Below are 53,506 nucleotides of genomic sequence, written 5' to 3'. Positions count from 1 at the left end.
AGAAGAGCAGTTGCGAGGGGGTGACGCGGTCGATGTAGATCAGGAGATCGAACTGATCGGCGAGCCCTTCGTCCCAGAATTCATCCTCCCATCTCAACGCGCCGATGTGGCGGAACTTCATGCCGTTGATCCATTCGAGGGCGGGTGACTGCTCCTCGCGCAACCGTCGCAGGTCGAGCATGAAGAACGGTTCATCGAGTTGGTGGAGCAGATACTCGATCGTTCCGGGCGGGGCCGTCTGTACGTCGTGCTGCAGCTCCTCCGAGCCGGGAACGATGATCGAGCAGCGCCCGGCGTGGAAGGTGAAGCCGACATTGAGGTAATCGGCACCGAGCGCCTCCTCCAGATGGCGTCCCATTCGGTTCTCCGCTCGGGAGACGTGGCCGTTATGGCCCCAGATGACCATCCGCGAATCGGGATTTTGCTGCCGGATCCAAAGCAGATTCTCCGCCATGCAGCGATCCCGCCAGTAGACTCCCTCGTCCAGACTCAGGTACTGTCTGATGAGGGTGACCAGCTGCCGCTGCAGGGTACAACTTCGGGCATCTGTGGCTGAACGGTCGATCCGGCTCTCGATCCGGTTGAGGTTGCGTTCGATTTCGGAGGCCGCGAGCGAGTCGATCCGGGCCCGATTCCTGCGGTCGTAGCTCAGCACGCTGTCCAGCTTCGGGGCGATTTCATCCAGCAGCTGCCGGGTGGTGGCATCCTTTCCCGCTTCCTGGCGCAACAGCTTCACGGCCTGATTGGCCGACTGCATGTCGATGCCCCGGAAATGGATCGGATGGCCGTCGACGTTCCGCTGCCGCATCCACTCGATCAGCGAGAGCACCTCGTGCGTATCCCAGATCCACATTTCCAGTCCGAAGAGCGCCGCTATGGCCGTTCCCTGACCGTTGCGCAGGTAGTTGTCCAGCGGGATGCCCGCGGCCATGTCGGCTTCGAAGACCACCTGGTCGAACCCCTGCCGGGTGGCCAGGTGGCGGATCAGACGCTCCTTCATGCGGAAAATTTCGCTGGCTCCGTGGGAGTTCTCGCCCAGGGCAACCACCTGACTGTGACCGATCAATGTGTCGAATGACCGTAGGTCGACGGAGTCCGCATCGGTCGCGTCGCACCCGCTCAGCGGATGGATATAACGCCGAAGCTCCGCCTTCTCGCACCGTGTGAGCCGGCTTTTGGGGACCGGGATGCGTGGATCGCGGAGTTTGCGGCCGTCAATCCGGATTTCGAACCGGTCGAACCAGACCCGGCCTCCGCCTTTCAGCAGGCCGCCGAAACGGACGCCCGAGGCCGAGTCGGGTATCTGCTGCCGGAGCACCATGCGCTGCCACTCCGTCGTGCCGCGCAGGCCGCGTCCCGCAGTGTCGGCCGCCAGGAGATCGTCGTCTTCCGTTTCGGTGAGGATAAGGAACAGATCGGCAAATCCCTCGGTGACCTCCTCCGTACGGACCCAGCCACTGAGTTCGATCTCATGGCCGGCTACCAGCGTGTCGGGCAGCTCCTGGGAGAAGCGGGCCCATGTGTATTTGGTCGTATCGACCTGCTCCAGCCGCAGGCTGTAGCCGCCGTGTTTGCGGCAGTTGCGGTCGCTTGCGGCGGCGTAGCCGTAGTAGACCGAGTCGGGCAGGCTCCATTGGGAGGGGTGGTTCCGGTAGTCGGTGTCCTCGAAATCGAGATTGTAAAGCGTCGTGCGGTTGCATCCGCATAGCAGTGTGCTGCCGAGAAGCAGTGCGCCTGCAAGGAGCCGGATAAGGGGAGGGGAGTAGCTCATGGTCGTATGGTTTCGGTCGGTTTAGGGTTCTGTTCGGTTTGGTTCGGGCATCCAGGAGACGATCCCCTCGACGGGATTCGCCTGCAGCCAGGCCTTAAGTTCCGCCCGGCTCCGGACGCTGCCCTCGATCACCGCCCGGTAGAGGGCAATGCCCGGGATATGCTCCTCGTCGGGCGTTTCGTACTTCAGCCGCAGAATCGCTTCGCGCGTCTCCTCGGTCAGCGTAGCCGCAATGCGGTCGGCCACCCGTTCGAAATAGCCTGCCCAGGGTGAACCTTCCGCCATGTGGATCATGTCGATCTGCCAGAGACGGCCGTCGTGATCCTCGTATTGCGCATGCCACTCCAGGCACTGGTCTTCGGCATCGAGCAGGTTGGCATACTCCATGCGGCGGATCCGCGGATGGGCGGCAATACGGGCCGCAGCAGCAAAACTCCTTTCCACGCGAAGCGGGGTCGGTGAGTAGACGTGCAGGTCGATGTCGAGGTGTTTGCAGAGCAGCCCCGAGCGGAGCGAGCCGACCTCCTCGGTACGTGCTCCGACAGCCTGCCACGCTTCGTGCAGTCCCATTTCGCGGATGATCTCCCGCGCCCGTTGTTGATTCCCGGCCGCCAGGGCTAGGATCGTTTTCATATGGTTCATCGTTGTTCGGCTATGAAAAATTCCCGGGGGTGGAAGCCGCCGGGAATGGATCGTTCTGACGATTGCCGTCCGTTATCTCCCCAGCAGAATCCGGGCCTGTGCCACGGCGGCCTGGGTGATCTGTGCCCCGGAGAGCATCTTGGCAATCTCGGCAATGCGGTCGTCGTCGCTCAGGCGGGTGATCTCCGTCCGGCTGTTGCGCTTGTAGACCACGAAGTGGGTCGATCCTTTCGAGGCGACCTGCGGCAGGTGGGTGATGTCGACTACCTGCATCGAACCGGCCAGCGACTCGATGATCTCGCCCATGGCGTCGGCAATGCGGCCCGAAACGCCCGTATCGATCTCGTCGAAGATGATCGTCGGCAGCTGCATCCGCTTGGCCAGCAGGGCCTTCAATGCCAGCATTACGCGTGAAAGCTCACCGCCCGAGGCGATCCGCTCGACGGGTTGCGGCGTCATGCGGGCGTTGGCCGTGAAGAGGAACTGCACCTCATCGCGGCCCGTGCGGTCCAGCTCTGCGCGGGGCGTCAGCTCCACGCGGAAAACCGTCTCGGCCATCCCCAGCTTGGTCAGCGTCGCGAGAATCTCCCGGGCAAACCCCGTTGCAGCCTTTTCGCGGGCCTTGTGTAGCCGTTCGGCCAGCGCTTCGGCCTTCCCGACCGCCTCTGCGAGGGCCTTTTCGGCCTCGGCAATTGCCTCGTCGCCGTGGACGATGGCGGCCAGCTGTGCGGCACTCCGTTCGCGCAGGGCGATCAGCTCCGCCTCGTCCGCCACGTGGTATTTCTGCTGCAGGGCGATCAGCGTATCGAGCCGTGCCGAGAGTTTGGCCAGTCGCTCGGGATCGGCATCGAGCCGCTCGCTCTCGTTGGCGGCCGAGGCGTCGATATCCTTCAGCTCCTCGAGTACGGCGTGCAGCCGGTCGGCATATTCACCGGCCGTGGGGTAGCGGTCACGCAGGTGCGCGAGGTTGTTTTCGGCATTTTTCAACTGCATCAGCACACCGGTCTCGTCGCTGTCCAGCGCATTGCGCAGCTCGGTCAGCGTCTCGCCGATGCGGTCGGCATTCTCCAGCACGGCGAGCTCCTCCTCCAGTTCGGCCTGCTCGCCTTCGCGCAGGGCGGCAGCCGTCAGTTCATCGGTCTGGAAGCGCAGCCACTCCTCGTCGCGGCGTCCCCGTTCGGCCTCCTCGCGCAGGGCGGCCAGCCGGCGGCGCAGCTCGCACATCCGGCCGTACTGCTCGCCGTAGCGGGCCAGCAGCTCGCCGTTTCCGGCCACGGTGTCGAGGGCCGACGTGCGGAACTCCTCCGACGAGAGGATCAGGTTCTGGTGTTGCGAATGGATGTCGATCAGCCGCGTGCCCAGTTCGCGCAGCTGGGCCAGCTGCACCGGGACGTCGTTGACAAAGGCCCGGCTCTTGCCCGCCGGGGTGATGATGCGCGTCAGGGAGGTCTCCTCCGCGTAGTCGAGGTCATTCTCCTCGAAGAAGGGCTCCAGTCCGCACCCCTTCAGGTCGAAGGTTCCCTCCACGGTGCAGTTGCGGGCCGCATCCTTCATGGCCGAACCGTCGTTCTTGGCCCCCAGCAGCAGCCCCAGCGCCCCGAGCAGGATCGATTTGCCGGCTCCCGTCTCACCCGTGATGATGTTCAGATGGGGGTCCAGCTCCATTTCGAGTTTGTCGATAAGTGCGTAATTTTCAACCGACAGACGACGCAGCATAGTTTTTTCGGAATTGATTGTTCAGTGATTGGCTGTCGCGGGACGCGGCCGTCAGCGGGTCAACAGCCCCTCGATACGGTCGACAATGCGTTCGGCCACCTCGCGTTTTGACATCAGCGGAAGCTCCTCGCTGCCCGCATGGTCGATGAGCGTCACCTTGTTCGTGTCGCCGCGGAATCCGGCGCCGGCGTCGCGCAGCGAGTTCAATACGATAAAGTCGAAGTTCTTGCGCTGGAGTTTCGACTGGGCGTGGGCCTTCTCGTCGTTGGTCTCCAGGGCGAATCCCACCAGCAGGCGGCCGCCCTTGCGGGCACCCAGCTCGGCGGCAATGTCTTGCGTGCGGCGCAGACGGATAAAGAGTTCGCCGTCGCCCTTCTTGAGTTTGGTTTCGGAGACGCTTTCGGGGGTGTAATCGGCCACGGCGGCACACATCACCGCTCCGTCCGCCCGATCGAAGGCCTTCACCGTGGCTTCGTACATCTCGGCGGCCGAGAGAACATCCACCCGCTCGACTCCCGGTGGGGTGGGCAGTGCTGTACGGCCCGAGACCAAGGTCACCTCGGCACCGCGTGCGGCCAGTTCGCCGGCGATGGCGTAGCCCATCTTGCCCGACGAGTGGTTCGAGATGAAGCGCACGGGATCGATTGCCTCGATCGTGGCTCCGGCCGTGACGATCATCCGTTTACCGGCGAGCGTCTTTTTTTTTTCGTCCGTTTCGCCGAGCAGCCTCCCGACGTATTCGGCGATCTGCTGCGGTTCGGCCATGCGGCCCTTGCCGCTCAGGCCGCTGGCCAGTTCTCCCTCGCCGGGTTCGACGATCCGCACTCCGCGGGCGGCCAGCGTACGGAGATTCTGCTGCGTGGCCTCGTGGGCGTACATGTCCAGGTCCATGGCCGGGGCCACGACCACCGGACAGCGCGCCGAAAGATAGGTCGTCAGCAACAGATTGTCGGCCACGCCCGTGGCCATCTTGGCCAGCGTGTTGGCCGTGGCCGGAGCGATCACGTAGCAGTCGGCCCATTCGCCCAGCGAGACGTGGGAGTTCCAGGCGCCGTTCTCCGGATCGAAGAACTCCACCAGAATGGGTCGCTTGGAGAGGGTGGCCATCGTCAGCGGGGTGATGAACTGTTTGGCCAGCGGGGTCATCACCACCTGTACTTCGGCGCCTGCCGTCTTCCATAAACGACACAGCATGGCAGCCTTGTAAGCCGCTATGCTGCCCGTGATGCCCAGGAGAATGTGACGGCCGGCCAGATTGTGGCCCGCCGCAGTCGGAGAGGTCATTGTCGCCCGGGGATTAGATCTCCTTGAAGGTATCGTCCTTGCCCTCCTTGTAGACCAGTTCGTGATCGAGGAACTCCTCGGTGGCGATGATCGTCGGTTTGGGCAGGCGCTCGTAGTAGCGCGAGATTTCGATCTGCTCGCGGTTTTCGAAGGTCTCCTCCATGGTGTCGGTCGGCGACGAGAAGTCGGCGAGTTTGCGGTTGAGTTCGGTCTTGAGCTCCGTGGCAATCTGATTGGCGCGTCGGGCGATGATGTTGATGCTCTCGTAGACGTTGCCGGTCTCCTTGTCCAGATCCACCAGCTTGCGCGTGATGGTGTTGTTGGGGATGTTCTTCTTGATTTCCATCTTATATATTGTTGTCCTTGTTGTTGCGGTCGAGATAGTCGCGGGCGTGCTGGGCCATGCGGTCGAGTTCCCGGATGTGGGTCGACTCGGGGAACTCCTCCTTGAACGAGAGGTAGGAGTCGAGCATGGCCAGGTAGCGGTCGGTCTGCTTGTCGGCGATCGAGTTGCTGGCGAAGCGGTAGCTCGATTCGACGATCAGATACATGATCTCTTCGCGGTGTTTGCTTTCGGGGTACTCCTTCAGGGCATTCTTGAGCGCCGTGATGGCCGACTTGTAGCGTCCGATCTTGTAATAGGTATAGGCGTTCAGGTAGGCCTTTTCGTGGAGCCGTTCGGTGAGTTCGGTGTTGATCTTCTTGAACTCCTCGATGCGCGAGCTCTGCGGGTAGCGCGACATGAACTCGTTGATGGCGATCAGGGCCTGACCGGTGACGGTCTGGTCGCGCGAGGGGGCAGGCGAGAGGAAGAAGAAGCAGAGGGCGTACATGCCTTCGGCATCCTCGATGAAGGCGCTGCGGCCGAATTTGCGGCGGAAGTCGTCGAGTTCGGTCGAGGCTGTTTCGTAGTCGTGGTTCTTGAAGCGGCTGCGGGCCTTGTAGAAGGAGACGGTGTCTTCGCGCGAGGTGCCCTGATAGTAGTGCTCCACGCCCTCGAAGAGTGTGATGGCGCGTTGCCATTTGCCGTTGTCGTAATACTCCAGCGCCTTGCTGTAGATCAGTTCGGGCTGCCCGCTTTTCAGGAGTGCATTCATGCCGGAGCATCCGCTGAGGAAGAGGGCCGCCGCCAGGGCGCACAGGGCGTATGAGAAAGTCTGCTTCATTTGAGAATCTTTTACGGCGCTTTATCGCGCAAAGTTACGCATAAATTAACGATTTGCAAAAAAAATATTGCCCTGCCCGCGGGAAAAGGCCCTTGTGTCGGGAGGTTTGGGCTGTTGCGGCCCCCTGCCTGCCGGGTATCGTCTAATTGGGTGGAAGAAAGGCACTTTCCGGCTTCGGACGTGAAAAAAGATTTGCAAATGTGGATTATCTTTCTTATCTTTGCCTTATGCGATGAAACAGGGTTCTGGCCTTTGCGGGCCAGGATTCTTATTTTTTATGTTTTATTTTTTGGAGGTTCCGCTCCGGACGGGGCCTCCGGGGAATGATTGAATTATGGCAAAAGAGACTATTTATCTGACAGCCGAGGGGTACAAGAAACTCAAGGACGAACTCGACCACATGCGTTCCGTCGAGCGCCCGGCTATCTCGGCGGCGATTGCGGAGGCTCGCGACAAGGGCGACCTTTCGGAGAACGCTGAGTATGATGCGGCCCGTGAGGCGCAGGGGCTGCTCGAGATGCGGATTGCCAAACTCGAAGACACGATTGCCAATGCCCGGGTCATCGACGAGTCGAAGATTGACAAGAGCAAGGTGCAGATTCTGAGCAAGGTGACGCTGCTGAATCACAATACCAACAAGCAGATGACCTATACGATCGTAGCCGAGCACGAGGCCAATCTGCGCGAGGGCAAACTCGCCATCGGCACGCCCATTGCCAAGGCACTGCTGGGTCACAAGAAGGGTGACCGTGTGGATGTGAATGTGCCGGCCGGAACGATTCACTTCGAGATCCTCGACATCTCGATCTGATCCGGAGCCTGGAAAAGACATACGACCTACCGAGAATTCGGTATTTTTATCGGGACCGCTTGCCGCGGTCCTTTTTTTTCGTACCTTCACGGCGATGAAGATGCACCTCACGCTCCGACGATTGACGGCAGCCTTTTTGCTGCTGACGCTGCTCGGCGCCTATGCCGGGCAGAAGGTGCATATCTATCTCGAGGACCATGCCCATTTTGCCGCCCATTGCGGCGATCTGCTGCCCGACAACGGAGCCCGGGAGGAGATCGTCGGGTATTGTCCCGTTGACAACTACCACTTCTTTCCCTATCTGGCGCAGAGCCTGCCGGCCCCGCAGTTCCACGGCGAGGTGCTGGCCGTGCTGCAGCCCCAAGCTACGCGGTGTTGTTGCGCACAGCGCGTGACGGTCCTTTCGCTGCGGGCGCCTCCCGGGTTTGACCGCTGACGGAAGCGATGCGCGGGGCGTATCGCATCGGGTCCCTGCACGGGCAGGGGCGCAGGCGTCGTATGCCTGCCTCCGGGGCTTCGAAAGCCTTCGGAACGTTCCCCAGTTGTCAAACCGATTGAAAATCCATTTATGAAAAATATCCTTTTGGCGGCACTGCCTTTGCTGTTGCTGCCCTGTTTCGGCGCAGCGGGCGCCGAGGCTCCCCGCAAAGCCACCGACGCGAACCTTTTCGGACACGTCGTCGACCGCACGACGCACGAACACCTGGCCTATGCCACGGTCTCGGTTGTCGGCACCACCTTCGGCACCACCACCGACGCCTCGGGCCACTACTTTCTGAAGAACCTCCCCGAGGGGCGGCTGCTGATCGAGGTCCGGGCGCTGGGCTACGCCCTACGGCGCGACTCCGTCCAGCTGACACGCGGCACGACCCTCGAACTGAATTTCGAGGTCGAACCCAGCGGCATTGCCATGGACGAGGTGGTTGTCTCGGCCAGCCGTTCGGCTACGCTGCGGCGCGAGGCTCCGGCGCTGGTGAGCGTCCTCGACGCCCGGCTCTTCGAACGCACCGAGGCGTCGTGCCTGGCCCAGGGACTGTCGTTCCAGCCCGGCGTGCGGGTCGAGAACGACTGCCAGAACTGCGGCTTCACGCAGGTGCGCATCAACGGTCTGGACGGCCACTATTCGCAGATTCTGGTCGATTCGCATCCGCTCTTTTCGGCCCTGACGGGGGTCTACGGCCTGGAGCAGATCCCCTCGAACATGATCGAACGGGTTGAGGTGCTGCGCGGCGGCGGTTCGGCGCTTTTCGGGTCGTCGGCTATCGGCGGGACGATCAACGTCATCACCCGCGAACCGACGCGCAGTACGGCGCAGTTCTCCCACCGGCTGCTCTCGCTCGGCGGCAGCCACTCCTACGACAACACCTCGATGCTCAACGCCTCGATCGTCTCCGAGAGCGGTCGCGCCGGATTCGGCATCTTCGGCCAGAGCCGCCACCGCTCGGGATACGACCACAACGGCGACGGCTTTACGGAGCTTCCGCAGCTTGAGAGCCGTTCGCTGGGCATGCGCACCTTCCTGCGGACGGGGGCCTATTCGCGGCTGACGGCCCAGTATCACCATCTCAACGAGTTCCGCCGGGGCGGCGACCTGCTGAAACAGCCCCCTCACGAGGCCAATGTGGCCGAACAGGCCGACCATGCCATCGACGGCGGCAGCCTTTCGTTCGACCTCTCGTCGGCCGACCGCCGGGACCGCTTCAATGCCTACGCCTCGTTCCAGCATACGGCCCGCAAGAGCTACTACGGCAGCCGGCAGGATACGCGGGCCTACGGCACGACCCGGGATCTGGTCGTGGCGACCGGCCTGCAGTATGTCCATGCCTTCGAGCGGTTGTGGTTCCTGCCCGCCGAGCTGACCCTTGGGGCCGAATACAGCTACGATGATCTGGCCGACCGTTCGGTGGGCTATGACATCCATACCGATCAGCGGGTGCATATCGTCGGCGGCTATCTGCAGAACGAGTGGAAGTCGGAGAGGTGGTCCTTCCTGCTGGGCGGGCGTCTGGACAAGCACAATCTGGTCGATCACGTGATCTTCAGCCCACGGGTCAACCTGCGCTTCAACCCCACGGAGTCGGTCAACCTGCGGTTGAGCTACGCCGCCGGCTACCGGGCTCCGCAGGCCTTCGACGAGGATCTGCACGTCGCCATCGTGGGCGGCGAGCGGGTTCGCATCCGGCTGGCCGACAACCTGCGCGAGGAGCGTTCGCACAGCGTCAGCCTCTCGGCCGACCTCTACCACAACTTCGGATCGGTGCAGACCAACCTGTTGATCGAGGGTTTCCACACCCGGCTGAAGGATGTCTTTGCGTTGCGCGACCTGCAGCAGCCGGACGACGGCGGCAAGATCCAGGAGCGTTACAACGGTTCGGGAGCGACGGTGACGGGGTTGAACCTCGAGGGGCGTGCGGTCTTCACGCGCTGGTTCGAGCTGCAGTCCGGCATGACGTGGCAGCGCAGCCGCTATGTCGAGCCCGAGGCGTGGAGCGACGACCCCGAAGTGGCGCCCGTGCGGAGGATGTTCCGCACGCCGGACCTCTACGGCTACTTCACGGCATCGTTCAAACCATGGCGCCGCCTGACGGCCGACCTCTCCGGCACCTGTACGGGCGAAATGCTCGTGCAGCACAAGGCCGGTTCGGGCGTCGGGCAGGATGTGGCCGTCACGACGCCGGCCTTCTGCGACGTGAATCTGAAGGTGGCCTACGACTGGCGGATCTACCGCGACGTCACACTGCAGCTCTACGGCGGCGTGCAGAACCTCTTCAACGCCTATCAGCGCGATTTCGACCGCGGCATCGAGCGGGATTCGGGCTATATCTACGGACCGTCGCTGCCGCGCAGCTGGTTTGTCGGCGCGAAGATCTCATTCTGAGGGTTGTCCGGGGCGGTTTGCCGCCTTCGGGCGTCTTCAGAAGCTCTTCCTGTTGCATAAAAACGGCCCCGATACGCGTATCGGGGCCGTTTGTCTTCGCGGTTGCCTGCTGGCAGCCGTCGGGCTACAGGGCGTTGATCTCGTGCAGCACGCGGTTGGTCTTGTGGACGGCTTCGGCCGAGGCGGCGAACTTCGCGGCCTCCTCCTTGGTGAGCTCCACCTCGACGATCTTCTCGATGCCCTTGCGGCCGATGATCGCCGGTACGCCGATGCAGAGGTCCGACTGCCCGTATTCTCCCTCGAGGTAGCACGAGCAGGGAATCAGCTTCTTCTGGTCGTGGAGAATGGCCTCGACCATCATCGAGGCGGCGGCTCCCGGAGCGTACCAGGCTGACGTGCCGATGAGTTTGGTCAGCGTGGCGCCTCCGACCATCGTGTTCTGTACGGCCTCCTGAAGCTTCTTCTTCGAGGCGAACTGCGTGACGGGAACTCCGTTGACCGTGGCCTTCGACAGCAGCGGGATCATCGTCGTGTCGCCGTGACCGCCGATCACCATTCCGTCGATATTGTTGATGTTGACGCCTGTAGCCTTGGCCAGATAGCACTTGAAGCGCGACGAATCCAGTGCGCCGCCCATACCGATGATGCGGTTTTTGGGGAGTCCCGAGGCCTTCAGGGCCAGATAGGTCAGCGTATCCATGGGGTTGGCCACGACGATGATGATGGCGCGCGGCGAGTACTGGATGACGTTGCCGACGACGCCCTTCATGATATTGGCATTCGTGCCGATGAGTTCTTCGCGGGTCATGCCCGGTTTGCGGGGGATGCCCGAGGTGATGACCACCACGTCCGAATTGGCCGTCTTCCGGTAGTCGTTGGTTACACCGACGAGTTTCGTGTCGAAATCCATCAGCGTGGAGGTCTGGTACATGTCCAGCATTTTGCCTTCGGAGAGGCCCTCCTTGATGTCGACGAGAACCACTTCGCTTGCCACTTCGCGGCAAGCCATCACATTCGCACAGGTTGCACCTACGGCGCCTGCGCCTACGACGGTAACTTTTGACATACTTTTGAGCGTTTGGGTTAGCAGGTAATTCGGATTTGGGGGCGGAGTTGTCCGCTTTGCGGCGGATCCTCATCCGGAACACGGTCAGCGAGACTTTCGTTGCGGCTCCATCACTCTTTTTCACACCTTTTCATTCCGCTGAGGCGGTGCGGACCAGTATCCGTATTCTACCTTGCAGGAGCGGATTGTCCTTGCCGCGGAACATTCGCACGTTTGCGCTTTTCGGGGATTCATACGCTCGGGTATCGGACTCCGTTTGGACTTTTCCCATTCTTTTCCCATTTCCCGTTCTGTCTTGCACAGATTCGTGAGTCCATTGCGGAGTTTTTCTCCCCCCCCCTGGTTCTGCGCGTTCCATCTCCCACACGGCCGCACCGGTTGCGCTTTCTGCGCCTGCAGATGTCGGCTGGTTGCAGCGTCTGCTTTTTCCATGGCCCGTTTGCACACACGGCATCCGGGTTTCAGCGTTGTCGTGCCGGGACCGAGCCCGCCGGGGCTCTTCTCCCGAGAGTTGCGAATCCGTCCGTTGCCGGGGTTGATTGCTCCATTCTCCTGTTTGCGCACACACTCACTTTTTTCCAACCTTTTATTGATATCGGCGTCATGCCTCTCTCCTCGCGATGCGCCTATTCGTGCGTGCCTTCATCCCGCAATATCCCGGCAGCGAACTTCTCCGCCCCCTTATTATGGTCGGAACTATCCGATCAGTTTCTCGTAGTCGGCCGGGCTGAGCAGCTTTTCGAATTCGGTCGGATCGGTCATCTTGACCTTGACGAGCCAACCTTCGCCGTAGGCGTCCTTGTTGACGATCGAAGGATCGGCATCGACGGCGCTGTTGAACTCCAGCACCTCGCCGCCCACGGGCAGGAAGGCGTCGCTGACGGTCTTCACGGCCTCGATCGAGCCGAAGACTTCGCCGGCGGCCAGTGTTTCGCCGACGGTAGGCACGTCGACGAAGACGATGTCGCCCAGCTGGCTCTGTGCGAAATCGGTGATGCCGACAACGGCTACGTCGCCCTCGACGCGGCACCACTCGTGGTCGTTCGAGTATTTCAGATTTGCAGGTACATTCATGGTATTTGAAATTTTTGTTTATGAAATCGGTTTATTCCTTTGCAAATATAACTGTTATTTTTGTAACAGCAAGAAAAATCGTCCTAAATTTCATGCAACTCCGGGCGGATTCTCCCGGCCCGGGCGTGGTTCTCCGATGTGGCGGTTCCTATTTCCGGAGGACGAATTCGATCTCCTTGAAGAGGTATTCGCGGATCGTGCCGTCGTCGTGACGCAGGATCAACTCGCCCGTGGGGCGCACCCCCTCGATGACGGCGTGCGTGAGCGAGCCGTCGGGATAGCGGAACGTCCGCCGCACGCCCAGGTCGTACATGCGCCGGCGATACTCCTCCTGCAGGGCGTTGCGGTCGCCGTGTTCAAGCTGTTCGTAGCGGGCCGTCATGCAGCGTTCGAAGGTCTCGAGCACCTGGCGGCGGTCGTAGCGGCGTCCGGTGAGCTGAGCCATCGAGACGGGATTCGGAAGCGACGGATCGAACTCCGTCTGGTTGACGTTGATGCCGATGCCGAGCAGCGAACGCGAGAGCGTTGCGCCGGCGTAGTTGTGTTCGATCAGCACGCCCTCGAGCTTGCGGTCGCCGGCATAGATGTCGTTGGTCCACTTGATGCGGGTCTCGATGCCGTAGGCGGTGAAGGTGTCGGTCAGCGCCACGGAGAGTGCCTCGCAGAGCAGGAACTGTTCCGTGACGGGCAGGAAGCGCGGTTCGACGACCATCGTGAAGGTGAGATTCTCGCCTTCGGGGCTGAGCCACTGATGGCCGCGCTGGCCGCGTCCGGCGGTCTGGTGCTCGGCCCAGACGATGTCGCCGTGGCGGTATCGCGGGTCGCGGGCGTCGTCGTTGGTCGAGGTGGTCGTGTCGAGGTGGTAGATCATTTTTCGAGGTGTTTGGGTGGGGCGAACCGCAGGGGGTGCCATTGCATCACCCCCCCCCTCCCCGCGGGAGGGGATTCCGGTCGTAGGTCAGATCGAGACGCCGAAGTCGCGCAGGGCGTCGTTCAGCGAGGTTTTCTTGTCGGTGGACTCCTTGCGGCGGCCGATGATCAGCGCGCACGAGACGCTGTATTCGCCGGCGGGGAACTGCTTGCGGTAGCTGCCCGGGACGACCACCGAGCGGGCCGGCACATAGCCCTTGTAGGTGACGGGTTCGGGACCGGTGACGTCGATGATATGGGTCGAACCGGTGATGACGGTGTTCGATCCGAGGACCGCCTCGCGGCAGACGTGGGCCCCCTCGACGACGATCGAGCGCGAACCGATGAAGCAGTTGTCCTCGATGATCACGGGGGCGGCCTGCACGGGTTCGAGCACGCCGCCGATTCCGACGCCGCCCGAGAGATGTACGTGGCGGCCGATCTGGGCGCACGAGCCGACCGTGGCCCACGTGTCGACCATCGTGCCCGTGTCGACATAGGCGCCGATGTTGACGTACGAGGGCATCAGGATGGCTCCCGGGGCGATGTAGGCGCCGTAGCGGGCCACGGCGTGGGGTACGACGCGTACGCCCAGCCGTTCGTAGTCGTGCTTGAGCTCCATCTTGTCGAACCATTCGAGTTCGCCGGCCTGCATCTTGCGCATGGGCTGGATCGGGAAGTAGAGCAGCACGGCCTTCTTGACCCATTCGTTGACCTGCCACTCCTCGCTGCCCTCGGCCACGGGCTGGGCGGTGCGCAACTGGCCGCGGTCGACCAGGTCGATCACCTGGCGGATGGTCTGTCGATAGCTTTCGTCGTGCAGCAGTTCGCGGTTCTCCCACGCCTGGTCGATGCGTGTTTTGAGTTCGTTATGGTTGTCAGTCATCTTGTTCGGTATTTTTCAGGAGGACAAATTTATGGAAAATATCGAATTTTTCCTAACTTTGTCCCAATATCACCCAAACGGTTGTACTTATGAAGCATTATTCCTGGACGATCGCCGTGCTGACGGGCGCGGTGGCATTGGCAACGACCGGTTGCAACAACATGAAACAGATAAAGCATGCTCCCTACCCCGAGACGCCGCGCGGCGAGGTAGTGGACAACTATTTCGGCACCGAGGTGCCGGATCCCTACCGCTGGCTCGAGGATGACAATTCGCCGGAGACGGCCGCCTGGGTGGCAGCCGAAAATGCCGTGACGAACGCCTATCTGGAGCAGATTCCCTTCCGCGAAGCCATCCGCAAACGGCTGACCCAGTTGTGGAACTACCCCAAGGAGGGTGCTCCGGCCAAACACGGCGACTGGTGGTATTACTCCTCCAACGACGGCCTGCAGAACCAGGCGGTGATCTACCGCACGACGGCTCCCGGCCAGCCGGGCGAGGTGTTCCTTGACCCCAATACGCTCTCGGACGACGGTACGGTGGCCGTGGGCGAGATCTCCTTCTCGAAGGACGGCCGTTACTTTGCCTATGCCGCCGCGGCGTCGGGCTCGGACTGGGTCGAGATCCGCGTCATGGATACCGCGACCAAGGAGCTGACCGGAGACCGGATCGAGTGGGTGAAGTTCTCGGGAGCGGTGTGGGCCCCCGATTCGAAGGGCTTCTACTACAGTGCCTATGATGCCCCGAAGACGGGGACCTATTCGTCGCAGAACCAGTTCCAGAAGGTCTTCTACCATGCACTCGGCACGCCGCAGTCCGCCGACCGGCTCATCTACGAGGACAAGGCCCATCCGCTGCGTTACTTCTCGGCCTGGCCTTCGCAGGACGGCCGCTGGCTCTTCATCGTCGGTTCGGAGGGAACCTCCGGTTCGGAGATCCTCGTCCGCAAGGTTTCGGAACGCAGCTTCCGGACGCTGCTCCCGGGCTTCGCCTACGACTACCGCCTCATCGACTGCCAGGACGACAACCTCTACTTCATGACCAACGAGGGGGCCTCGAACTATGCCCTGAAGCGGATCTCGCTGACGAAGCCCGGACAGGTCGCCACGGTGATCCCCGAGCATCGGAAAAACCTGCTCGAAGGGGTGGGCAAGGCCGGCGGCTACCTCTTCGCCTCCTACCTGCAGGATGCACAGAACCGCATCGCGCAGTATGACTACGACGGAAAGCTGGTCCGTGAGGTCGAGCTCCCGGCCATCGGTGCCGTAGGCGGCTTCAGCGGCGAAAAGGAGGCTGCGGAGCTCTACTACACGCTGTCGAACTACACGTCGCCCGCCACGATCTACCGCTACGACATCGCCTCGGGCAAGTCGACCCTCTACAAGGCCCCCGAGGTGGCCTTCGACCCCTCGCTTTACGTCACCGAGCAGGTTTTCTACCCCTCGAAGGACGGTACGCAGGTGCCGATGTTCATCACCCGCCACAAGGACATGAAGCTCGACGGCAAGAATCCCTGCCTGCTCTACGGCTACGGCGGCTTCCAGATCAATATCACACCGGCCTTCAACCCCTCGGCGCTGATGTTCGTCGAGCAGGGCGGCATCTACTGTGTGGCCAACCTGCGCGGCGGCTCGGAGTACGGCGAGGCCTGGCACAAGGCCGGCATGCTCGAAAACAAGCAGAACGTCTTCGACGACTTCATCGCGGCGGCCGAATACCTCATCGCCCAAAAGTACACCTCGAAGGAGCGGCTGGCCATCAACGGTGCCTCGAACGGCGGTCTGCTGGTCGGCGCGTGCGAGGTGCAGCGCCCGGATCTCTTTGCCGTCTGCCTGCCGCAGGTCGGCGTGCTGGACATGCTGCGCTACCACAAGTTCACGATCGGCTGGGGCTGGGCCGTGGAGTACGGTTCGTCGGAAGACGCCGAGCAGTTCTCCTATATTTATAAGTATTCGCCGCTGCACAACATCCGAAAGGGTACGGTCTATCCGGCGACGCTGGTGATGACGGCCGACCACGACGACCGCGTCGTCCCGGCCCACTCGTTCAAGTTCGCCGCCGAGATGCAGTATGCCCAGGCGGGGGATGCCCCGGTGCTGATCCGCATCGATTCGAAGGCGGGTCACGGAGCCGGCAAGCCCACCTCGAAGCGCATCGACGATGCCACCGACATGTACGCGTTCCTCTTCCAGAATATCGGTGTGCCGTATCGCCCGGTCGGGGAGTAGCGGCGGCTGCCGGCAAGAGGTGGCAACGGCACGGGGGCTTCGCTGCGAGGCCCTCCGTGCCTTGCCGAATCAACAGAAGGTTAGGTTAATAAGGAAAAATATGAAGGTCTACAAATTCGGAGGCGCGTCGGTGCGGAATGCCGACGGGGTGAGAAACCTGCGCCGGATCATCGACGACGAACAACATCTCTTCATCATCGTCTCGGCGATGGGAAAGACGACCAATGCCCTGGAGAAGGTCTTCGAGGGGCTCCAGAAGGGCGACCGGCAGCAGTCGCTCGACCATATCGCACAGTTGCGGCAGTACCACGCCGAGATCATTGACGATCTGTGGCACGAACACCGACAGCTGGAGCGTGTCGAGCGTCTTTTCGACGAGCTGGAGCACGTCGCCACACAGACCCGCTACCTCCCCGAAGAGGCCGAGTTGTGGTACGACACGATCGTGGCCTACGGCGAGCTGGTCTCGACGACGATCATCTCCGAGTATCTGAACTACGCCGGGGTTCCGAACCGCTGGATCGACATGCGCCGGTGCTTCGTCACCGAACAGCGTCACAAGGATGCCGGAGTCGATCTTGCGGCTTCGACGCCGCTGCTGCGGGAGGCGGTCAAAGGGGGTCCGGAGACGATCTTCATCGGACAGGGCTTCATCGGCGGGGCGCCCGACGGAACCACCACCACGCTGGGCCGCGAAGGGTCGGACTACTCGGCAGCCGTGGCGGCCAATATCCTCGATGCGGAGTCGATGTCGGTGTGGAAGGATGTCGACGGTGTGCTGAACGCCGACCCGAAGATCTTCCCCGACGCCGTGCAGATCGCCGAGCTGAACTATCTGGATACCATCGAACTGGCCTACAGCGGTGCGCAGATCATCCACCCGAAGACCATCAAACCGCTGCAGAACAAGAATATCCCGCTCTACGTGCGTCCGTTTGGCGACAAGCGCAAGCCGGGAACGGTGATCCGCGGCATGTCGGCGCCGGTCGACGTCCCGATTCTGATTCTGAAGAAGGATCAGGTGCTGCTGACGATCCGTTCGCGCGACTTCTCGTTCGTGCTGGAGGAGAAGTTCGCGACGATCTTCTCGTTGCTCGAGCACTTCCGCATCAAGACCAATCTGATCCACAACTCGGCGGTCAACCTGAGTCTGTGTGTCGACAATTCGTGGCATATCGACGAGGTGGTCCGGGCGTTGCGCGAGTCGGGCTTCGACGTGATGACGACGCGCGACATGGAACTGCTGACCATCCGCGGTTATACGGATGATCTGTGGCGGCGTTATGCCCGCGGTCCGCAGGTCTTCATCCGCCAGGCGACGCAGTCCACCGTACGCGTCGTGCGCAAGAAGCAGGGGCAGTATTGATTGGCCGCCCGATTGGAGCCCATGAAAAAAGAGAGCCCGACGGCTCTCTTTTTTTGTTGTGCGGGTTCCGGATGTTCGTGTGCTTCCGGTTTAGAACGGATCGGTCGCCCCATGGCCCTCTCTCTCATTAGCCCCTCTCTAGAAGACTCCCTGACGGAGACGGTGAAGGATGCCCACGACCGACTGTTCACGAATCTCGCCGTTGCGTTTCATGTTCCAGATCATGCGGGCAATATAGCGTTCGATGTCGCGCTGCAGGCTCTTGTAGAGCGGACACGCCGTATAGTTTTCGTTGTCGAGCAGCACGTCGCGGATCGACCGCAGCGAATTGGTGTAGTTCGACATCTCGTTCTTCAGGGCCACGCCCTGCTTCTGCGAGGCGGTGATCCGTGCGATCGACATGTCGCGCAGCTTCTCGCAGACGGTGTTCAGCAGCACCATCACCACGTTGTCCATCAGCGTGTGGCCGTGCATGAAGAGGTAGGTGTTTTCGGGTTTCACGCCGCGCTGCCGGAGCTGGGTCTCGAACTCCTTCATGGGTTCGATCATCCGCGGATTGCGGCGCTTGAGCAGTTCTTCGCGCTTGGCGACGTTGCGCTGCAGCCATTCGAGGGTGCGTTCGCCGTTGTTCTCGATCTCGAGGTAGCCCAGCCGCACCGACGATTTGAAATCGGCCAGCGGGAAGACGTGCTCCGAGGCCAGCTGCGCCGAAAAGGCATACCAGAGGAAGAGCGGGTAGATCGTGCAGGAGTATTCGTGCAGGAAGCGCACGAAGTCGAAGATGCGCGTATCGTTCTTGGTGGCCTTGACGCAGACGTTGTGCAGCGAGGGGGCGTAGCAGAGGTAGTTCTCGGTGGCGTAGGCGTAGGTGTGGAACATGAAGCGGGCGTCGGCCAGCTGGCGCGACTGTTCGGTGCGCCCGGCAAAGAGGTAGTCGAAGTCCGAGTCGACGCAGAGGATCATCTCCTCGGACGACTGGGGGATCATCCCCAGCAGCACCTTCTTGCCCTTGGGCAGGTCGCCGCGGTCGGGCACCGAGATCTCGAAACGCAGATAGGGGTTGCGGAAGTGGTCGAAGATGCCGCGCCAGAAGGCGACATCCTCATAGCCTTCGACATAGACCTTCACCAGCCGCTGGTCGGGGTTGGCCGGCAGCGGGCGGGGGAGCTCCTCGAGGCTCTTCGCATGGGCGAAGGGGTGTGATTTGCGGGGTTTTTCGGTGAACTTCCTGGCCATACGCATACAAAGATAAATAATTTCGTATTTTTGCGCAAAATAAAGGCGCCCGATCGGCGTTTAATTCCTACCTTCCGAACACGATTTATGGCAGACAACGACTGGAAATCCCGCTTGGGGATGGTTTACTCGACCAATCCCGACTTCAAATACGAGACCGCCGCGAAGCCCGAGGCGGAGACTCTTCCGCCGCAGCGGCAGGAGCTGCGCGTATGGCTCGACCGCAAGCAGCGCGCCGGCAAGGTCGTCACGCTGGTGCGGGGCTTCGTCGGGCGCGACGAGGATCTGCAGGCTCTGGCCCGGATGCTCAAGACCCGGTGTGGCGTCGGCGGAGCGGCCAAGGAGGGCGAAATCATCATTCAGGGCGACCACCGCGACCGCATCGTCAACCTGCTCACCAGCAGCGGCTACCGTTGCAAAAAGGCCGGCAACTGAGGTGAGGTGGGCGCTGTTGTTCGTGTTGCTGCTCACCGCGCTGCTTTTCGGTGTGCGGCATGCCGAGGCCCAGTATTACACGTGGGGCTCGGATCCTCCGCTCAAGTGGTCGACGATCCGTACGCCCGACGTGCGGATGATCTATCCCGATACGGTCTCGGAGCTGGCGCGGCGCACGCTCTTCTACATCCGCGCCGTGCAGCCCGACATCGCCTACGGCTTCCGCCACGGGCCGATGCGCATTCCGTTTGTCATGCACCCCGAGAACTTCGAGTCGAACGGACTGGTGATGTACCTTCCCAAACGCGTGGAGTTTCTTACCTCGCCGGCCATCGACAGCTATTCGATGCCGTGGTACAAGCAGTTGGTGGCCCACGAGTACCGCCATGCCGTGCAGTACAACAACCTCAACCGGGGGATGATCCGCGTGCTGAGCTACATCCTCGGGCAGCAGGGCTCGACCATCGGTCTGCTGTGCATGCCGGTATGGGCCATGGAGGGAGATGCGGTGATGTCCGAGACGATGATGTCGTCGTTCGGCCGCGGACTGCAGCCCTCCTTCTCGATGGCCTACCGGGCCATGGGCAGCGTCGGGCGCGACCACCGCAACATCGACCGCTGGTTCTGCGGCTCCTACCGCGACTACATCCCCGACCATTACGAACTGGGTTATCAGATCTGCTCCTACGCCTGGGAGCGTTACGGCGAGAATGTCTGGGACCGCGTGGCGTGGTTTGGGTCGCGCAACCCCTACATGCTGGCCACGACGCGCATCGCGCTGGAGAAGTACTACGATACGAATGTCAGCCGGCTCTTCCGCGAGACGTTCGACGAACTGGAACGCTTCTGGTCGTCGCTGCCCGAGGAGCCGGACACGGCCCGGCCGCTCGTCGAACTCCCCGAGCGCAACCATACCGAATACCAATGGCCGCTGGCGCTGGGCGATACGGCGGTGCTGGCCGTGAAGACCGATCTGGACCGCGTGTCGCGCTTCGTGACGGTGGACCTCCGCACGGGTCGGGAGCGTGAGGTGGCTGCGACGGGGCTGATCTCCACGCGCCCGACGCTGGGCAACGGCCGCGTCTGGTGGACCGAATACCGCCGCTCGGCCCTCTTCGAACAGCGGGTCAATTCGCAGCTCTGCTACATGAATCTGGCCGATGGCCGGACCCGGACGGTCGGTCCGGCCCGGCGGGCGCTCTATCCCACCTCGACTCCCGATGCGCTGGGGTGGGTCGAATATGCGCCCGAGGGCCGTTATACGGTGGTCGTGCGGCGCAACGGCGGAGAGGAGGAGCGCTTCGCGGCGCCCGACCGCACGGAGTTGCACGGACTGGCGTGGGACGACCGGACGCGGGCGTGGTATGTGCTGGTTACGGACGGCAGCGGCATGTGGATCGGACGGATCGATGCCGGGGGGCTGCACGCCGTGACCCGCGGGGCCTACATTACGCTTTCGGACCTGCGGGCCTCCGACGGACGGCTCTACTACGGCTCGATCGCCTCAGGCAAGGATGAGGCTCATTGCTACGATCTGACCGAGAGGTGCGAATACCGCCTGACGACCTCGACCTATGGTTCGTTTGACCCGGCACCGGCCGGGGACCGGCTGCTGGTGACGACCTACGACCGACGGGGATACCGCCTGGCCTCACAGCCGGCTGACAGCGTGCGGATTCCCGTCGAGGCGCGGCGCGTGCCGCTGAACCGGGTCAATCCGCCGCGCCGCCGCTGGGAGGTGCTGAATCTCGATACGGTGCGCTTCGCGATGGCCGACTCGACGCTTCAGAGTTCGGATTTCCGGGCAAAACGCTACGCCAAAGTGCCCAATCTGGTCAACGTTCACAGCTGGATGCCGCTGGCTTTCAATCCCTTCTCTTTGGTCGAGGAGCAGTCGATCGACCTGAATGCCGGTGTGACGCTGATCTCGCAGAACCTGCTCTCGAATACCGAGGCCTACGCCTCCTACGGCTGGAACCGTTCCGAAGGGTCGCTCTTCAATCTGGGCGTACGCTACTACGGACTGGGCATCCGCTTCGATCTCGACGCCTCGTACGGCGGCAACCAGCTCTTCTATTCGCTCGGACAGTACAACGCCCAAACCGGAAAGTATGAGTATCAGTCGCGTCCGGCCCCCGACAAGTACTACTCCGTGGGGTTGTCGGCCACGCTGCCCTTCTATCTGCAACGCGGTTACCATACGCGCCAGTTCTCGGTCTCGGCCCGCTGGAACTACTCGAACGGCATGGTGGCCGATCTGGGCAAGATCGAGTGGGGTGAAGGAGGCGGAATCACCAACATCCAGCATGTCGGCTTCCGCGAGGGGCTGCATCAGGTCGCCTTCGGACTGGGTTATTCGGACCAGGTGCGCATGGCTCACCGCGACTTCGCCCCCCGCTGGGGCTACACCCTCTCGACCAGCTATACGTTCAATCCGGCGGACCGCTATTTCAGCGATCTGATCCTCTTCTACGGACAGGCCTATCTGCCGGGGGTGGTGCGCCACCACTCGCTTTCGGTAGCCGCGACCTACCAGACTTCGATCGGCGGTTACAAGTTCCCGGGGGGCTATGCCCCGTTGAGCTACAAGTCCACGCGCCTCATCCCGCGGGGCTTCACTTCGGCCGACATCGTCTCGAACAACTACACGGCCTGTGAGGCCAACTACCAGTTGCCGCTCTGCTATCCCGAGGGGGGTATCGGCTCGGTGATCTACTTCAAGCGCATCCGGCTCAACGTCGGCGGCGACTACGCCCGTTTCCGGACTCCGGTCGGGGGAGCGCTCGCGTGGCAGCGGATCTGGTCGGTGGGCGGCGACGTGGTTTTCGATTTCAACCTCTTCCGCCAACCCGCCTCGGGCACCTCGACCTTCACCCTCTCGTGCTACCGCCCCTCGACCGGCGGGGTGTGGATCGGCGGATCGCTCGGACTCCCATTTTAGGGAATATTTTGTATCTTTACGGCAAAATTCGGTCTTATGGAACAACGTAAGAAGTCGGGCATCAGCCCCAAAGCGATCAAATGGATCTGGGGCGTGGCCTTTGCACCTTTCGTACTGCTGGCACTGCTGCTGTTGCTGACGGCGCTCGGCCTCTTCGGCCGCCTGCCCTCGTTCGAGGAGCTGGAGAACCCCCGCAGCAATCTGGCCACGGAGATCTACTCCGAAGACGGCAAGGTCATCGGCACGTTCTTCGTGCAGAACCGCTCCTACGTGCAGTATGCCGACCTCTATCCGACGGACTCGACGCTCCATATCCGCCTCGACGGCCATGAGGTGCCGCCGATCGTCGCGGCGCTCATCTCCACGGAGGATGCCCGCTTCCGCAGCCACTCGGGAATCGACATTCCGTCGCTGGCCCGCGTAGCCTTCAAGACCGTGCTGCTGCAGAATACCTCGCAGGGCGGCGGTTCGACCATCACCCAGCAGCTGGCCAAGAACCTCTTCCCGCGCGATACGGCCCGCAACCGCGGCCGCGTGGCCCGTATGACCAAGCTCGTGACGGCGAAACTCAAGGAGTGGATCACGGCCCTCAAACTCGAATACAACTATACGAAGGAGGAGATCGCCGCCATGTACCTCAATACGGTCGAATACGGTTCGAATGCCTACGGCATCAAGTCGGCGGCCCATACGTTCTTCAACAAGGAGCCCCACGAGCTCAACGTACAGGAGGCGGCCGTGTTGGTCGGCGTGGTGAACGCCCCGACGCGCTATTCGCCCGTGCGGAACCCGGACAATGCGCTGGCCCGCCGCAATTTGGTCCTCACGCGCATGGAGGAGTCCGGGGCGCTGACGCGCAAGCAGCGCGACTCGATTGCGGCGCTGCCCATCGTGCTGAACTACCGCCCCATTTCGCACAACGAGGGCTCGGCGACCTATTTCCGCGAGATGCTGCGTCTGGTGATGAGTGCCGACCGCCCGAAGCGCAGCCAGTTCTACAACGAGTGGGACTACGACCAGGCGGTCAAGGAGTATGACGAGAATCCGCTCTACGGCTGGTGCCACAAGAACCGCAAGGCCGACGGTACGCCCTACAACATCTACCGCGACGGCCTGAAGATCTACACGACGATCAATTCGCGGATGCAGACCTACGCCGAACAGGCCGTGCAGAAGCAGATGGAGACGGTCATCCAGCCCAAGATGGATGCGCAGTACCGCCGCACGAAGGTGTTGTTCCTCGATACGGACCGTGAGGAGCGTGAGCGGATCATGCGTCAGGCGATCCGCTATTCGGACCGTTACCGCGAGATGAAGCGGGCGGGCTTCAGCGAGCGGCAGATTACGGCGTCGTTCGACGAACCCTGCCCGATGCGGGTCTTCACCTACAAGGGCGAACGCGATACGGTGATGACGCCGCGCGACTCGATCCTCCACCACAAGCGCATCATGCGGGCGGCGATGGTGGCGATGGACCCCCGCACGGGTTATGTCAAGGCCTACGTCGGCGGTCCGAACTTCCGCTACTTCAAGTACGACATGGCCAAACAGGGCAAACGCCAGATCGGTTCGACGATCAAGCCCTTTGTCTATACCTTCGCCATCGACCATCTGGGCTTCACCCCCTGCACGATGGTTCCGAACCTGCCGACGACGATCGAGACGGCCAACGGCACGGCCTGGTCGCCGAAGGAGGCCGGCAAGGTGGTCTACGACGGCGTGCTGCATCCGTTGCGCTGGGGCCTGGCCCGCAGCCGCAACAACTACTCGGCCTGGATCATGAAGCAGGCCAAGCAGCCCGAGGCCGTCGCCGACTTCATCCACAACATGGGTATCCGCAGCTATATCGATCCGGTTCCGGCGCTCTGCCTGGGCACCTCCGAATCGAACGTCTACGAGATGGTCAGCGCCTTCTCGACCTTCGCCAACGAGGGGGTGCATACCGACCCGATCTTCGTGACGCGCATCGAAGACCGGCAGGGCAATCTGATCGCCTCGTTCATCCCGCAGTCGCAGGACGCCATCAGCGAACGCACGGCCTATACGATGCTGACGATGCTCGAAGGGGTGGTCAATGCCGGAACGGCCGGACGTCTGAAGTGGCAGTTCGGACTCACGGACATGGAGATCGGCGGCAAGACCGGTACGTCGAACAAGAACCGCGACGCCTGGTTCATGTGTGTGGCTCCGAAACTGGTGGCCGGCGCCTGGGTCGGCGGTGAGGATCAGTCGGTGCACTTCCTTTCGGGCGGTGAGGGTAGCGTGGCGGCTCTGCCGATCGTGGGCGAGTTCCTCAAGCGGGTCTACGACGACGGACACCTGGGCGTGAGCCGTACGGACCAGTTCGTGCGGCCGGCGATGATGCCCCACTACGATTGTGAGGACGAGATGGATGCCGCTGGCCCCGAGCAGAGCGACGAGGAGGAGTTTTTCGGGTAGAGTCCCGGACTTCCGTCCGCCGGGCTCCGCTTCGCAGCCTTGGGGACGGGAATCTGAGACGGCAGATGTCGTTATGCGGGGTGAAGGGCTTGGGTTCTTAAAAAAATTTACTATATTTGTCCGGACAACTTGTCCCGCTATCCGTTAAATTAGGAAACAACATGAGAATTGCCATTGTGGGCGCCAGTGGCGCCGTAGGACAGGAGTTCCTGAAAATCCTCGAAGAACGCGATCTGAAGATCGACGAATTGCTGTTGTTCGGCTCCCAGCGGAGCGCCGGACGGACCTACCGTTTCCGCGGCAAGGATCTGACGGTCCGCCTGCTGCAGCATAACGACGATTTCAAGGGGGTGGATTACGCCCTGACGTCGGCCGGTGCCGGCACCTCGCGCGAATTTGCCGATACGATCACCAAATACGGCGCCCTGATGATCGACAACTCGAGTGCCTTCCGCATGGATGCCGACGTGCCGCTGGTCGTTCCGGAGGTGAATCCCGAGGATGCGAAGTGTGCTCCGCGCCGGATCATCGCCAACCCCAACTGCACGACGATCCAGATGGTTGTGGCGTTGAACGCCATCGAGAAGCTTTCGCATATCCGCCGAGTGCACGTGGCAACCTACCAGTCGGCCAGCGGAGCCGGAGCCTCGGCCATGACCGAACTGGTCAATCAGTATGCCGAACTGGCCGCCGGCAAGGAGCCGACGGTCGAGAAGTTCGCCTTCCAGCTGGCCTACAACGTCATTCCGCATATCGACGTCTTCACCGAGAACGACTACACGAAGGAGGAGATGAAGATGTTCAACGAGACGCGCAAGATCATGCACTCCGATATCCGTGTGTCGGCCACCTGCGTACGGGTGCCGGTGATGCGGGCCCATTCGGAGAGCGTCTGGCTCGAGACCGAGCGTCCGGTTTCGGTCGAGGAGGCTCGCGCGGCATTTGCCCAGGCGCCGGGCGTGGTGCTGATGGACGATCCGGCCAACAAGGTTTACCCGATGCCGCTGTTCATCGCCGGCAAGGATCCCGTCTACGTGGGCCGCATCCGCAAGGATCTGACCGATGAAAACGGCCTGACGTTCTGGTGCGTGAGCGACCAGATCAAGAAGGGGGCGGCACTCAATGCCGTGCAGATCCTCGAGACGCTGCTCTGATGGCGGCGGGTCTGCGGCGGGAGTCCCGTCGGCGTGCGACCGACCTGAAAAACCCTGTTCCGGATTCACGGGACAGGGTTTTTTCATGGGTGGGCCGGCCGAGTCGGGGCCGATTTTATTTTTCGCTCCCCCGCCTTGCCTCCCCCGGGAGGCTGCCGGATTATTTGACGGGGAGTTCCCAGTCGTCGGTGCGGAACGACGAGGCGGGAATGCCGCTGGTGTTGAAGAGCGAGGCCTCGGCATAGTTGCGGAAGGCGTAGCGTACGGCAACCGGTGTTGGAACCTCCTCGCTGGAGACGATCAGCACATCCTTGCGGCCGTCGATCCACGCCTTGGCCGGATGGAAGACCCGGTCGGCTCCGGCCACCTCGAACCCGGCGAGTTCGTCACCCAGCGGCGCCAGCGAACTCTTGCCCGTGCGGAAGGTCAGCAGGGCACGGTTGCCCTCGACGCTCATCGACTCGTAGACCGGAGCGTTGGGTTCGAATCCCCGGATGCCGTAGTCGTTGTACAGCGCCAGCCAGGCCAGCCGCTGACCGACCTGAGCCTTGCGTGCCGGATGGATGCAGGTTTTGTTGCCGATGTCGAGCGTGACGACCATGCCGCTGGCCGGAATCTCGTCGAGATTGCGCATCTGGGCCTCACGCAGCAGCGCCGAACCGCCCACCAGATCGGGGACTCCGTACTTGTAGGGTGCGATCTGCACGTAGTAGAACGGCAGGGTACCCTGGCCCCAGTTCTTGCGGAGCATCTCGACGAAGGCCGGCATCAGCCGTTGATACTGGGCCGGGCGGTTGCGGTTCTCCTCGCCCTGATACCAGAGGAACCCCTTGATCGTATAGGGGATGAGCGGGGCGATCATCGCATTGTAGAGCATCGTGGGTTGATGCGACGGGTGGTTGATCTTGTCGTTCCGGTCGAGGAACGAGAGGTCGAATTCCGGGAAGGCCTCCATGGCAGGGCGGTCCATCCATGCCTCGACGGGGGTTCCGCCCCAGCAGGTGACGATGATTCCGACCGGAATGTCGAGCCGCTGCTCGAGGTAACGGGCAAAGTAATAGGCCGTGGCACTGGAGGCGGCGACCGCGTCGGGCGTGTTCTCCAACCAGCGGGCCGAACAGCTCTCCTGCGGCGTGCGGGCCGTGGCGCGCTGGACGGTACAGATGCGGATCGGCGTTGAGGCCTTGGCTCCGACGATCACCTCCGTGGCCCCTTCGACGGGCTGATTCCGGAAGCCGCCCATGGGCATCTCCATGTTCGACTGTCCGGAGCAGAACCACACCTCGCCGATCAGGACGTTGTTGATCTTCAGCGCTTCGCCGTCGCTCAGCTCGATGGTGTAGGGACCGCCCGCCTCGGGAGTGGGAACGGTCGTCTGCCAATGGCCCTCGCGGTCGGCCGTCGTTGTAACGGGGTGTTTGCTCCACGACGGTCGGATCGTCACCTTTTTACCCGGCGAAGCCGTTCCCCAGAAGCGGGCATCGCTCTGTTGTTGGAGTACCATGTTGTCACTGAAGAGCACCGGCAGGGTGATCTTCGCCTGCAGGGTGAAGGCCGTTCCGAGAGTGGCCAGTGTCAAAAGGAGTCGTTTCATGGCTAATTGTCAGATCTTTTCAAGTTCGACTGTGAAGTGCCGCAGGATCGGGGCCTCGAAGGTGATCCGGTAGCCGGTCGTGATCTCGGCGCGGCGTTCGTAGATGTTGCGGCAGGCGGCGGCAATGACGCGGATGTGGTTGTCCGTATAGACGCGGCGCGGGATGGCCAGACGCAGCAGTTCGAGGGCCGGATAACGGTTTTCGTGCGTTTCGGGGTCGCGGTCCGCGAGGATCGAGCCGATCTCCACGCCGCGGATCCCCGCCTCGATGTAGAGCTCCACGGCCAGCGTCTGGGCAATGAACTGCTCCTTCGGGAGGTTCGGCAGTACCTTCTTGGCGTCGATGAAGATCGCGTGTCCGCCGGCCGGCCGCTGATACGGTACGCCGTACTCGTCGAGCAGGTCGCCCAGCAGTTTCACCTGGCGGATGCGGGCGTCAAGCTGCTCGAACTCCGTATTCTCGTCCAGCCCCACGGCCAGGGCATCCATGTCGCGTCCTGACATGCCGCCGTAGGTGACATACCCCTCGTACATGATGCAGAACGACATGGCGCGCGTGAAGAGCTCCTCGGAGCGCATGGCCACCAGTCCGCCCATGTTCACCACGCCGTCTTTCTTGGCCGACATGGTCATGATGTCGGCGTAGGAGTAGATCTCGCGGGTGATCTCCTTGATCGAACGGTCGGCATAGCCCTCTTCGCGGGTCTTGATGAAGTAGGCGTTCTCGGCAAAGCGCGCCGAGTCGATGAGCAAGGGCACGCCGTAGCGGCGGCATACCTCGGCCGTCTGGCGGATGTTGTGCATCGAGACGGGCTGTCCGCCGGCCGTATTGTTGGTGATGGTCAGCACCACGCACGGAACCTTCTCGCGGGGATTCTCGCGCAGGACCTTTTCGAGTTTCTCCGTGTCCATCTCACCCTTGAAGGGGAGTTCGAGCTGGGTGTCGGCTGCGGCGTCGATCGTACAGTCGACGGCGTGGCAGCGGCGGAACTCGATGTGTCCTTTCGTGGTGTCGAAGTGCGAGTTGCCGGGGACGATGTCACCCTCGTGGAGCAGCGCCGAGAAGATGACGTTTTCGGCGGCGCGTCCCTGGTGGGTCGGCAGGAAGTAGGGCATGCCGAAGAGCTTCTCGACCATGGCCCGCAGCCGGAAGTAGGAGGAGGCGCCGGCATAGCTTTCGTCGCCGGTCATCATGGCGGCCCACTGGCGGTCGGACATCGAGCCCGTGCCGGAGTCGGTCAGCAGGTCGATCGTTACCTGGTCGGCGCGCAGCTTGAAGAGGTTGTAGTGGGCCTCACGGATCCAGGTTTCGCGCTCTTCGCGGGTCGACGTGCGGATGGCCTCGGTCATCTTGATCTTGTAGGGTTCAGCATAGGGTAGTTTCATGGTGTTGGTTTGAAAGGTTATTTCTCAAAATTACGCAAAAAAATCGAGATATTGCCTCCGGAGCTTTCAATTTATACGAAAAACCGCCGTTTCCCAGGAGAACGGCGGTGTGGAACGGGCCTTGACGGCGGGCAGGATCAGAAGTAGTAGTTGAATCCGATCGTGGCGCCGAGGTTCAGACCGAGCGAGAAGCTGCGGTTCGAGAGTTTGTTGTCGCCCTCCTTGGTGATGTCGGTGCGGTAGCCCAGGTCGCCGGCATTGAACATGATGCCGATGTGGTCCGAAGGCCGGAATTCGAAGTTGAGCAGGTTGAGACCTACCTGGAACATCGAGGTGTTCTGCTCGGTGACATCCGTATCGTTGATCTCCGATTTGTTCTTTCCGAAGCCTGCGCCCACGTAGAAACGCGGAACGTAGTAGAATTTCTCACCCAGCGAGATGTAGTAGCTGACCATCGGGCGGATGATGAAGAGTCCGCTCTTGTCGAAGAGCTGGTCGCCGTTGGTGGAGTTGTTGCGGTTCGGATCCTTCGTGAAGCTGTAGCCGATGGCGCCGCCGACCGAAAGTTTGTCGATGACGAAGTAGTGGAACTGCGGTGTGATTTCGAAACTGCGCGACCCCTTCTCGGTGGCGGAGGTCGAGGCTACGGTGGCCTTCGAGCTGGAGGATTTCCAGGACAACGATCCCGAAACGAGCATGTCGCCGCCCTCCTGGGCGTACAGGGCCGAGGTCATGCCGGCCAGGGCCAGACAAAGCAGAAGTTTTTTCATGAGTGTAGTGTTTGGGTGAATAATGAATGTTTTGGAATTCTTCTCAAAGATACGATTTTTTGGGTTCGAAGAGGCAAAAACACCGATATTTTTCCAGAATCCAGATCCGGGGATGCCGGCTGACGGTTGTCGACCCGGCGGCGATTGTCGTCCGGGAAGGTCCGACGTCCGTTCGGGCCCCCGGCTTCGGAGCCGAAAAACCGACTTTTTAAAAAATTTTTGCCTCGGGGTTGTGTTTTCTGCGCGAAAGAGCGTATCTTCGCAACGCGAAATGCCGCTAATCCGATGGTGGAGAGAATTCAATACTTGCTGATTCTGTTGCTCTTCGTTCTGACGGGGAGTCTGGAAGGTGTATCTTTCCGGAACGAGGTCCACGACAACCAGTCGGTGCTGACCTGCTCGACCGAATCCGACGGTGCTTCCGATGCCGTTCGCAACCAGCTCTCTGCGTGGACCCACTCCTGCGAATTCCAGGCCGAATCCCCGGTTGTCATCTTCGAACACAAGTTCGTCGTGCGGCAGCGTGCCGTGCAGCGTGCCGGCGTGGAGCGCGCCTTCGGGGTGCGGATCGCCTCGGCCCGGCACTCCGACGCCGGGCCCGGCTCTGCGGTGGATGACTATGTCATTTCGCTCGGGTGCCTGCTGATTTGACCCGCCCGGCTCCGTCTTCCGCCGCCGCGGAGCACGGCCTCCGCCGATATTGGCCGCAGGACGGACCCAGTAACCGACCCCGGGAGCCCTCCTCCCGCCGGTCGCAGCAACCGTCGAATCCATAAATAAATTAATATATGTATTTCACGCTATTGGTGGTCGTCATTCTTACGGCCATTGCGCTGGTTGCAGTCGCGTTGGGCATCGCCCGCGCCATCTCGCCGCGTTCGTACAACCCCCAGAAGGGTGAGGCCTACGAATGCGGTATTCCGACGCACGGACGTTCGTGGATGCAGTTCAAGGTGGGTTACTACCTCTTTGCCATCCTCTTTCTGATGTTCGACGTCGAGACGGTCTTCCTCTTCTCGTGGGCCGTCGTCGTGCAGGATCTCGGCACCTACGGGCTGGTGAGCATCCTGTTCTTCCTGGTCGTATTGATTTTGGGCCTGGCCTATGCCTGGCGGAAAGGAGCTTTGGAATGGAAGTAGGAAAACCCCGCATCAAGTCGATGAAGTACGAAGACTTCAACGACAACGAGTACATCGAATCGATGATTCGCGAGTTGCGCGAGCACGGCACGAACGTCGTCGTGGGATGCCTGGACGAGGTGATCGAATGGGGCCGCAGCAACAGTCTCTGGCCGCTGACCTTCGCCACGAGCTGCTGCGGCATCGAGTTCATGGCCGTGGGCGCCGCGCGCTACGATTTTGCCCGGTTCGGGTTTGAAGTGGCCCGCGCCTCCCCGCGCCAGGCCGACTTCATCATGGTCGCCGGTACGATCACCCACAAGATGGCCCCCGTGCTGCGGCGCCTCTACGACCAGATGGCCGACCCGAAGTACGTGATCGCCGTGGGCGGCTGCGCCATCAGCGGCGGCCCCTTCAAGCGGTCGTACCACGTCGTCAACGGCGTGGACCAGATCCTGCCCGTCGACGTCTACATCCCGGGCTGCCCGCCGCGTCCCGAGGCGATGCTCTACGGACTGATGCAGCTGCAGCGCAAGGTGCGCCTGCAGCGCTTCTTCGGCGACGTCAACCGGCAGATCGACGAGAAGGAGTACGAAGAGCTGATGCGGCGCGACCTGACGGCCGAAAAGAACGATTTGAACGTGGAAAGAGCTGACAAACATGAATGATACGCTGAAAGAGAGAATGACGGCCTGGGAACCCGCGGCCGTCGCGTGCGAGCAGGGCGACGGATACTTCGCCGTGCCGCCCGAGCGGCTGCACGCGCTGGCCGAGCGGCTGCATGCCGAGGGATTCGACTTCCTGCGCAGCCTCACGGGCATGGACTGGGGCGAGGAGGGCCTCGGCGCCGTCTACCATATCGAATCCACCGCCACGGGCGAGAACATCGTCCTGCGCACGGTGACACCCGACCGCGAGCGGCCCGTGCTGCCGTCGGTCTGCGACGTGTGGCGCGCCGCGGAGCTCAACGAACGCGAGGTCTTCGACTACTTCGGCGTCCGGTTCCTGAACCATCCCGACATGCGGCGCCTCTACCTGCGCGACGACTGGGTGGGATACCCCCTGCGCAAGGACTACGACCCGTCGCTGAACCCCCTGCGCATGAGCAACGAGGTCTCGCGCGACGATGCGCCGAGCTACGAGCTGCTGCCCGACGGCAGCTACATCCGCAAGCGCACGCCGATCTTCGACGAGGACGAATACGTCATCAACATCGGCCCCCAGCACCCGGCCACGCACGGCGTGCTGCGCTTCCGCGTCTCGCTCGAGGGTGAGATCATCCGCAAGCTCGACGTGCACTGCGGCTACATCCACCGCGGCATCGAGAAGATGTGCGAGGAGCTGACCTATCCGCAGACCCTCGCGCTCACGGACCGGCTCGACTACCTCGGCGCCTCGCAGAACCGCCACGCGCTGTGCATGTGCATCGAGCGGGCGATGGGGGTCGAGGTCTCCGAGCGCGTGCAGTACATCCGCACGATCATGGACGAGCTGCAGCGCATCGACTCGCACCTGCTCTTCTTCTCGTGCCTCTGCATGGACATGGGCGCCCTGACGGCCTTCTTCTACGGCTTCCGCGACCGCGAAAAGGTGCTCGACATCCTCGAGCAGACGACCGGCGGCCGCCTGATCCAGGCCTACAACACGATCGGCGGCGTGCAGGCCGACATCCATCCCGACTTCGTGCGCAAGGTCAAGGAGCTGATCGCCTACCTGCGTCCCACGCTGCGCGAGTACCACGAGATCTTCACGGGCAACGTCATCGCCCGCGAACGGTTGGAGGGGACGGGCGTGCTGTCGCGTGCCGACGCCATCTCGTTCGGCGCCACGGGCGGTACGGGCCGCGCGTCGGGCTGGGCCTGCGACGTGCGCAAGCGCCACCCCTACGCCATGTACGGTAAGGTCAACTTCCGCGAGGTGCTCTTTACCGAGGGCGACTGCATGGCCCGCTACATGGTCCGCATGCGCGAGATCGAAGAGAGCATGCGCATCATCGAGCAGCTCGTCGACAACATCCCCGAGGGGGCGTACCAGCTGAAGATGAAGCCCGTGATCCGCATCCCCGAGGGCAGCTACTACGCCGCCGTCGAGGGGAGCCGCGGCGAGTTCGGCGTCTTCATCGAGAGCCGCGGCGACAAGTACCCCTACCGCATGAAGTTCCGTTCGACGGGGCTTCCGCTGGTGGCCTGTCTGGACACCATCTCGCGCGGGGTGAAGATCGCCGACCTGATCGCCATCGGCGGAACGCTGGACTATGTGGTCCCCGATATTGACCGTTAAACGCAAAACCCGAAGATATGTTTGATTTCAGCATAATTACAAGCTGGGTTCACGGACTGCTGACGTCGTGGATGCCCGAGGGCCTGGCGATCTTCCTCGAATGCGTGATCGTCGGCGTCTGCCTGCTGCTGATGTATGCCGTGATCGCCATCGTGATGATCTTCATGGAGCGCAAGGTCTGCGCGGCGTTCCAGTGCCGTCTGGGCCCGATGCGCGTGGGACCGTGGGGCACGGTGCAGGTCTTCTGCGACGTGCTGAAGATGTTGACCAAGGAGATCATCACCATCCGCCATTCGGACCGTCTCCTCTACAACCTGGCCCCCTATATCGTCATTCTGGCTTCGGTGCTGGCCTTCGCCTGCCTGCCCGTGGCGCGGGGGCTGGAGATCCTCGACTTCAACGTCGGCGTCTTCTTCCTGATGGCCGCCTCGTCGATCGGCGTGGTGGGCATCCTGCTGGCCGGCTGGGGCTCGAACAACAAGTATTCGCTCATCGGAGCCATGCGCAGCGGCGCCCAGATGATCTCCTACGAACTCTCGATCGGCCTGTCGATCCTCACGATCGTCGTGCTGACCGATACGATGCAGTTTTCGGAGATCGTCGAGCGGCAGGCCGACGGCTGGTTCCTCTTCAAGGGCCACATCCCGGCGCTGATCGCCTTCGTGATCTACCTCATCGCGGGCAACGCCGAGGTCAACCGCGGACCGTTCGACCTCCCGGAGGCCGAGTCGGAACTCACGGCCGGTTACCACACCGAGTATTCGGGCATGCACTTCGGCCTCTTCTACGTCGCCGAGTTCGTCAACCTGTTCATCATCTCGGGCGTGGCGGCCACGATCTTCCTCGGAGGCTGGATGCCGCTGCACATCCCCGGCTGGGAGGGCTTCAACACCGTCATGGACTACATCCCGGGCTTCGTGTGGTTCTTCGCCAAGGCCTTCTTCGTGGTGTGGCTGCTGATGTGGATCAAGTGGACCTTCCCGCGGCTGCGCGTCGACCAGATCCTGACGCTCGAATGGAAATACCTCGTGCCGATCGGACTGGTGAACCTGCTGCTGATGGTCATTGTCGTCGTATTCAAACTGCATTTCTGATTATGAGCTATATCAAAGGACTCTTCCAGGGGATCGGCAGCCTGGCTACGGGCCTGAAAGTTACTTTCAGGGAGTTCTTCACGCCGAAGGTCACGGAACAGTATCCCGAGAACCGGGCGACGCTGCGGATGTACGACCGCTTCTGCGGCGAACTGACCATGCCGCACGACGCCGAAGGGCGCAACAGGTGCATCGCCTGCGGGCTCTGTCAGGCGAACTGTCCGAACGGTACGATCCGCCTTGTGACCGAGACGGTCGCCGATCCCGAAACGGGCAAGACGAAGAAGCGACTCGTGCGCTACGAGTACGACCTGGGGTCGTGCATGTTCTGCCACCTGTGCGTGAACAGTTGCCCAACGGGCGCCATCCGCTTCTCCCAGAAGTTCGAACACGCGGTCTTCACCCGCGAAAAACTCGTCAAACAACTCAACCGCTAAGCCATGGAGATCACACTCGAACTGATCGTTTTCATCATTCTTGCGCTTTTTATCAGCGTGAATGCCGTGCTGGCCGTGACAACCAAACGTATTTTGCGTGCCGCGACCTATCTGCTGTTTGTGTTGTTCGGCACGGCCGGTATCTATTTCCAACTCAACTATTCGTTCCTCGGGGCCGTGCAGCTGCTGATCTATGCCGGCGGTATCACGGTGCTCTACGTCTTTTCGATTCTGCTGACGTCGAGCGAAGGCGACAAGACCTCCGACCTGAAGGGCTACAAACTCGTGGCGGGACTGATCGCCACGGTCGTGAGTCTGGGCATCTGCCTCTGGGTGATGCTGCGCCACGACTTCCTGCCCCAGCACTTCGAACACGGCGAACTCAACGTACAGGAGATCGGCCATGCGTTGATGAGCGCCGACAAATACGGTTACGTGCTGCCCTTCGAGGTCATCAGCGTGCTGCTGCTGGCCTGCATCGTCGGCGGCATCCTGATCGCCCGCAAACGCTAAAACCAGTACGGCTATGATCAAAATGGAATATTACCTCGTCGTCTCCACGATCCTGATGTTCGTGGGCATCTACGGCTTCGTCACGCGCCGCAACCTGCTGGCGATGCTGATCTCCGTGGAGCTGATCCTCAATTCGGTGGATATCAACTTCGTGGTCTTCAACCGTTTCCTCTTTCCGGAGCAGCTCGAAGGATTCTTCTTCACGCTCTTTGCCATCGGCGTGAGCGCCGCGGAGACCGCCGTGGCCATCGCCATCATCATCAACATCTACCGCAACATCCGCAACATCGAGGTCAAGAACCTGCGGGAGATGAAGTGGTAAACCCCGTGCACGAACGCTTATGGAATATACGATTCTGATTCTGTTGCTGCCCTTCGTGAGCTTCCTGCTGCTGGGACTCGCGGGCATGAAACTCCGGCCCGTGGTGGCGGGGGCCATCGGTACGGCGGTGCTGGCCGTGGTGGCCGTGCTGAGCTACCTGACGGCCTGGGAGTATTTCTCGGCCGGACGCGACGCCGCAGGCCTCTTCCCGACCCTCATTCCGTGGAATACGGTCTGGCTGCCCATCTCGGGTGATCTGCACATCGACCTGGGTGTGCTGCTCGATCCGATCTCGGTAATGATGCTGGTGGTGATCTCCACCGTGTCGCTCATGGTCCACATCTATTCGTTCGGCTACATGAAGGGCGAGCGGGGCTTCCAGCGCTACTACGCCTTCCTGTCGCTCTTCACGATGAGCATGATGGGGCTGGTCGTGGCGACGAACATCTTCCAGATGTACCTCTTCTGGGAGCTGGTGGGCGTCAGCTCCTACCTGCTGATCGGCTTCTACTACACGAAGCCCGAGGCGATCGCCGCCTCGAAGAAGGCCTTCATCGTGACGCGCTTCGCCGACCTGGGCTTCCTCGTCGGCATCCTCGTCTACGGCTACTACGCCGGGACGTTCACTTTCACGCCCGCCGCCGCGACGCTGGCCGCCGCCGGGGTGATGATCCCGCTGGCGCTGGGTCTGATGTTTGTCGGCGGTGCGGGCAAGAGCGCCATGTTCCCGCTGCACATCTGGCTGCCCGACGCCATGGAGGGCCCGACACCCGTTTCTGCGCTGATCCATGCCGCGACGATGGTCGTGGCCGGTGTCTACCTCGTGGCGCGGATGTTCCCGCTGTTCATCGGCTACGCCCCCGAGGTGCTGCACTGGACGGCCTACATCGGTGCCTTCACGGCGCTGTACGCCGCCGTGGTAGCCTGCGTGCAGAGCGACATCAAGCGCGTGCTGGCCTTCAGTACCATCTCGCAGATCGGCTTCATGATCGTGGCGCTGGGCGTCTGCACGTCGAGCGACCCCCACACGGGCGGTCTGGGCTACATGGCCTCGATGTTCCACCTCTTCACCCACGCCATGTTCAAGGCGCTGCTGTTCCTCGGTGCCGGCGCCATCATCCACGCCGTACATTCGAACGAGATGTCGACGATGGGCGGCCTGCGCAAGTATATGCCCCTGACGCACATCACGTTCCTCGTGGCCTGCCTGGCCATCGCCGGCATCTGGCCCTTCAGCGGTTTCTTCTCGAAGGATGAGATCCTGACGGCCTGCTTTGCCTTCAGCCCCGTGATGGGGTGGGTGATGACGGCCATCGCCGGTCTGACGGCCTTCTACATGTTCCGCCTCTACTATGGCATCTTCTGGGGCCGCGAGAACCGCGAGCTCCACGCCGAGCATACGCCCCACGAGGCCCCCTTCACGATGACGCTCCCGCTGCTGATTCTGGCTGCGGTGACCTGCGTGGCGGGCTTCATCCCCTTCGGGCAGTTCGTCTCGTCGGACGGCCTCCCCTACACGATCCACATCGACGGCCGTGTGGCGACGCTGAGCCTCTGCGTGGCCGTCGTGGCCATTGCGCTGGCCACGTGGATGTACGCCCGTGAGAAGCAGCCCGTGGCCGACCGTCTGGCCGAACGCTTCAGCGGTCTGCATCGGGCGGCCTACCACCGCTTCTACATCGACGAGGTGTACCAGTTCATCACCCACCGCGTGATCTTCGCCTGCATCTCGACGCCGATCGCCTGGTTCGACCGTCACGTCGTCGACGGCTTCCTCAATCTGCTGGCTTCGGCCACGAACGGTGTCGCCTGCCTGATCCGCGGCATGCAGAGCGGCAGTGTGCAGCGTTACTGCATCTGGTTCATGGGCGGTGCGCTGGGACTGACGATCCTGATTCTTTTAATCTGCTAATCGGAACACGTTATGAATATCTTATCCCTGTTTCCTGCCGTACCCCTGGTGATGATGCTGGGGTTGTGGCTCTCGAAGTCACGGCGGCAGATCCATACCGTGATGGTGGTGGGATCCACGGTGCTGCTGGCGCTGGCCGTATGGCTCGTTTTCCACTACCTCGGCCTGCGTGAGGCGGGTGAAACGGCCCAGATGCTTCTTACGGAGAGCGTCATGTGGTACGCCCCGCTCAACATCCACTATGCCGTGGGTGTCGACGGTATCTCGGTGGCCATGCTGTTGCTCTCGGCCATCATCGTCTTTACGGGCACCTTCGCCTCGTGGCAGATGCAGAAGGACGTCAAGGCCTATTTCCTGTGGTTCTGTCTGCTGAGTGTCGGCGTCTTCGGATTCTTCATCTCGGTCGACCTCTTCACGATGTTCATGTTCTACGAGGTGGCGCTGATCCCGATGTATCTCTTGATCGGCGTCTGGGGCAGCGGCCGCAAGGAGTACTCGGCCATGAAGCTGACGCTGATGCTCATGGGCGGTTCGGCGCTGCTGCTGATCGGCATCCTGGGCATCTATTTCGGTGCCGGTGCCACGACGATGAACGTGCAGGAGATCGCCGCCCTGCACAACATTCCGATCCAGCTGCAGCGGATCTGGTTTCCGCTGGTCTTCATCGGATTCGGCGTGCTGGGGGCCCTGTTTCCCTTCCACACGTGGAGCCCCGACGGTCACGCCTCGGCCCCGACGGCCGTCTCGATGCTTCACGCCGGCGTGCTGATGAAGCTGGGCGGCTACGGCTGCTTCCGCGTGGCGATGTACCTGCTGCCCGAGGCGGCGCACGAGCTGAGCTGGATCTTCATCATCCTGACGACCATCTCGGTGGTCTACGGCGCCTTCTCGGCCTGCGTGCAGACCGACCTGAAGTACATCAACGCCTACTCGTCGGTATCGCACTGCGGTCTGGTGCTCTTCGCCATTCTGATGATGAATACCACGGCCTCGACGGGCGCCATCCTGCAGATGCTGAGCCACGGTCTGATGACGGCGCTCTTCTTCGCGCTGATCGGCATGATCTACGGCCGTACGCATACGCGTGACGTGCGTCAGCTGAGCGGTCTGATGAAAGTGATGCCCTTCCTGGCGGTGGGTTACGTGATCGCCGGTCTGGCGAACCTCGGACTGCCGGGCCTGAGCGGCTTCGTGGCCGAGATGACGATCTTCAATGGCGCCTTCATGAACGACGATACGTTCCACCGCGTGGTGACCGTCATCGCCTGCACGTCGATCGTCATCACGGCGGTCTACATCCTGCGCGTCATCGGACGGATCCTCTACGGCACGTGCCAAAACCCCGAACATCTGAAACTCTCCGACGCCACGTGGGACGAACGCTTCGCGGTCATCTGCCTGGTTGTGGCCGTCGCCGGTCTGGGCCTGGCCCCGCTGTGGGTGAGCGACATGATCCGCGGCAGCGTCTCGGAACTCATTGCACACATTTTGAGTTGATAAGCGTATGGATTATACCTCGATATTTCCGCTGATGCGGGCCGAACTGACCCTCACGGCAATCCTTGTTCTCGTCTTCCTCTACGACCTGATCGCCGGCGAGCGCGGTCACCGCTGGTTCTCGGCCGTGACGTGCGTGCTGCTGCTCGTTCAGGTGGCGGTCAACTTGGTCCCGGGTCCCGAGGGCGAACTCTTCGGCGGGATGTTCCGCACGGTGCCGATGGACGGCGTGGTGAAGAGCATCCTCTCGATCGGTGCGCTGATCGTCTGCCTGCAGGCCGATCAGTGGCTGCAGCGTGAGGACACCCGCCACAAACAGGGCGAATTCTACATCCTGACCCTCTCGACGCTGCTGGGCATGTACTTCATGATCTCGGCGGGCCACTTCCTGATGTTCTTCATCGGACTCGAACTGGCCTCGGTGCCGATGGCCTGCCTGGTGGCCTTCGACAAGTACAAGCACCACTCGGCCGAGGCCGGTGCGAAATACATCCTCTGCGCCCTCTTCTCGAGCGGTCTGATGCTCTTCGGCATCTCGTTCCTCTACGGCACGACCGGTACGCTCTATTTCGACGACATGGCGGCCCGACTCGACGGCTCGCCCCTCGAGATCATGTCGCTGGTCTTCTTCTTCTCGGGCCTGGGCTTCAAGATCTCGCTCGTGCCGTTCCACCTCTGGACGGCCGACGCCTACCAGGGCGCTCCGACGACCGTGACCTCCTACCTTTCGGTCGTCTCGAAGGCTGCGGCCGCGTTCGTGCTCTTCACGACGCTGGTCAAGGTCTTCGCCCCGATGATCGAGCAGTGGCAGACGCTGCTGTGGATCGTCACGGTGCTGAGCATCACGGTGGCCAACCTCTTCGCCCTGCGGCAGAAGGACCTCAAACGCTTCATGGCCTTCTCGTCGATCTCGCAGGCCGGCTACATCATGCTGGCCGTCATCGGCGGCAGTGCGCTGAGCATGACCTCGCTGGTCTTCTACGTGCTGGTCTATCTGGCGGCCAACCTGGCGGTCTTCGGCGTGCTGTCGACCGTCGAGCAGCACACGGGCGGCAAGGTCTCGCTCGAGGACTACAACGGCTTCTACCGCACGAATCCCAAACTGGCCGTGATGATGATGCTGGCGCTCTTCTCGCTGGCGGGCATTCCGCCCTTCGCGGGCTTCTTCTCGAAGTTCTTCGTCTTCGCGTCGGCCTTCAAGGCGGGTTTCTACGTGCTGGTCTTCATCGCCCTGCTCAATACGGTCATCTCGCTCTACTACTACCTGCTGATCGTCAAGGCGATGTTCATCACCCCGTCGGACGAGCCGATTGCCACTTTCCGCAGCGATACCTGTACGCGCATCAGCCTGGCTCTGTGCATGGCCGGCGTGCTGCTGCTGGGTGTGGTAAGCGCCGTTTACGACGGAATCAATACCCTCTCCTTCGGACTCTGATCCGGGAGGATCGCTCAAAGAGGCGCAACCCGTTGGGGTTGCGCCTCTTTTTTGTACGGCCGGAGATCGTATTTTGTGCGGTGCCGGCCGGATATTGCGGAATTTGCCCTATTTTTGCCTCACGAAACCGCTTGTAACCGCTCGAAATCATGCTGCTTACCCTCTTGCGACGGATCTCCGTCCGACAGATTCTGGTGGCGGGATGCCTGGTGACCCTGCTCTATGCGCTGCTGAGCCGGGGCGTCTACCACTCCGACGAACACTACCAGATCCTCGAATATGCCCACATGAAGCTCTTCGGAACCCCGACGGTCGACCATCTGGCCTGGGAGTATCCGCTGCAGATGCGCTCCGGCGTGCAACCCTTCGTGGCGTGGGTCGTCTGCCGCGGGCTGACGGCCGCCGGCATCTGGTCGCCGTGGCTGGCCGTGACGCTGCTGCAGCTGTTGAGCGGTCTTCTGTCGGTGGTCGTGATGCTCTTCTTTTGGCGTACGGTGCGCGGCGGGCTCTCCGAAGCACAGAGCAAGTGGTTCCTGCTGACGGGCTTTTTCCTCTGGTTCATGGCCTATCTGCACGTCCATTTCAACGCCGAGATGCTCTCGGGCAATCTCCTGCTGCTGCTTGCGGCGCTGACGATCCGTTACCGCCGCAGCGACTCCCGGCAGGAGTTCCGTTGGGACTGGCGCTCGGAGTCGTGGCCGGGGCACTCTTCATCGTCCGCTATCAGGCGGGTTTCGCCCTGCTGGGCTACGGCATCTGGCTGTTGTGCTTCAACCGCCGCTGGCGGCTCTATGCCGGCATGGTGGTGGGGGTTGCGGTGCTGCTGGCCGTCGGGATGGCGGCCGACCGCTGGCTCTACGGCGAGTGGGTCTTCGCCCCGTGGAACTACCTGCAGGAGAATATCCTCCATGCCCGGATGGATCTGTTCCGCCACGAACCCTGGTGGTACTACCTGACGGCCCCGGTGTTGGAGGGCGGCATCTTTTTCGGACTGCTGGCCCTCGTCGCGACGCTTGTCTTCTTCTGTCGCCATCCTCGCCACGTCGTCACCTGGATGCTGATTCCCTTCCTGCTCATCCACTTCTTTTTGGCCCACAAGGAGATCCGCTTCTTCTTCCCGGCGCTCTTCTTCGTGCCGTGGTTTCTCGTCGATCTGTTCCGCGGACAGGGCGAACGCTTCTCTCGGCGCGGCTGGCAGTGGGTGCTGGGCGTACTGGCGGTGCTGAACCTCGGCGCCATGGTCTACAATCTGGCGCAGACCACGCCGGATATCAGCTTCTACTGCATGCTGCGTGACTATTGCCGCGGTCGGGGCGAGGTTGTGGCGCTGAACCTCGCCGAGGAGACAACCTACTGCAGCCGCATGCAGCACTTCTCGGGCGAGCCCCGCGTGACCGAAGCGCGCTTCTACCTGCCTCGGAACCTCGACCTGCGCCACTGCGCCACATCGGCCGAACTGGAGGCCGCGGCGCAGCAGCTTACGGCCGCCGGACGGCAGGTGCTGATCCTCTCGGCGGATTCCGGTCTGGCGGACCACTCACCGCTGACGCTGCGCAAAATCAACTGGAGCCCCTATCCCGCGTGGGTGGTGCGCTACTTCAACTTCAACGACTGGACGCGTTATGCCGTCCGTTCGAAAAATGCCTATGAGATGGTGGAATCCCCGGTAGACTCCGCAGATCGGGAGTCGGGGCGTCGGTAGGGGATGCTCCGGCGGTTCGTTTTTCCGCCTTTGGTCGGGCGCCGGCCGGGCGTCTTGTCACCGGTCGTCCCGAACGGGGAAGAGTTCGCCTTCGGCCCGGGGCGTGTTGCGGCGTTCGAGAGCCAGCAGACGCTCCTTGATGGCGATTCCGGCGGCGTAGCCCGTCATCGAACCGTCGCTGCCGATGACCCGGTGGCAGGGAATCAGAATGGCGATCGGGTTGCGGTTGTTGGCCATCCCGACGGCCCGTGCTGCCCGCCGGCGGCCGATCTGTTCGGCAATCTGGCCGTAGGTGCGCGTCTGGCCGTAGGGGATGCTCCGCAGGGCCTGCCAGACCTGCCGTTGGAAATCGCTCCCGCTGGGATCGAGCGGTAGGGTGAAGTCGCGCCGCCGCCCGGCCAGGTACTCCCCGAGCTCTTCGGCTGCACGGCGCAGCAGCGGCGGAATTTCCGATCCGGCCGCGTGCCCCGGTTCTCCGGCCGCGCATGTCACCCCTTCGCCGGGCGTGCGGACCTGCATGCCTCCGGCCGCGCATCCCGGTTCTCCTGTTGCGCGTCCCGGCTTTCCGGCCGCACATACTGCCCCGGCTGCGCAAGTTGCATTCCCGTCGATCCGCAGTGCCGCCTCTCCCGTGTACATCACTCCTCCGTCGACCCGCAATTCCGCCCCTCCCGCAACAAGCTCCGCCCCGGCGGGGATCTCACTGCCGAAGCTCAGCCCGACGATCGCCTGCTCCGAGGCCGTGAGCGTCATCCGCCCCAGCGGGGTGGCGATATGCAGCGACCGGATCATAGATGTTCGAGCGTATAGTCGATCATCTTCTGCCGCACGTGGCTCATGGCGTCGGGCATCATCGAGTGGTTCTGGTCCGGATAGACCATCATGTCGTACTGCTTGCCGGCACGGTTCAGCGCGCGGGTCATCTCGACCGTATTCTGGAAATGGACGTTGTCGTCGGCCGTGCCGTGGATGATCAGCAGCCGCGTGCGCCGGTCGTCGAGCATCTGTGCGAAGTGGATCGGCGAATATTTGTCATACCCGTCGGCATTGAACTGCGGGAGGTTGTTGTAGATTTCGGTGTAGATCGTGTCGTAGTAGCGCCACGAGGTGACTGGCGCCACGGCAATCGCCATGCGGAACAGCCCGTGGCCCTTCAGCGCGCAGCTCAGGGCCATGAACCCGCCGTACGACCAGCCGTAGATGCCGATGCGCGCCGGGTCGATCCACGGCTGCGAGGCCATGTAGCGGGCCAGCGAGAGCTGGTCCTCGACCTCCAGCGCACCGAGCCGTCCGTAGGTCTGTTTCTTGAATTTCTCGCCCCGGAAACCCGTTCCGCGGCCGTCGGCGCAGACCACCACGTAGCCCTTTTCGGTCAGGGCATCCTCCCAGTCCATCGACCAGCGGTCGGCCACCTGCTGCGATCCCGGGCCCGAGTACTGCGTCAGCAGCACGGGGTAGCGCTTCGCGGGGTCGAAACCGCGGGGCAGCACTCGATAGGCGTTGAGCGTGTCGCCCCGCTCGGTCGTGAAGCGGAAGAACTCCTTGACGGGCTGCTGCCGGGCCGCGAGCTCGTCGCGCAGCGCGCGGCTGTCGGCCAGCGTGCGCAGAGGCCGCCCTTCGGCATCGCACACCTCGGTGAGATTGGGCGTCGAGGCGTTCGAGAAGGTGGTGATAAAGTAGCGCATGCCGGCGCTCGGCGCGACGGTGTAGTACCCTTCGCCCTGTGTCAGACGCTGTTTGTCGCTGCCGTCGAGGCGCACGCTGTAGAGGTTGCGGCGCAGGGGCGAGGTCTCGGTCGAGAGGTACCAGACGCGTTTGCCGTCCGTGCCGACCACCTGCGTCACCTCCCACTTCCCGCGGGTCACCTGTTCGAGCAGTCCGCGGCGCAGGCTGTAGAGGTAGAGGTGCATGTAGCCCGTATGGCTCTCCTGCCGCACGAGGAAGCGGTCCCGGTCGACGAACGTGACCGTCTGGTCGTCAACCCGCTCGACATACTGCTGCGTGCGCTCCTCGTAGACCGTGCGCTGGGCGCCGTGGGGCTCGCAGACCACCATCTCGAAGGTGTTCTGGCGGCGGTTCAGGCGGAAGTACCACGGCCGCCCGTCGGGGGTCCAGCCGATGCGCGGAATGTACTGGTCGCTCTCGGAGCCCGTCTCGAGGCGCTGTTTGGCGCCGGTTGCCAGGTCGACGACCCACAGTTCGACCGTCGAGTTGCGCTCGCCGGCCTTCGGGTACTTGAACGAGAAGGCCCGGTTGTAGAGCTTGCCGTCGTAGCGCATCATCTCCATCAGCGGCACTTGGCTCTCGTCGAAGCGCAGGAAGGCCAGGCGGCTGCCGTCGGGCGAGAAGGCGTAGGCCTTCGTCGTGCCGAACTCCTCCTCGTAGACCCAGTCCGTCGTGCCGTTGATCACCTCGTTCCAGCGGCCGTCGTCGGTCAGACGGCGGGTCTGCCGCGTCTCGAGGTCGTAGGCGTAGAGGTCGTTGCGGTCGGAGTAGATGATGCGCCGTCCGTCGGGCGAGAACGAGGCGTCGCGCGGAGCCTCGGCCTCGCGCAGAATCGGCGTCAGCCGTCCGTCGCGCAGGAGCGTATAGCTTGTCGTGTAGGAGTGGCGGTAGATCGGCTGCCGCCCCGAGGCGATGAGGATCGACCGCTCGTCGGGCGAAAGCTCGTAGTCCGAGATCGTGAGGTTGGGCGTCGGCGTCGGGAGCAGGCTCTCGCCCGCTCCCGCCTCGGCGTAGGCGTAGCGGCGGATGTCGTTGCCCTCGAGGCGGGTGTAGTGCTCGCCGTCGTTCATCGAGCGGATGCCGCGCACCGTCTCGTTCATCGCCTTCAGACGGGCGATTTCGGCATATTCGTTACCGGCCGAGGCGCGGCCGGCCGTAAAAAGAAGCGTCGCGCCCAGCAGCAGGGAGGCTGTGCGGCGCGTGCTTCGGTTTGTCGGGTTGTTCATCGTGTTGCGGAGTGTTCTGGTGAGGTGTTGCCGGCAGGCGGGTTGCGGGATCAGATGTCCTCGACGTCGAAGTCGTAGCCCAGGCGTTTGCCCGTCACGAATTTCGAGTTGTCCATCTTGGTGTTGAACTGGTCGACCGTCACGCGCTTGTTCTCCTCGTAGGGAGGCATCAGCAGGTCGAAGTCGAGCGAGTAGGCGATGGCTGCCTCCAGCACGTCGACCAGCGCGTCGCGGTCGATCTCCTTCTTGCCGAAGTTCATGGCCCGCATTGAGGTCTGCTGCTTGCCCTCGACGAAGTAGCAGCGTTCGCGGTTGATGAAGATCCGCCCGATGAGATAGCCCTCGTCGGCGTTGCGGTTGAACTTGAACGAGTCGGAGAGGAAGTTGTAGATGTTGATCAGACCGCAGTAGGAGTTCTCCTGGTCGGCCTGCACGTAGGGATTCTGCCAGATGAGGTGGTTGGCGTCGAACTCGAAGATGTCGGTGTGCATCTGGAAGATCAGCAGGTCGTTGGCCACCTGCAATTGGGCCTCGAATTTACCGCGGTCGCGGTATTCGAGCCGCACGCGGCGGTCGAGTTTGCCGTCCAGTTCGTCGTCCATCTCCGCGGCGATTTCGAGCAGCGTCTCCTTCAGCAGGTTGAAGGCGGCGAACGTATTGTCGAAAACCTTCTGTTTGAGGTTCGATTTGCGGATGATCGTGTCGAGAATCCGGGTTCTCAAGGGAGTTGTTTCCATAAGGTATGGTATGTCGTTGGTTTTTGCGGTATTCGGGTGCGGGGCGGGGTGTCGTCCGGCGGTTTCCGGGGCTGTTGTCCGGGGCCCCGGCTGCTGCACGGCCGCCCTGTCTGCTGGGGTTTATTTGATGCGCAGCCGGCGGCCGGCTTCAAGCTCTTCACCGGGCTTGAGCCCGTTGAGCCGCTCGATCGACCGCGTGCGGATGGCGTAGGACTGTCCGACGGCGTAGGCCGTTTCGCCCGGGCGGCAGATGTGGTGCTGGGCATTGCCCTCCCAGCGCTTCTTCTTGCGCTCGATGTAGACCACCTCGCCGGTCATCGGCTGGGCCTTCTTGTCCTTCAGGTCGTTGAACCGCCGCAGGTTGCGTGCCGAGATGCGGAACTTGCGGCCGATGTTCTCGAAGGTGTCGTTCTCCTTGGCCGTGACGTAGTGCACGCCGTTGGTCATGTAGACGTTGTAACCCTCGTGGGCGTTGATCGTCACGCGGTAGTTGTCCGGATCGACGGCCGCCTCGGTGCGGGCGACCTCCTCGACGCTCGACTGCGACGAGAACCACTCCTCGGGGTTGCGCTCCAGACCGAAGCGCGTGGCGTAGAGCCGCTCGCCGTCGGGACGGTCCAGCAGGTAGAGCTGGCTCTCCTCGATGATGCGGATCAGCCGCTGGGCGTAGTCCGGAGCCGTGGCGTAGCCGGCGGCCTTCAGTCCGCGGGCCCAGCTCTTGTAGTCGTCCGAGGCGTAGGCGAAGAGCGAATCGTAGCGGGGTTGCGAGTCGAGGAATTCGGCGTGGTCCTCGTACGAGGCCTCGACCGAGGGGTAGGCGCGGAAGCATTCGCCCTTGGCGTCGTCGTCGTGGTAGACGCGCTCGCCCTTCCAGCCCGTCTTGCACTTGATGCCGAAGTGGTTGTTCGACTTCATTGCCAGGAGGCTGTTGCCGCAGTCCGACTCGAGGATTCCCTGGGCCAGGGTGATGCTGGCCGGGATGCCGTAACGCTCCATGTGTGCCACGGCGATGTGCATGTATCGGTCGACATACTCCTCGCGGGTCTGGCGCACCTGGGCCCTTAGGCCGAGGGCGAGTCCCAGGAGGATTCCCGTCAGGAGTATTGCTTTTCTGGAAATATTCATTATCTTTGTTTGATGATTACCGACAAAGGTATAATTTTCCGCTGAAAATAGCAATAATCCCATAAAACCGAACCTATGTTTACCGAAAACGCGAACCGCATTTTCAACCGTTCCATCGAGGATTACCACCGCTGGGACGATGTGGACCACCCGATCGAGAATCCGTTCGAGGCGGGGACGATCGACCACCTGCTCTACCACAAGAACTGGATCGACACCGTGCAGTGGCATCTGGAGGACATCATCCGCGACCCGGCGATCGATCCGGTGGAGGCGCTCCGGATCAAGCGGCGTATCGACAAGTCGAACCAGGACCGCACGGACATGGTGGAGTATATCGACTCCTACCTGCTGGACAAGTACCGGGATGTCCGCCCGGCGGCCGATGCACGGCTCAATACCGAGACGCCGGCGTGGGCCATCGACCGGCTGTCGATCCTGGCGCTGAAGATCTACCACATGGCTCGCGAGACCGAACGTACGGATGTCGACCAGGCTCACCGCGATGCCTGCCGCCGCAAGCTCGACGTGCTGCTCACCCAGCAGGTCGACCTTTCGCGGGCCATCGAGGAGCTGATCGAGGATATCGAGGCGGGACGCAAGTACATGAAGACCTACAAGCAGATGAAGATGTACAACGACCCGTCGCTGAATCCCGTGCTCTATGGGCAGAAAAAGTAACGGCCCGCTGCCCCGTCACCTGCTGGTACTGCGCACCTCGGCCATGGGCGACGTGGCGATGCTGCCCCATGCCCTGCGGGCGCTGTGCGCGGCCTGCCCCGATCTGAAGGTCACGGTGGCGACGCGGCGGCTCTTCTATCCCTTTTTCGAGGGGCTTCCGGTCGATTTTCTGGAGGTCGACACGAAGGGTGTGCACCACTCGCTGCGGGGAATGTGGCGGCTGGCGGCCGAGGCCCGGCGCCTCGGCGTGGATGCCGTGGCCGACGTCCACGACGTGCTGCGCTCGAAGGCTTTCCGCCTCTCGATGCGGCTGCACGGCATCCCGACGGCCCATATCGACAAGGGCCGCGCCGAAAAACGCCGCTTTATCCGTACGGGCGGTCGTGGCATGAAACCCCTGCGCCATACCGTGTTGCGCTATTGCGACGTCTTCCGGCAGCTGGGCTTCACGTTTCCCGATCCGACGCCGGCACCGCATCGCACCCTCGAAAACCCTTTCGGGCCGAAGCAGGGTCGCTGGGTGGGCTTCGCCCCCTTCTCGGCCCATCGGGGCAAGACCTATCCCGAGGCGCAGGCTCGGGAACTGGTTCGTCTGCTTGCGGAGCATTTTGACCGGGTCTTCATCCACAGCGGCGGGGACACCGAGAAGACCTTTGCCGAGGAGATGGAGCGGACGTATCCCAACGTGACGGCGCTGGCTGGCAAGCTCCGGCTGGATGGCGAGATGGCCCTCGTCTCGAATCTCGACTGCGTGGTGGCGATGGATTCGCTGGTCATGCATCTGGCGGCGCTGGTCGGCACGCCGGTAGTGTCGATCTGGGGCGCCACCCATCCCGGGTTGGGATTCCTGGGATTCGGCGCACCGGAGGAGGGCATCGTGCAGGCCGACTGCGATTGCCGCCCATGCTCGGTCTTCGGCAACAAGCCTTGCCGTTTCGGCGACTGGCACTGCCTGACGGCCATCACGCCCGAGATGGTCACCGATCGGGTCGAGCGGCTGATCGGCCGGCCGTAACGACTTTCCGACGACGAGACAAAAAAACGTTGCAGCTCGCTGCAACGTTTTTTTGTGAAAGGGACTCCTCGGGGTTACTTCGCCACGGAGGCGGAGTCGGCCCGGTCGCTTCCGGATGCGACGGTATCTCCGGCCGGGTTCTGTTCGGTCTCCATTTGTCCGTCCCCGGCCGCTTCGGCCTCTGCGGCGGGCATCTCCGGTCCGGCGACCTTCGTGAAGACGACCTCCGTCCCCTCGATCGTCATCTGCAGACGCCCCTCGGCATCCCGGGCGATGACGCCCGTCTGCGAGAAGTCGAAGCTTGCGCCGTTGCCGACACTGCGACCCCGGAGCAGAATTTTGTCTGCCTCGTCCAGCAGTTCCCAGCCCGAATAGAGCAGCGTGGCCGAGTTGATCGAGACGGCCTCGCCCTCGACGCGGATTTCGACGCCCATCGTGAACTCGGGGTGCTCCTCGTTGTAGAGCATCCACCGCCCGACGGCCTCGGCATAGGTGGGGTTGGTCGAGACCTTCAGGGCGTCGGCCCCGTCTTCGAGGCGTCCGCGGTACTCCACTGCCACCGGAGCTCCGACAAGCAGTCCGTAGGCTTCGCTGCGGTCGGCATCGGCCAGCGAAAAGGTGTAGGTCTGCTCGGAGGAGAGGTCCTGTACCGTGACCTGATTCATCGAGGCGTCGGTGATATGGCCCGTAAAGGTCCCGGGCTCCCGTTCGCCGCAGGCTGCGGCTCCGAGCAGGGCCACGGCCGCGATCCACATACTCTTTTTCATCATCTTTGCGGTTTTGAAATTTCCGGCTGCAAAAATAGCGAAAATTCCCGATTGTGTTCACCTGACGCCATTTACCGCGTGCGATTTACTGCTTTCCGCTGCGGATGTATTCGTCGATGGCCCGTGCGGCCTTGCGGCCGGCACCCATGGCCAGGATCACCGTGGCGGCTCCCGTCACGGCATCTCCCCCGGCGAAGACCCCCTTGCGCGAGGTGGCGCCGTGTTCGTCGGCCGCAATGCAGCCGCGGCGCGTGGTTTCGAGTCCGGCGGTCGTCGAGGCCAGCAGCGGGTTGGGCGAGGTGCCCAGCGCCATGACCACCACGTCGCAGGCGATCTCGAACTCCGAGCCCGGTTTGACTATCGGTGAGCGGCGTCCGCTCTCGTCGGGTTCGCCCAGCTCCATCTCCACACAGCGTACGCCGCGCACCCATCCGCGCTCGTCGCCCAGCACCTCCGTGGGGTTGGTCAGCATCCGGAAGCGGATCCCCTCTTCGCGGGCGTGGTGCACCTCCTCGGCGCGCGCCGGGAGCTCCTTCTCCGAGCGGCGGTAGACGATCGTGGCATCGGCTCCGAGCCGCCGGGCCGTGCGCACGGCATCCATCGCCACGTTGCCGCCGCCGACCACCACGACGCGCTGTCCGACGTAGATCGGCGTGTCGTACGTCCGGTCGTAGGCGTGCATCAGGTTCGTACGCGTGAGGAACTCGTTGGCCGAGACCACGCCGTTGAGGTTCTCGCCCGGAATGCCCATGAAGCGGGGCAGTCCGGCCCCCGAACCGATGAAGACGGCCTCGTAGCCCTCCTCGTCCATCAGCGAGTCGACCGTGACGGTGCGGCCCACGATGACGTCCGTTTCGATCTCCACGCCCAGCGCCTTCACCTCCTCGATCTCGCGCTCCACGATGCGCTGCTTCGGCAGCCGGAACTCCGGAATGCCATAGACCAGCACACCGCCCGCCTCGTGCAGCGCCTCGAAGATCTTCACCTCGTAACCCATCCGGGCCAGGTCACTGGCGCAGGCCAGTCCGGCCGGGCCGCTGCCGATGATGGCCACCTTGTGGCCGTTGCGTGCGGCGGGAGCCTTCGGCGCCGTGCCGTGTTCAAGTTTCCAGTCGCCGACGAAGCGCTCCAGCTTGCCGATGGCCACCGGCTCACCCTTGATGCCGAGGATGCACGACCCCTCGCACTGCGTCTCCTGCGGGCAGACGCGGCCGCAGATCGAGGGCAGCGAACTGTCCTGCGCGATGACGTCGGCAGCCTCCTGCAGCCGGCCTTCGTGCAGCGCCGCGATGAAGTCCGGGATGTGGATCCCCACGGGGCAGGCCTCCACGCAGCGGGGTTTCTTGCAGTGCAGGCAGCGCGACGCCTCAAGCATCGCCTCCTCCTGATTGTAGCCGTAGCAGACCTCCTCGAAGTTGGTCGCCCGGACGGCCGGATCCTGTTCGCGCACCGGTACGCGCGGTATCTTGTTTGCCATAGTCGTCCTCTGTTATTTGTCCAAACCGATTCTGCATACGTGTCCCGCCTCGCGCTCGGCCTCGATGGCCGCGGCGCGCTGCTCCTGGGTGCGGTACATCCCCTGACGACGCATCGCCTCGTCGAAATCGACCTCGTGGCCGTCGAACTCCGGGCCGTCGACACACGTGAAGCGTGTCTGCCCGCCCACCGTCACGCGGCACGCTCCGCACATGCCCGTGCCGTCGACCATCAGTGCGTTGAGCGACACGGTGGTCTTGAGGTTGTACTTGCGGGTGGTCAGAGCCACGAACTTCATCATGATCATCGGTCCGATGGCCACGCACTCGTCGTAGTGTTCGCCGCGCTTCTCGATGAGCTCCTCGATCAGACCGGTGACCATCCCCTTGAACCCCTCCGAACCGTCGTCCGTGGCGATGTAGAGGTGGTCGGCCACCTGGCGCATGGCGTCGGTGTAGATCAGCATGCGGCTGCTCTTGGCGCCGATGATCACGTCGGCCCGCACGCCGTGCTCGTGCAGCCACTTGACCTGCGGATAGACCGGAGCGGTTCCGACACCTCCGGCCACAAAAAGGTAACGGCGCGTGCGCAGCTCCTCGAGGGGCGTGTGGACGAACGCCGAGGGGCGTCCGAGCGGGCCGGCCAGATCGGCCATCTCCTGCCCCTGCTCCAGGGCGCAGATCTTGTGGGTCGAGGCTCCGATGGCCTGGATGACCAGCGTGACGCTGCCTTCGGCGGCATCGTAGTCGGAGATCGTGAGCGGGATGCGCTCGCTGTGCGAGTCGGCCCGTACGATGACGAACTGCCCGGGTTGGGCGGCATGCGCCACCCGTGGGGCGAGGATTTTCATCAGCCAGATTCCTTCGGCAAGGAGTCTTTTTTCAAGAATGGGATACATATATATGTCAGCTTTGTGTGTGCTTTGTTGCTACTCTTCGATGATGGCCGTCACGCGGATGCGCCGCATCGGACGCACGGGGTCGTTGGTCACCACGACCAGGTGTTCGCTCACCACGCCGTAGTCCTGCGAGCGGGGGTCCAGCATCACCTCGGCGCGGAACGACTCCCCCGGAGCGATCCGGATGCCCGGCCGGAGGGTCGTGGCGACATGCCCCTCGCCCTCGACGGCCCGCAGGATCAGATCGGCCGTTCCGGTGTTCGAAACCCGGAAGGCGAGCCGGTGTACTGCATCCGTTCGTTTCAGGCTCCCGAATTTAAGGATATTTTCCGAGAATTCGCAGCGCGGGGCCGTTTTTTCCGCTGTTCCGGCATCGGCATCCACCCCGATGCCGTGGATGACAAGTACCGTACCGTTCGTGCGGCCGTCGACCAGCAGCTCCAGCGCATCGCGGATCGTGCCGTAGTGCGGCTGTGCGGCGGGGTTGAGGTAGGCGACATTGATCGAGGCGCGCTGGCCGGGGGCGAGCTCCCCGGGGGCCTCGAGGCGGAGCAGTCCGCTGGCATGGAGCGGACGCAGTTCCAGCCGGACGCTCTTTCGGGAGGTGTTGATGCAGCCGAAAGCGCCCTGCACGTGCTGACCCGCCCGTATGTAGGCAAAGGTGTTGAGTGTCGTGGTGAGCCGCACGCCGCCGCCCGCATCGACGGGGTAGAGCTCCTCGATGCTCTTCGGCCGCGGGGTGACCTCGCCGCCGATGGTGAGGGTGGCGATCTTCTGCCGCTGGCTCGAGTAGACGGTCAGATCCTTCGAGAAGACGCCGGGGCGGTTGGCCGGATCGAAGGTGACGGTGATCTCGGTCTTCTCTCCGGGCAGGATCGGGCGCCGCGAGAAGCGGGGTACCGTACATCCGCACGAGGTCACCACGTCGAGGATCACCAGCGGGCTGTCGCCGCGGTTTTCGCCCGTGAAGGTGTGGCTCACGCGTCCGTCGACCTCGCGGATCGTGCCGAAATCCCATGTCGCGGGCTCGAAGACCAGTTTCCCTTGGGCGAATCCCGTGACGCTGCATAACAGCAACAGTATGAACGATATGGTTCGTTTTCGCATCTTTGGAGTCGTTGTTCGAATTTTTGCAAAGATACTTTTTTTGCAAAAAAAACCGGCGAAAATTTTGCAGGAATGAATTTTTGCTATACATTTGCACCACGAAAACGGTAGAACACCGCTTCGAATGCCTGAATAGCTCAGTTGGTTAGAGCACATGACTGTTAATCATGGGGTCCTAGGTTCAAGTCCTTGTTCAGGCGCAGATGCGCGAGGGTTGCGTAAAGGTTCTTTCAGAAACACGCCTGCAAGGGGCGGCCGATGAGAGACGGGGGGGGGAGAGACAAGAGGTCGGAAGATGAGTAATCGTCAGGGCCATTCTCCAATGAATCCCGGTCTCGAAACGGAATACCGGAAAGCTCGCTGTTGACAACAACGCGGCGCGATCCGTTGAACGGAAGAGGTCGTCAGGCCTTCGAAAGTTTGCCTTTGCAGTCCCAAGCCATTTTTAAGGGAGCTTAGCTCAGCTGGTTCAGAGCGTCTGCCTTACAAGCAGAGGGTCGGGGGTTCGAATCCCTCAGCTCCCACAAAGCCGCCACATCGTCAAGGGGTGGCTTTTTTGTCGGCCTTGGTGCCGCTTATATATATCTCCGCTTTCCCGAAAGGGAGAGTCTTCGGGAGCTTAGCTCAGCTGGTTCAGAGCGTCTGCCTTACAAGCAGAGGGTCGGGGGTTCGAATCCCTCAGCTCCC

The 53,506-nt window shown here is 62.4% G+C and carries 45 protein-coding genes, 3 tRNA genes and 1 pseudogene; 27 read left to right on the top strand and 22 right to left on the bottom strand.

Annotated elements, in window-relative coordinates:
* The 6 genes from PUQ42_RS06850 to PUQ42_RS06825 all read right to left on the bottom strand — a co-directional run.
* The coding region (locus tag PUQ42_RS06850; protein ID WP_273372225.1) for an erythromycin esterase family protein at positions 1–1,771 on the bottom strand (1,771 nt) is incomplete at its 3' end.
* 21 nt (positions 1,772–1,792) lie between these two features.
* Complete coding sequence (locus PUQ42_RS06845; protein ID WP_273372222.1) at positions 1,793–2,404, bottom strand: phosphoglycerate mutase family protein; 612 nt, start codon at positions 2,402–2,404, stop codon at positions 1,793–1,795.
* A gap of 81 nt (positions 2,405–2,485) precedes the next feature.
* Positions 2,486–4,129 (bottom strand): DNA repair protein RecN, encoded by a 1,644-nt coding sequence (gene recN, locus PUQ42_RS06840; RefSeq protein ID WP_122119758.1) that lies wholly within the window; start codon positions 4,127–4,129, stop codon positions 2,486–2,488.
* A gap of 51 nt (positions 4,130–4,180) precedes the next feature.
* Complete coding sequence (gene coaBC / locus PUQ42_RS06835; RefSeq protein ID WP_122119757.1) at positions 4,181–5,413, bottom strand: bifunctional phosphopantothenoylcysteine decarboxylase/phosphopantothenate--cysteine ligase CoaBC; 1,233 nt, start codon at positions 5,411–5,413, stop codon at positions 4,181–4,183.
* Positions 5,414–5,426: 13 nt separating this feature from the next.
* Positions 5,427–5,759: a DNA-directed RNA polymerase subunit omega gene (locus tag PUQ42_RS06830; RefSeq protein WP_087310714.1), complete on the bottom strand. Its 333-nt coding sequence runs from the start codon at positions 5,757–5,759 to the stop codon at positions 5,427–5,429.
* Between the two features lies 1 nt (position 5,760).
* On the bottom strand, positions 5,761–6,579 hold the full coding sequence (locus PUQ42_RS06825) for an outer membrane protein assembly factor BamD (protein WP_087310716.1): 819 nt from the start codon (positions 6,577–6,579) through the stop codon (positions 5,761–5,763).
* Positions 6,580–6,913: 334 nt separating this feature from the next.
* Here PUQ42_RS06825 and greA point away from each other — a divergent pair, with 334 nt between their 5' ends.
* The 3 genes from greA (at position 6,914) to PUQ42_RS06810 (ending at position 10,268) form a co-directional block, all read left to right on the top strand.
* Positions 6,914–7,390, top strand: coding sequence for a transcription elongation factor GreA (gene greA, locus PUQ42_RS06820; RefSeq protein WP_087310718.1), 477 nt, complete (start codon positions 6,914–6,916; stop codon positions 7,388–7,390).
* A gap of 94 nt (positions 7,391–7,484) precedes the next feature.
* Positions 7,485–7,826 carry a hypothetical protein gene (locus tag PUQ42_RS06815; protein WP_197714841.1) on the top strand — a complete coding sequence of 114 codons (342 nt, stop codon included), beginning with the start codon at positions 7,485–7,487 and terminating at the stop codon, positions 7,824–7,826.
* Between the two features lie 132 nt (positions 7,827–7,958).
* A complete protein-coding gene (locus tag PUQ42_RS06810) occupies positions 7,959–10,268 on the top strand; it encodes a TonB-dependent receptor (protein ID WP_273372216.1) in 2,310 nt (769 codons plus the stop codon).
* Between the two features lie 124 nt (positions 10,269–10,392).
* Here the strand turns inward: PUQ42_RS06810 and mdh are convergent, their stop codons facing one another.
* The 4 genes from mdh to PUQ42_RS06790 form a co-directional block, all read right to left on the bottom strand.
* Positions 10,393–11,334, bottom strand: coding sequence for a malate dehydrogenase (mdh, locus tag PUQ42_RS06805; RefSeq protein ID WP_122119755.1), 942 nt, complete (start codon positions 11,332–11,334; stop codon positions 10,393–10,395).
* Positions 11,335–12,030: 696 nt separating this feature from the next.
* Entirely contained in the window at positions 12,031–12,408 is a 378-nt protein-coding gene (gene gcvH / locus PUQ42_RS06800) for a glycine cleavage system protein GcvH (protein WP_122119754.1), read from the bottom strand.
* Between the two features lie 148 nt (positions 12,409–12,556).
* Positions 12,557–13,279, bottom strand: coding sequence for a biotin--[acetyl-CoA-carboxylase] ligase (locus tag PUQ42_RS06795; protein ID WP_273372211.1), 723 nt, complete (start codon positions 13,277–13,279; stop codon positions 12,557–12,559).
* 87 nt (positions 13,280–13,366) lie between these two features.
* Complete coding sequence (locus tag PUQ42_RS06790) at positions 13,367–14,203, bottom strand: 2,3,4,5-tetrahydropyridine-2,6-dicarboxylate N-succinyltransferase (protein WP_087404992.1); 837 nt, start codon at positions 14,201–14,203, stop codon at positions 13,367–13,369.
* A gap of 89 nt (positions 14,204–14,292) precedes the next feature.
* Here PUQ42_RS06790 and PUQ42_RS06785 point away from each other — a divergent pair, with 89 nt between their 5' ends.
* Positions 14,293–16,431, top strand: coding sequence for a prolyl oligopeptidase family serine peptidase (locus tag PUQ42_RS06785; RefSeq protein WP_273372208.1), 2,139 nt, complete (start codon positions 14,293–14,295; stop codon positions 16,429–16,431).
* 100 nt (positions 16,432–16,531) lie between these two features.
* A complete protein-coding gene (locus PUQ42_RS06780) occupies positions 16,532–17,797 on the top strand; it encodes an aspartate kinase (protein ID WP_273372206.1) in 1,266 nt (421 codons plus the stop codon).
* A gap of 138 nt (positions 17,798–17,935) precedes the next feature.
* On the opposite strand, the gene PUQ42_RS06775 is transcribed toward PUQ42_RS06780, so the two are convergent.
* Positions 17,936–19,033 (bottom strand): DUF4435 domain-containing protein, encoded by a 1,098-nt coding sequence (locus PUQ42_RS06775; RefSeq protein WP_087310901.1) that lies wholly within the window; start codon positions 19,031–19,033, stop codon positions 17,936–17,938.
* An 87-nt stretch (positions 19,034–19,120) separates the two neighbouring features.
* Here PUQ42_RS06775 and PUQ42_RS06770 point away from each other — a divergent pair, with 87 nt between their 5' ends.
* From PUQ42_RS06770 to PUQ42_RS06755, 4 genes are all read left to right on the top strand, one after another.
* Positions 19,121–19,468, top strand: a complete 348-nt coding sequence (locus PUQ42_RS06770) for a translation initiation factor (RefSeq protein ID WP_087310734.1) — start codon at positions 19,121–19,123, stop codon at positions 19,466–19,468.
* A gap of 1 nt (position 19,469) precedes the next feature.
* Complete coding sequence (locus PUQ42_RS06765; RefSeq protein WP_273372203.1) at positions 19,470–22,409, top strand: DUF2268 domain-containing putative Zn-dependent protease; 2,940 nt, start codon at positions 19,470–19,472, stop codon at positions 22,407–22,409.
* 36 nt (positions 22,410–22,445) lie between these two features.
* Entirely contained in the window at positions 22,446–24,848 is a 2,403-nt protein-coding gene (locus PUQ42_RS06760) for a transglycosylase domain-containing protein (RefSeq protein ID WP_273372200.1), read from the top strand.
* 161 nt (positions 24,849–25,009) lie between these two features.
* Positions 25,010–26,002 carry an aspartate-semialdehyde dehydrogenase gene (locus PUQ42_RS06755; RefSeq protein WP_087310739.1) on the top strand — a complete coding sequence of 331 codons (993 nt, stop codon included), beginning with the start codon at positions 25,010–25,012 and terminating at the stop codon, positions 26,000–26,002.
* 160 nt (positions 26,003–26,162) lie between these two features.
* On the opposite strand, the gene PUQ42_RS06750 is transcribed toward PUQ42_RS06755, so the two are convergent.
* From PUQ42_RS06750 to PUQ42_RS06740, 3 genes are all read right to left on the bottom strand, one after another.
* Positions 26,163–27,596: a sialate O-acetylesterase gene (locus PUQ42_RS06750; RefSeq protein WP_273372198.1), complete on the bottom strand. Its 1,434-nt coding sequence runs from the start codon at positions 27,594–27,596 to the stop codon at positions 26,163–26,165.
* Between the two features lie 9 nt (positions 27,597–27,605).
* On the bottom strand, positions 27,606–28,982 hold the full coding sequence (locus PUQ42_RS06745; RefSeq protein ID WP_122119747.1) for a tryptophanase TnaA: 1,377 nt from the start codon (positions 28,980–28,982) through the stop codon (positions 27,606–27,608).
* Between the two features lie 137 nt (positions 28,983–29,119).
* On the bottom strand, positions 29,120–29,752 hold the full coding sequence (locus PUQ42_RS06740) for an outer membrane beta-barrel protein (RefSeq protein WP_087310745.1): 633 nt from the start codon (positions 29,750–29,752) through the stop codon (positions 29,120–29,122).
* A 285-nt stretch (positions 29,753–30,037) separates the two neighbouring features.
* Between PUQ42_RS06740 and PUQ42_RS06735 the strand changes: the two genes are divergently transcribed.
* The 13 genes and pseudogenes from PUQ42_RS06735 to PUQ42_RS06675 all read left to right on the top strand — a co-directional run bounded on the left by PUQ42_RS06735 (position 30,038) and on the right by PUQ42_RS06675 (position 42,062).
* Entirely contained in the window at positions 30,038–30,403 is a 366-nt protein-coding gene (locus tag PUQ42_RS06735; RefSeq protein ID WP_087310747.1) for a hypothetical protein, read from the top strand.
* A gap of 137 nt (positions 30,404–30,540) precedes the next feature.
* Positions 30,541–30,891 (top strand): NADH-quinone oxidoreductase subunit A, encoded by a 351-nt coding sequence (locus tag PUQ42_RS06730; RefSeq protein WP_087310749.1) that lies wholly within the window; start codon positions 30,541–30,543, stop codon positions 30,889–30,891.
* Positions 30,882–31,538: an NADH-quinone oxidoreductase subunit B gene (locus PUQ42_RS06725; RefSeq protein WP_273372191.1), complete on the top strand. Its 657-nt coding sequence runs from the start codon at positions 30,882–30,884 to the stop codon at positions 31,536–31,538. Before PUQ42_RS06730 ends, PUQ42_RS06725 begins: the two co-directional genes overlap by 10 nt.
* A gap of 16 nt (positions 31,539–31,554) precedes the next feature.
* Complete coding sequence (locus PUQ42_RS06720) at positions 31,555–33,150, top strand: NADH-quinone oxidoreductase subunit D-related protein (RefSeq protein ID WP_420534953.1); 1,596 nt, start codon at positions 31,555–31,557, stop codon at positions 33,148–33,150.
* A 17-nt stretch (positions 33,151–33,167) separates the two neighbouring features.
* Positions 33,168–34,244, top strand: a complete 1,077-nt coding sequence (gene nuoH / locus PUQ42_RS06715) for an NADH-quinone oxidoreductase subunit NuoH (protein WP_273372186.1) — start codon at positions 33,168–33,170, stop codon at positions 34,242–34,244.
* A 2-nt stretch (positions 34,245–34,246) separates the two neighbouring features.
* Positions 34,247–34,681, top strand: a complete 435-nt coding sequence (locus PUQ42_RS06710; RefSeq protein ID WP_273372184.1) for a 4Fe-4S binding protein — start codon at positions 34,247–34,249, stop codon at positions 34,679–34,681.
* Positions 34,682–34,684: 3 nt separating this feature from the next.
* A complete protein-coding gene (locus tag PUQ42_RS06705; protein WP_273372181.1) occupies positions 34,685–35,194 on the top strand; it encodes an NADH-quinone oxidoreductase subunit J family protein in 510 nt (169 codons plus the stop codon).
* A 13-nt stretch (positions 35,195–35,207) separates the two neighbouring features.
* Entirely contained in the window at positions 35,208–35,516 is a 309-nt protein-coding gene (nuoK, locus tag PUQ42_RS06700) for an NADH-quinone oxidoreductase subunit NuoK (RefSeq protein WP_087262723.1), read from the top strand.
* 19 nt (positions 35,517–35,535) lie between these two features.
* Positions 35,536–37,428, top strand: coding sequence for an NADH-quinone oxidoreductase subunit L (gene nuoL / locus PUQ42_RS06695; protein ID WP_087310761.1), 1,893 nt, complete (start codon positions 35,536–35,538; stop codon positions 37,426–37,428).
* A 12-nt stretch (positions 37,429–37,440) separates the two neighbouring features.
* Positions 37,441–38,925, top strand: coding sequence for a complex I subunit 4 family protein (locus tag PUQ42_RS06690; RefSeq protein ID WP_087310763.1), 1,485 nt, complete (start codon positions 37,441–37,443; stop codon positions 38,923–38,925).
* A gap of 7 nt (positions 38,926–38,932) precedes the next feature.
* Positions 38,933–40,360: an NADH-quinone oxidoreductase subunit N gene (locus tag PUQ42_RS06685; protein ID WP_273372174.1), complete on the top strand. Its 1,428-nt coding sequence runs from the start codon at positions 38,933–38,935 to the stop codon at positions 40,358–40,360.
* A 149-nt stretch (positions 40,361–40,509) separates the two neighbouring features.
* Positions 40,510–40,992: pseudogene (locus PUQ42_RS06680) on the top strand (hypothetical protein); the annotation flags it as partial.
* A gap of 62 nt (positions 40,993–41,054) precedes the next feature.
* Positions 41,055–42,062: a glycosyltransferase family protein gene (locus tag PUQ42_RS06675; RefSeq protein ID WP_273372172.1), complete on the top strand. Its 1,008-nt coding sequence runs from the start codon at positions 41,055–41,057 to the stop codon at positions 42,060–42,062.
* Between the two features lie 57 nt (positions 42,063–42,119).
* Here PUQ42_RS06675 and PUQ42_RS06670 read toward each other — a convergent pair whose 3' ends face one another.
* The 4 genes from PUQ42_RS06670 to PUQ42_RS06655 form a co-directional block, all read right to left on the bottom strand.
* Complete coding sequence (locus PUQ42_RS06670; protein ID WP_273372169.1) at positions 42,120–42,854, bottom strand: methylated-DNA--[protein]-cysteine S-methyltransferase; 735 nt, start codon at positions 42,852–42,854, stop codon at positions 42,120–42,122.
* On the bottom strand, positions 42,851–45,013 hold the full coding sequence (locus tag PUQ42_RS06665; protein WP_273372167.1) for a S9 family peptidase: 2,163 nt from the start codon (positions 45,011–45,013) through the stop codon (positions 42,851–42,853). Before PUQ42_RS06665 ends, PUQ42_RS06670 begins: the two co-directional genes overlap by 4 nt.
* A 50-nt stretch (positions 45,014–45,063) precedes the next feature.
* Positions 45,064–45,750, bottom strand: coding sequence for a hypothetical protein (locus tag PUQ42_RS06660; protein WP_087310771.1), 687 nt, complete (start codon positions 45,748–45,750; stop codon positions 45,064–45,066).
* 120 nt (positions 45,751–45,870) lie between these two features.
* The gene (locus PUQ42_RS06655) at positions 45,871–46,875 is read right to left on the bottom strand and encodes a glucosaminidase domain-containing protein (RefSeq protein ID WP_087404978.1); all 1,005 of its coding nucleotides are present in this window, start codon (positions 46,873–46,875) and stop codon (positions 45,871–45,873) included.
* A gap of 75 nt (positions 46,876–46,950) precedes the next feature.
* Here PUQ42_RS06655 and PUQ42_RS06650 point away from each other — a divergent pair, with 75 nt between their 5' ends.
* Together PUQ42_RS06650 and PUQ42_RS06645 are read left to right on the top strand one after the other, a co-directional pair.
* The gene (locus PUQ42_RS06650) at positions 46,951–47,556 is read left to right on the top strand and encodes a DUF4254 domain-containing protein (RefSeq protein ID WP_087310775.1); all 606 of its coding nucleotides are present in this window, start codon (positions 46,951–46,953) and stop codon (positions 47,554–47,556) included.
* The gene (locus tag PUQ42_RS06645) at positions 47,540–48,571 is read left to right on the top strand and encodes a glycosyltransferase family 9 protein (RefSeq protein ID WP_087310777.1); all 1,032 of its coding nucleotides are present in this window, start codon (positions 47,540–47,542) and stop codon (positions 48,569–48,571) included. The genes PUQ42_RS06650 and PUQ42_RS06645 overlap by 17 nt, the downstream gene beginning before the upstream one ends.
* 74 nt (positions 48,572–48,645) lie before the next feature.
* Here PUQ42_RS06645 and PUQ42_RS06640 read toward each other — a convergent pair whose 3' ends face one another.
* The 4 genes from PUQ42_RS06640 to PUQ42_RS06625 form a co-directional block, all read right to left on the bottom strand.
* A complete protein-coding gene (locus PUQ42_RS06640) occupies positions 48,646–49,338 on the bottom strand; it encodes a lipocalin family protein (RefSeq protein WP_273372164.1) in 693 nt (230 codons plus the stop codon).
* Positions 49,339–49,423: 85 nt separating this feature from the next.
* Positions 49,424–50,815, bottom strand: a complete 1,392-nt coding sequence (gltA, locus tag PUQ42_RS06635; RefSeq protein WP_087310781.1) for an NADPH-dependent glutamate synthase — start codon at positions 50,813–50,815, stop codon at positions 49,424–49,426.
* 12 nt (positions 50,816–50,827) lie between these two features.
* Positions 50,828–51,712, bottom strand: coding sequence for a sulfide/dihydroorotate dehydrogenase-like FAD/NAD-binding protein (locus tag PUQ42_RS06630; protein ID WP_122119736.1), 885 nt, complete (start codon positions 51,710–51,712; stop codon positions 50,828–50,830).
* Positions 51,713–51,742: 30 nt separating this feature from the next.
* A complete protein-coding gene (locus tag PUQ42_RS06625) occupies positions 51,743–52,819 on the bottom strand; it encodes a DUF1573 domain-containing protein (RefSeq protein WP_273372161.1) in 1,077 nt (358 codons plus the stop codon).
* 126 nt (positions 52,820–52,945) lie between these two features.
* Between PUQ42_RS06625 and PUQ42_RS06620 the strand changes: the two genes are divergently transcribed.
* From PUQ42_RS06620 to PUQ42_RS06610, 3 genes are all read left to right on the top strand, one after another.
* Positions 52,946–53,019: transfer RNA gene (locus PUQ42_RS06620), tRNA-Asn, on the top strand.
* A 249-nt stretch (positions 53,020–53,268) separates the two neighbouring features.
* Positions 53,269–53,343 (top strand) — tRNA-Val (locus tag PUQ42_RS06615).
* 89 nt (positions 53,344–53,432) lie between these two features.
* A tRNA-Val gene (locus tag PUQ42_RS06610) sits at positions 53,433–53,506 on the top strand.

The sequence above is a fragment of the Alistipes megaguti genome (assembly GCF_944320325.1).
Taxonomy (GTDB): domain Bacteria; phylum Bacteroidota; class Bacteroidia; order Bacteroidales; family Rikenellaceae; genus Alistipes; species Alistipes megaguti.
This window is presented reverse-complemented; position numbering and strand designations above follow the sequence as displayed.

Excerpts from the sequence above, each read along its gene's own strand:
- PUQ42_RS06825 (WP_087310716.1), bottom strand. The coding sequence starts at position 6,579 with ATGAAGCAGACTTTCTCATACGCCCTGTGCGCCCTGGCGGCGGCCCTC.
- PUQ42_RS06655 (WP_087404978.1), bottom strand. The coding sequence starts at position 46,875 with ATGAATATTTCCAGAAAAGCAATACTCCTGACGGGAATCCTCCTGGGA.
- PUQ42_RS06755 (WP_087310739.1), top strand. The coding sequence starts at position 25,010 with ATGAGAATTGCCATTGTGGGCGCCAGTGGCGCCGTAGGACAGGAGTTC.
- greA (WP_087310718.1), top strand. The coding sequence starts at position 6,914 with ATGGCAAAAGAGACTATTTATCTGACAGCCGAGGGGTACAAGAAACTC.
- PUQ42_RS06775 (WP_087310901.1), bottom strand. The coding sequence starts at position 19,033 with ATGGCCAGGAAGTTCACCGAAAAACCCCGCAAATCACACCCCTTCGCC.
- PUQ42_RS06710 (WP_273372184.1), top strand. The coding sequence starts at position 34,247 with ATGAGCTATATCAAAGGACTCTTCCAGGGGATCGGCAGCCTGGCTACG.
- PUQ42_RS06720 (WP_420534953.1), top strand. The coding sequence starts at position 31,555 with ATGACGGCCTGGGAACCCGCGGCCGTCGCGTGCGAGCAGGGCGACGGA.
- PUQ42_RS06815 (WP_197714841.1), top strand. The coding sequence starts at position 7,485 with ATGAAGATGCACCTCACGCTCCGACGATTGACGGCAGCCTTTTTGCTG.
- PUQ42_RS06830 (WP_087310714.1), bottom strand. The coding sequence starts at position 5,759 with ATGGAAATCAAGAAGAACATCCCCAACAACACCATCACGCGCAAGCTG.
- PUQ42_RS06745 (WP_122119747.1), bottom strand. The coding sequence starts at position 28,982 with ATGAAACTACCCTATGCTGAACCCTACAAGATCAAGATGACCGAGGCC.
- nuoK (WP_087262723.1), top strand. The coding sequence starts at position 35,208 with ATGATCAAAATGGAATATTACCTCGTCGTCTCCACGATCCTGATGTTC.
- PUQ42_RS06645 (WP_087310777.1), top strand. The coding sequence starts at position 47,540 with ATGGGCAGAAAAAGTAACGGCCCGCTGCCCCGTCACCTGCTGGTACTG.
- nuoH (WP_273372186.1), top strand. The coding sequence starts at position 33,168 with ATGTTTGATTTCAGCATAATTACAAGCTGGGTTCACGGACTGCTGACG.
- mdh (WP_122119755.1), bottom strand. The coding sequence starts at position 11,334 with ATGTCAAAAGTTACCGTCGTAGGCGCAGGCGCCGTAGGTGCAACCTGT.
- PUQ42_RS06730 (WP_087310749.1), top strand. The coding sequence starts at position 30,541 with ATGTATTTCACGCTATTGGTGGTCGTCATTCTTACGGCCATTGCGCTG.
- PUQ42_RS06790 (WP_087404992.1), bottom strand. The coding sequence starts at position 14,203 with ATGACTGACAACCATAACGAACTCAAAACACGCATCGACCAGGCGTGG.
- PUQ42_RS06625 (WP_273372161.1), bottom strand. The coding sequence starts at position 52,819 with ATGCGAAAACGAACCATATCGTTCATACTGTTGCTGTTATGCAGCGTC.
- PUQ42_RS06760 (WP_273372200.1), top strand. The coding sequence starts at position 22,446 with ATGGAACAACGTAAGAAGTCGGGCATCAGCCCCAAAGCGATCAAATGG.
- gltA (WP_087310781.1), bottom strand. The coding sequence starts at position 50,815 with ATGGCAAACAAGATACCGCGCGTACCGGTGCGCGAACAGGATCCGGCC.
- PUQ42_RS06810 (WP_273372216.1), top strand. The coding sequence starts at position 7,959 with ATGAAAAATATCCTTTTGGCGGCACTGCCTTTGCTGTTGCTGCCCTGT.
- PUQ42_RS06685 (WP_273372174.1), top strand. The coding sequence starts at position 38,933 with ATGGATTATACCTCGATATTTCCGCTGATGCGGGCCGAACTGACCCTC.
- PUQ42_RS06845 (WP_273372222.1), bottom strand. The coding sequence starts at position 2,404 with ATGAAAACGATCCTAGCCCTGGCGGCCGGGAATCAACAACGGGCGCGG.
- gcvH (WP_122119754.1), bottom strand. The coding sequence starts at position 12,408 with ATGAATGTACCTGCAAATCTGAAATACTCGAACGACCACGAGTGGTGC.
- PUQ42_RS06670 (WP_273372169.1), bottom strand. The coding sequence starts at position 42,854 with ATGATCCGGTCGCTGCATATCGCCACCCCGCTGGGGCGGATGACGCTC.
- PUQ42_RS06740 (WP_087310745.1), bottom strand. The coding sequence starts at position 29,752 with ATGAAAAAACTTCTGCTTTGTCTGGCCCTGGCCGGCATGACCTCGGCC.
- nuoL (WP_087310761.1), top strand. The coding sequence starts at position 35,536 with ATGGAATATACGATTCTGATTCTGTTGCTGCCCTTCGTGAGCTTCCTG.
- PUQ42_RS06735 (WP_087310747.1), top strand. The coding sequence starts at position 30,038 with ATGGTGGAGAGAATTCAATACTTGCTGATTCTGTTGCTCTTCGTTCTG.
- PUQ42_RS06780 (WP_273372206.1), top strand. The coding sequence starts at position 16,532 with ATGAAGGTCTACAAATTCGGAGGCGCGTCGGTGCGGAATGCCGACGGG.
- PUQ42_RS06725 (WP_273372191.1), top strand. The coding sequence starts at position 30,882 with ATGGAAGTAGGAAAACCCCGCATCAAGTCGATGAAGTACGAAGACTTC.
- PUQ42_RS06785 (WP_273372208.1), top strand. The coding sequence starts at position 14,293 with ATGAAGCATTATTCCTGGACGATCGCCGTGCTGACGGGCGCGGTGGCA.
- PUQ42_RS06650 (WP_087310775.1), top strand. The coding sequence starts at position 46,951 with ATGTTTACCGAAAACGCGAACCGCATTTTCAACCGTTCCATCGAGGAT.
- coaBC (WP_122119757.1), bottom strand. The coding sequence starts at position 5,413 with ATGACCTCTCCGACTGCGGCGGGCCACAATCTGGCCGGCCGTCACATT.
- PUQ42_RS06665 (WP_273372167.1), bottom strand. The coding sequence starts at position 45,013 with ATGAACAACCCGACAAACCGAAGCACGCGCCGCACAGCCTCCCTGCTG.
- PUQ42_RS06660 (WP_087310771.1), bottom strand. The coding sequence starts at position 45,750 with ATGGAAACAACTCCCTTGAGAACCCGGATTCTCGACACGATCATCCGC.
- PUQ42_RS06640 (WP_273372164.1), bottom strand. The coding sequence starts at position 49,338 with ATGAAAAAGAGTATGTGGATCGCGGCCGTGGCCCTGCTCGGAGCCGCA.
- PUQ42_RS06750 (WP_273372198.1), bottom strand. The coding sequence starts at position 27,596 with ATGAAACGACTCCTTTTGACACTGGCCACTCTCGGAACGGCCTTCACC.
- PUQ42_RS06705 (WP_273372181.1), top strand. The coding sequence starts at position 34,685 with ATGGAGATCACACTCGAACTGATCGTTTTCATCATTCTTGCGCTTTTT.
- PUQ42_RS06795 (WP_273372211.1), bottom strand. The coding sequence starts at position 13,279 with ATGATCTACCACCTCGACACGACCACCTCGACCAACGACGACGCCCGC.
- PUQ42_RS06690 (WP_087310763.1), top strand. The coding sequence starts at position 37,441 with ATGAATATCTTATCCCTGTTTCCTGCCGTACCCCTGGTGATGATGCTG.
- PUQ42_RS06770 (WP_087310734.1), top strand. The coding sequence starts at position 19,121 with ATGGCAGACAACGACTGGAAATCCCGCTTGGGGATGGTTTACTCGACC.
- recN (WP_122119758.1), bottom strand. The coding sequence starts at position 4,129 with ATGCTGCGTCGTCTGTCGGTTGAAAATTACGCACTTATCGACAAACTC.
- PUQ42_RS06630 (WP_122119736.1), bottom strand. The coding sequence starts at position 51,712 with ATGTATCCCATTCTTGAAAAAAGACTCCTTGCCGAAGGAATCTGGCTG.